Source organism: Ligilactobacillus sp. WC1T17 (assembly GCA_900110005.1).
GTDB lineage: Bacteria > Bacillota > Bacilli > Lactobacillales > Lactobacillaceae > Ligilactobacillus > Ligilactobacillus ruminis_A.
This window is the reverse complement of the sequence record FOCC01000012.1, coordinates 1-50,117: the sequence shown is the minus strand read 5'-3', so window position 1 is coordinate 50,117 and position 50,117 is coordinate 1. Positions and strand designations below refer to the sequence as shown.

Sequence of the window (50,117 nt, the reverse complement as noted above, 5' to 3'; positions counted from 1 at the left end):
GTGTTATCCCCCTCTTTTGGGCAGGTTGCCTACGTGTTACTCACCCGTTCGCCACTCAGTCTTTTAATCGCTAAATGCAAGCATTTATTGATTAAAAGCTTCGTTCGACTTGCATGTATTAGGCACGCCGCCAGCGTTCGTCCTGAGCCAGGATCAAACTCTCAATTTATAAGTTTGTGACTCAAAATTTAAATTTACTAGCGAATTGACTTCGCAAATATTGTTGCTCTTGTTCAAAACAAGAAGCCCTGCACATTTGCTTATCGAAACTTTGTTCAGTTTTCAAAGATCTACAATCATTATCCTTAACAGACAACTCAATCATTATATCAATCGAAATTTATCTTGTCAAGAACTTTTTTGAAGAAGTTTTTTAACTCCTTGTCGTTAACAACTTGCGCCGTAACAACATAGATTACTATACTCGCATCCAGCATATTCGTCAACACCTTTTTTTTACAATTACGACATAATCCAGCCTATTTTTACGACGCTTTGCTAACTTTTTTTGAATCAATCAGAACTATAATTCGTTTTTTGCTATCTCAAATCCTGTTTTGCCCGTTAAAAATACCTCAAAAAACATTTTTTTGCTAACAAAAAATAAATAAAAAAAATCTGCACATTTTTTTAAATGCGCAGATTTTTTCGTTAATTATTTAACGCGTCCCAAGAAATAACGCTTCTTACCCCGACGTGCAATCACAAATTTACCATCAAATTGTTGAGCAGGATCAACCACGTAATCTAAATCTTGAACCCGGTCCCCATTAATATAGATAGCACCATTCGTTACATCTTCTCTAGCTTGTCGCTTAGATTTTTCAATGCCGCTATTAACCAACCATTCAACCAAGTTTTCAGGCTCAGCCTTTACTTCAACTGTTGGCATATTCTTGAAGCCTTGTTCAATTTCATCAGCTGTCAATGCTTTAACATCACCAGAGAATAAAGCTTTCGAAATATGTTCAGCTTGTTCTACGGCCTTTTTACCATGAACAAATGCTGTGACTTCTTCAGCCAAGCGGCGTTGAGCTTCGCGCTTTTCAGGCTGAGTAGCCACTTTTTGCGCCAAGTCTTCAATTTCTTCTTTGCTCAAGAAAGTAAAGTACTTCAAATACTTAACGACATCACGGTCGTCTTGATTAAGCCAAAATTGGTAAAATTCGTAGGGTGTAGTCTTTTCTGGATCAAGCCAAACAGCACCACCGGCAGATTTACCAAACTTGGTACCATCTGCTTTGAGCATCAAAGGAATGGTCAAAGCATAAGCCTGCTTGTCAGAACCTTCCATTTTGTGAATTAAATCAATACCTGCAGTAATATTGCCCCATTGATCAGCACCACCGATTTGCAATTGCACATCATGTTCCATCAACAAATGATGGAAGTCAACAGCCTGCAGAATTTGGTAAGTAAATTCCGTAAAAGAAATCCCTGTGTCTAAACGACTGGCAACCACATCTTTAGCCAACATTGTATTAATATTGAATAATTTACCGTAATCACGCAAGAAATCAAGCAAGCTGATTTTTGAAAGCCATTCATAGTTGTTAACAATATTAATCTTGTCATCACCAAACAAACGCTTCATTTGAGCAGTCAGGCATTCTTCATTATGGTGAACTTGATCCATTGTTTGTAAAACACGTTCAGACGAACGGCCGGAAGGATCCCCAATCGAACCAGTACCGCCGCCAATAACAATGTAAGCCCGGTGTCCTGCCATTTGGAATCGTTTCAGCATCATGAAAGGAATCAAGTGGCCAACGTGCAAACTGTCACCTGTTGGATCAGTCCCGCAATAAACGCCAACAGATTTTTCACCCAGTAGTTTGTGCAAACTTTCTTCATCAGAAATTTGGTTGACGGCGCCCCGCCATTTTAATTCATCGATAATATTTTCCAAAATACATCCTCCTAATAAAAAATCCCTGACGTCAAAAGACATCAGGGACGAAATTTTTTCCGCGTTACCACCCAGATTACTGCAAATATTGCAGTCAACTCTGTCATCGATATCGGAATGACCCGTTTTAGACTCCACAGTGTAATTCAGCCGTAAAATATGTGCTGACTCCCAGCAACGCCAGCTCTCTTAACCAGGGATTTTAAAGCCTACTATCTGCTTCACTGCCTGTAATAATGCTAGTTTATACTAGCATCCGTTAAATGTCAATTCTCTTTTGCCAGGCAATTTGGGCATAAACCAAAGACTTCATATTGACTGGATAAAATCTGATAGTGGCTGGCTTTTTGAGCCTTTACTTCAAGCTTTTGATAACTGTCATCTAAAATATCTTCAATCTTGCCGCAACGTACACAAATCACGTGATAATGGGGTGTTTTCACATAATCATAGTGCATATGCCCCGTAGCATCGGCTGCTACAGCGCTGACCAGCTTTTTTTCCTGAAGCACCTGCATCGTATTATAAACAGTTGCTAAACTAATTCTAATTTCCGACTGTTTTAAACCTTGATAAATCATTTCCACTGTGGGATGTGAGGCTGTACTCATCATATAAGCTAAAATTATTTGCCTTTTAGGCGTAGCTTTAATACCACTGGCTTTTAACTTTTGAGCAGCTGCTACTAACATTTTGGCATCTTTTTCCATCTTAACCACCTAAATCCTTCAGCTTATTATCGTCTAAATATTATCGTCTAAATCATTCTAAATGTCCACTAATAAGCCTAAGGGCATAAGAAAGTAATCATTTTTCGGCAAAAAAGTGCAAAAATTTTCCCAAACCCCTGTGTAAAAGTCAGCCTTCCCAGATACCACAAATATATTTCACCTAATAGAATACAAGTAAAAAAGCCCAGTAAAATATACTCACTGATTTTGCCGGTACGATAATAGGCAAAATGTCCCCCAGCCTTAAATTTATTCTTCGACAAAGGCCAAAACCAGTTGATGCCTTCTTTAGAAAAACTGTCTTCCAGCAAGTGAGCTAAATATCCCAGCAGCAGCCAAAACGGCGCAACATAAACAGCTTTGGTAAAATACAGATTTCTAATCCATAAGCACAGGGCGTAAACTATCGCTGCACAAAAAAGCGAATGGGTTCCGCCACGGTGGCCCAAAGTTTTACTGATAGTCTTGCTTAAAGCCTTATTTTTTTGACCCATAAAAGACGTAGGATGATCAATATCAGGCAGCAAAACCCCCACCCCATAGGCTAAAAGATTAGGTACATTCAAATTTCCTGTCGCCACCAGCATTGGGAAGCCCACCGTAAAAGACGTCACTAAATGCGTTTTATATTGCATAATCTCTTCCTTCAAAAATTATTTGCTCTTAGTATAGCACAAAAAAAGTCGCGGATATCCGCGACTAAAAGCTATTTTTCATTAGATAAGGCTAAATAAAGACAACTTGTCACCGCAACTGAAGTCCGTTTACGGTAAGCCAAATATCTATCAGCCTTAAGGGTTCCTGGAAGCTTTTTGGCGTCATTTTTGGTCCCACTATTATAGATAAACGCTGCCAAACGTTCATCTAACAGCTGGTAGCGTTTATCAGGCGCCTGCGCTTTGCCTTTTAGACCTAAATCTAAATATTTAAAGCCGTGATTTTTCCCATGTAACATGACCTCTAAATGCATCCACGAAAGCAACTGCTGCGAAGCGTCAGGTTTTAAGCCCAGTAAATCATAGGCTAGCACGGACTTATTTTTTTGGTAAACGGCCATGGCAGCCACTGCTTGCCCTTGCTGATCAAAAGCCACCAACAATTTGGAATGGTCCAGATAATATTTGCTGAAAAATTCCTGCCCGCTTGCTTCTTTATCCGCCAAACTTTCTAAATCTGCTAGCAAATCATCTAAATACGGTGGTTTTTGCCATTGAAGCCGGTAAGTGGCCTGCAATTGACTGCTTAAATCAGCCTGTTCCTCCGTGCTACTGCCTTGTTCCAAATCAACTAAAGCTTCATAGCCTAATTTGAGATAATCATAGCCTAAATCATGCAGAAGATTCGCAAAATTTTGACTGACATCATAAAAGACCGGTTCGAATCCGTATATATCAGCTTCCTTGATAAAATGTTCAAGAGCTTCTTTAAAAACGGTCGGATTGCCAATCATATCGCCCAAGCAAAAAAGCTTATCCTGCCGTCTGCGGTACATAATCAATGCTTGATCGACACCATCTTTTTGGTAAAAATATAAAAGTTTATCCCGCAAAAAAGCTAAATGCCCTAATTCTTGGTTGGAGTAGCTAGCCAGCATCTTTTGCAATCTAGCCCCATCAAAAGCCCGCGGATAAAGTGGGTTGGCTCCATGCGTTAGATAAAGTAAAATAACTAAAACTATCAAAGCGGAAATGACCATCCCTAAAAAGCCGGAAAACCATATTCTTTGAGCTGGAAATAAAAGGTATTTGGGAATCCGGTGTAAAGAACTGAATTGCGGCGTATTGATAATGCCGACAATAGCATACAGGATAAAAACACCCGCAAAAATCACAACATCAGCTACCATTTTGCCTAAAGAATACTGTAGCTGCTGCCGATAAAGTTCCTTGCGTGATAGCCAAACAAATAACAAGACCAAACCTAAAAAAAGCGCCAAGCTCAGCGATTTTGTCTGATAAACTGTATTAACAATCCCAATCCCTAGCACCGCCACCGTCGGCCAAAAAGCCCGCTGCACCTTAGCCGAAATTCCACGTGCTAGCCCCATTAGAGCCATCGCAAAGATAATATCGTTCATCTGATCAAAAAAGAAAAAGGTATATGAATGCAGTTTTAGCAAAACTTCATTAGCACTGGCAAAATGAGGTACCGCCGCAAACAGCAGCATCAAAATCGCCGACAGGTATAAAAAGCACGTCACCAAAAAATGGGCGACTTTTTGCACTACCATCCGCAAAATGCCATCAAACCGCCGGTCAACAGCCGCACCTGCCTCGTGTACAAATAAAATCATCCCGATGATAAATGGAATAATATAGTAAAAAAGCCGGAAAAATAATAGCCATACCACGCCAACTTCATTGGAAACCCCTAACGTTGCCATGCCATACAGCATAAAGACGTCAAATGAACCTAACCCACCAGGCACCATCGATACCATACCTAGCACAGCACCCGTCATATAGTAGGCTAAAATGGTCAAAAAATCAGTTTTGACGCCCAGCATCAGACCGACAAACAAGAAATAGCCCCCTACAAATGTCCATTCCATAAAGGAACCTAAAATAAGCGCCATTTCTCTTTTAAAAGTCATATCACTAAACATCGCCGTCTTTTTCAGCTTGCTTCCAATAAAAAGCAAGGGAAAGTATAGGCCCCCACCGACCAGCCAAAGCCAATAGCTACCAAATTCACTGCCTAAATTGCGGCCATAAATCAAGAATAAAGCAATCCAGCAATAGATAGACAAACCCGCTAAAACGTAAAGAGCAATCTTTGATAACGCATATAAAATCTGCTTAGGACTAGCATCTTTGTTATAAAAATTTGCCCTTAGGCTGGCGCCAACCACCCCGCCAAAGCCAGCTACATTGGTTGCCGTATTAACAATCCAGCCACTTTTGATGATATAGGGAAGCGAATATTTCCCGGGTAAAAAGCGGACAATGACCAAATCATACGTTATCATGGGGGTAACCGCCACTAGCCCTACTAAGAACAGCAGACCAATGGTCATTAGCGACTGGTGGGCTAGCCCTGTTTGCACCTTGCTCCAATCAATTTGTTTAAAAATATGTCCTACTTCATAGACCACAAAAATCAGAATGGAAAAGATAAACAGGGCTTTGAGATATTTGATATTTTTTTTGATTAACTTTTTCAAACCAGTCAACATATTTAATCACCTAAGCTTTAAAATCTTAACCTAATTATAACTTATTTTGGAAGATTCTAGCCGTTTAATGGTAAAATTAAGAAAAGTATTCTTTGTGAGGTGAAGTACATGTTTAAGAACCTGCTGGTCAGCTTATTTTTAGTCCTCCTTATCGGCCAGGTCTATCTCAGCGTCAGGTGGCTTTTAGCTAAATTAAAAGCCAGCCCTACCGCAAAAAAACTGCAAAATCTGCTTTTTTGCTCTCTAATGGCTGAAATTGCCCTTTTTTATTTAATCGCAATCTTGCCGTCAACCCCGCCTAAAAAGCCGTCCAAAGCAAAACAGCATGTCAAAATTGAAACGGTCGTGATAGGCAAAACCCGCTTCAAGGATGCCAAAAAAGCATCCATTTCGCTTTTGGAAGAACAGGCTAGTTTAAATGCCGATGCCAGTTCGCTTAAAGCAGCCAGCGAAAAATTAGCTAAGCAGAGTGCAAAACAAAGCTCTAGCACAGCTGTTCAAAGTGCCAAAGTCATCGTCAATTCCAGTCCTAGCACGGCTAGCTCTAGTTCAAATACCGGCTCTAATCAAGACGTCAGCGCAGCTACTAAAGCGACGCAAAGTGAATCAGTTAGCACCAAAAGCAGCCAAGGCTTGATTGTCGGCAACAAAAACACCAAAGTTTATCATACGCCTGATCAAGAAAACTATTCCATGGCAGCCAAAAATGCGGTCTACTTTAAAACAGAATCCGAAGCCATCGCCAATGGCTACCATAAATCAAAACGTTAGGAGGGATTTAATGCAATTAATCGGTTTTATCATTATCTTAGCCGGAATTTATCTGTGCCTTTGGACTTATAAAAATAAGCCCCGCCAAAGATGGCTGCGTTACCTGTTGAGTGTCATCATTTTTTTGCTGGCACTTATTGTCGGCAGCAGCGCTAAACCCGCTCCTAAAAAGGCAGCAAAAACCGTCACTAAAACCAAATTAGTCAAAAAAGGCAATTACTCAAAAAGAGCTTCCAGCTTAGAAAGCAAAAATGCCAAACTGGCTGCCAGTCTTTCCAGTCAAAAAAGAGCTTTAACACAACAAAAAAAAGCCCTTGATCAAAAAAAACAAACTAAATCAAGTTCTAGTTCTGCCAGCTCTGTAAGTCAAACAACCCAAAATAATCTGGCTGATTTAACTTACAGCGGCATTCAAACAGTTACCATCAATAACAACCAGCCTAACTTCTCCAGGGCTGACCTCAGCACGTCAAAAGGTCCTTGGCAAACTTACAAAAACCTTGATGCTTTAAACCGCGTTACCGGTGCGGAAGCTTTGCTCAACCAAAAATTGATGCCTACCGCTAAAAGAGAAGAATTAACTATCGACCCCACAGGCTGGCACAATAAAAGAACTGCTTCAGGCGGCTGGCTGTATAACCGGTGCCATTTAATCGGCTACCAGCTGACAGGGCAAAATAATAACTGGAAAAACCTCATGACAGGAACCCGCTCTTTAAACGACCCTGGGATGACAACTTATGAAAATCAAATCGCAGCTTACTTAAAACAAAGTTCTAAACATTATGTCAGATATAGTGTTACCCCCATTTTCAAGGACAATGAACTTTTAGCCCGCGGTGTTTGGCTTAGAGGACAATCTATCGGTGATAACCAAATTCATTTCAGTGTTTATATCTTTAACGTCGAAAGTGGTTATACTTTAAATTATAATGACGGTACCAGTACTGTCAGCAATTAAAAAATACCCCATAGTATTTTTACTATGGGGTATTTTTATACCTTAAATTTAGCTTTCTAATCAGCGTTGGGATGATAGATTGTTTCCATCAGCGTTTGCTTCTTTAGATAAAATTCTAAAATTTCATATTTATTGATCAATTCTTTGAGAACAATCTCTGGTATAGCAGTATCATCAAACACTATTTCTAAATAGTCTTTTTTTAGCACCTGTTTTGCAAAAGGCAACATATCATCCAGCAAGATAGCCTGGTATTCCTTAGAATGGATAATGTAGCAGGCTGTTTGTTTGGTATCACTTAAAAGCAATTTATCAACAGTTCCATCATCAACTACCTTGCCTTCTTCCAAAATATAGACATAATCAGAAACACGCTCTAATTCATCAATATTGTGTGACGTCAATAATACGCCTGCACCTCTTTTTTTTTAGCCTTTCAATGATTTGCAACATAATAAGAGTTGATGGAACATCGACACCTGAAGTTGGTTCATCAAATATATAATTATCATAAGTACCAATCGCACATTGAATAAAAGATATTTTTTTCTTCATTCCAAATGAATAACCCGCTATTTTCTTAGCTAAATCTTTTTCTATTTTTAGTTCTTTTGCTAAAGCTAGCGCCTGTTTAAAGTCTGCCTGCTTGATCTTTGCCATAAACTTTAAAAACTCATATCCTGTCCAATGTAGATATAAGTTATCAGCATCAGGCATAACTGAAATACTTCCACGCTCAATGCTGCCAGCATCTAAATGATAATATCCAATGATTAGACCTATTAAGGTAGATTTTCCGGCACCATTTTTCCCAATTAATGCCGTAATTTTACCATCATCAACTTTAAAACTAACATTCTTAATCACCTTTTTGGAGTTAAACGATTTATACAACTCATTACATTTAATCATTATTACACTTCCTTACCTTCAAACAAGAAGATGCCCACAAAAACAATGACACTAACAATCAGCAATAAGCCCAAATTATCCCATTGTTTTGCTAAGTAGTAATAAGGTAAAAAATATTGAATTATTTTTAATATAAACCATTTTTTCAAAAAAGCTAAACTATATAGGATTGGCAAGCAAATACCTATTACTAAATTTATAAATGTTGCTGTCTTACCATTGGGAGCAATAACCGACACTAACATAACCAATGCTTGAATATAGGCAAAAAAAATAGTTACAGATAAAATAGCGAAAGGCGGCAAAACAATCGTTTTTCTGTAAACAAATAAAATGATTAATGAAATACTAACAATTATCAAAAAGTATGCTAACGAAGCAAAATATTTAGCTAAGTAAATCTTTTTTTTCGATACATACGGTACTAAATAGCGCATTGTTTGTGTATTAACTTCATCGGCAATAATTCCTGAAAATAACACCGCCGAAAATAAGTAGCCTAAAAAACCATAAATACCAAATAGCAAATCAATCAAGGCCGAATTTCCTTTAGCATCAATTAAAATAGCCACAGATGTTGAATATTTCCCTAGTATAATTGCTATAATTATAAAAAAAATTACCACCAAAAAAGACTTAATCGAATTTAATTCTCTTCTCAAAGTCGTTAAAAATAAAAACATAGATACCCCTCACTTTTAATAGCCTTGCTATATAAAAATTATTGAATATATTAAAACAAAATGATATGCTCAATATGCGGTATCGTAACTATCGCATAATAAAATTGTTTTGTGGGAGTTTCTATGTCTACAGTTCTCAGATTGGTTAGAAAGTACGGTCCTCGTGCAGTTAGATGGGTTAAAAATCATCGTGGCACAATTTTACACTGGCTTGATATTGGCCAATAAGTTGACTGGGTCGTCGGCAAAGTAAAGCAAATCCTACATATTAAATAGGATTATCTACAACCTCTATTCTTTAAGACTTTTTTCGCAGGAAGCTAAGGATAGGGGTTTTTAATTATCTATACTAACTTATTATTCCAGTTTTTGTTCTTTCTTATTTTCGCGTCCCTTATCAGCAACCGCTAATAAAGAAAAGACACAAACAAATGGTATCATTAAACTCCTAAAGTCAAAAGATGGCTTCAATACCATTAGTACAATATATGTCACCACAAATATAAGGGGTAATATCCATATTAGCACCGTATGTTCACGATAGCCTAGCCAATACTGTAAAGAATAGATAAGTATAGTAATCAATACTATTACCAGTTCAGCTATTTGTCTTTCTCCACTCCGAAATATTCAATTTTTTCTAGTACTTTAAAATACTAATATTGTTGAAAATTAACCTGATAAATACCACGTAACCTTCGTCTTCGACGTGTACACTACTTTTTATTTTTAGTCAACATCTGATAACTATGTAGCATAAAATACATTAACTATGAGGTCTTACAATGAAAAACATTTTTTATATTGCAAAAAACTATTTATACTACTCTATTATTATTGAATATATTAATCTTAAGTATTTTAACTATCTTGCTTTTATATTTTAATTTTCCTTGGAAAATATATGTATATATATTTCTCTTAATTATTTTGTTAACAATATTCAACATATTCTATACTGAACGATATCAGTCAAATAGCTGATGTCATCTTTTGTATACCATTTTTGATGCGTTAACATTTCTAGGCTGACTTTTATCATAATCGTATTCAAATGATAAAATTTATTTGGATTAGCAGTCATTTTAGCCCTTTGTGCAAACAATAGCCGTTTTAGTACTGGAACATCTTGGCTTAACATATACTTTTTAACATTTTCTAATAATTACCGCAATTCACTCCATTGAAAGCCATTGGCTACATACATAAATTCTTCAAGCGACACATTCATTTTATCTAAAACAGGTATAAATTTGCCCACTGTCAGTTCAAACGTCCCACGTTCAAAGCGTGACAACTGCGAGGTTGAGATGCCTGCTTGGGTAAAATCGTTTAATTTCAAATGATGCGCTTGCCGAAATTTTTTAAAAATAAAGCCTAATTTTTCCATCCTATTCCCCTTTTTTGTACATTCGGGAATTTTTCCTTGCTTTTTATGCTAGCGCACATTAAAAAACAATTAAATACGCATCCGCTTAAATTAATAAAAAAAGAGCCTGGTAAAAACCAGACTCTCTCAGAAATAAGAAGAAATTATTTAAGTGTAACTGTTGCGCCAACTTCTTCAAGTTTAGCTTTGATTTCTTCTGCTTCGTCCTTAGCAACGCCTTCCTTGATAACGGATGGTGCACCATCAACCAAGCCCTTAGCATCTTTCAAGCCAAGACCTGTGATATCCTTAACTGCTTTGATAACCTTAACCTTGCCAGCACCTGCGTCTGTCAATTCAACATCAAATTCAGTCTTTTCTTCAGCAGCACCTGCAGCACCACCAGCAACTGCAACTGGAGCAGCAGCGGAAACACCGAATTCTTCTTCGATAGCTTTTACTAAGTCGTTTAATTCAAGAATGCTAGCTTCTTTCAAGTCAGCAATGATCTTTTCTGTATCTAAGGCCATTTTTAAATCCTCCATTAATTGTATATATCTTAAATAAATATGTTTTTATGCGACTAAGCGCTCATTAAGCAGCACTTTCGTCTTTGCTGTCGGCAACTGCCTTGACAGCGTATGCAAAGTTGCGAACTGGTGCTTGAAGCACAGAGAGAAGCATGGAAAGCATGCCTTCGCGGTTTGGCAACTTGGCAAGAGCGTTGACCTCGTCCAAAGAGATAACTTTGCCATCAATCATACCAGCCTTGATTTCCAAAGCTTCATGATCTTCAGCAAACTTCACCATGACACGTGCTGGTGCAGTAGAGTCTTCTTCAGAACCGAAAGCAACAGCTGTAGGGCCGACGAATGCTTCGTCTAAACCTTCGTAACCAGCCTTGTCTGCTGCACGACGCAAGAATGTATTCTTGATAACGCGCATTTCAACACCAGCTTCACGTAATTGTTTACGTAAATCAGTTACTTCTTCAACTGTCAAACCACGGTAGTCAACAACAAGAGCAGAAGCAGCATTGCTGAATTTTTCAACAACTTCTTCAACAATAGCAGCCTTCTTTGCGATAATTTGTTCACTCACTTTTGATTCACCTCCTAGTCATTGTGCCAGGGCTTTTTTGGTATAAAAAAACCCCATGTCCACCAAGACACAGAGAGAGAATTACTAAAAAATCTCCTCGGCAGGATATTAAGGCTTGCGCCACCTGAGTCTTAGGTAGAATCATAATTAAAAAATTGACCTTCAATAGAATAACACATCAACTTATTTTAGTCAACTATTTTTGCTATTTTTTTAAACCCGTGACTGACCGATTATAATAGACCAAATTTTGCGTCAACGAATTTGGATCAATTAAAATCTTGCTTACCGAACAATTATCGGGTTCAAGGATTGCCAGCCCCGCTGACTTAACAGCATTAATCGCAAAAGACCGAACCGTAAAACCATGAGTTACCACTAAAATTTTTTCATTGGGATAAGTCCTGACCACATCCTTGGTAAAAGCTGCGACCCTTTTTTCTACATCTGCAAAGCTTTCGCCCCCAGCCGTTTCAAAGTATTGAGGCTTAACATCTTTGACCAAAGGTGAAAAAAGCTGCGGATACTGTTCCATCAAAACTTGATTATATTGTCCATCCCACTTGCCATAAGAAATTTCCAATAAACGGTCATCAGTCGTTACCGGCAAATGCGCTTTTTGATTTAAAATCGTTGCGGTATCAAGCGTGCGCTTAAGCGGCGAAACGTAAATCTTTGTAAAACCGGCTAAATCAAACTGCTGTGCCAGCTTTTGGGCCTGTTTTCTCCCTGTCTCATTTAAATAAGTACGTTCATCATTGATTTGCCCTTGTTTGAGGCCGGCCTCATTGGCAAAAGTCCTGCCATGACGCACAAGATATAATTCTGTCATTATAATCCCCCTTGCTTTTTTTATTATACAAGGTCTTGGGCCTTTTTGCTTGCTTTTACGCCCCAAGATGCCTATACTATGGTTAAAATTAAAGGAGGAATTTTTATGCTGCAATCGTTAACAACACTTTTATCATCCTCCTGGTCTTCACGCTGATTGAAGGCCTCATTTGCGTTGGCCTTTACACAAAAACTTTAGTGAGGCCAATCTCTAACTTACGCAATCAACCGGCACTCACTAACCTGGTGAGTGCCTTTTTTGTTACATACCTATTTTATGGAGGAATTTTATATGACAACCTATAATTTTGCTGCCGGACCTGCCGTCTTGCCCCACGAAGTCCTAGAAAAAGTTCAAAAAGAACTTTTAAACTTCAATAACTCCAACATGAGCATCCTTGAAATCTCTCACCGCTCTGCCTTATACCAGGACGTCTACAAGGATGCTAAAAAACGCGTTTTAGCTTTGATGAAGCTTTCAGCAGATGAATACGACGTCTTATTTTTAGGCGGCGGTGCAACCCTGCAATTCACCATGCTGCCATTAAATATTGCCAACAAACACCACAAGGCCGCCTACATCAACACCGGCCACTGGTCGAAAAGAGCTATCGCAGAAGCAAAAAAGATTCCGGGCTTAACCGTTGATACCGTTGCCTCTTCAGAAAATAAAGACGGGACATTTACTACTATTCCTGAATTCCCGGACCTGCCGGAAGATACCTACGACTATTTGCACATCACAACCAACAACACCATCATGGGCAGTGCCTACTACGACCTGCCCGAAACAAGCACTCCGTTAGTCGCCGACATGTCATCAAACTTCTTAGGTCAAGAATACCCCTTCGATAAATTTGACCTGATTTATGCCGGGGCGCAAAAGAACCTGGCCCCTGCCGGCTTGACTTTGGTTATCTTAAACAAGATTCTTTTAGGTCAGGTAGAAGGTCTGCCGGATATGCTGGATTACACCGCCCAAAGCAAGAAAGAATCAGCTTTAAACACTCCGCCGGTCTTCCAAGTTTACGTAGCCGACCTGGTTTTGAAATGGCTTGAAGAAAAAGGCGGTGTGGCCCAAATTGCCAAGGAAAACAAGCATAAGGCCGATCTCTTGTATGACTACCTTGATAATTCAAAGCTGTTTAAAAACAATGTTGATCCGGCCTGCCGTTCTTTGATGAATGTACCTTTCGTTACCGGCAACAAGGACCTGGATGCCAAGTTTGTTAAAGAAGCAACAGAGGCTGGTCTCTTAAACCTTAAGGGCCACCGCTTAGTCGGTGGAATGCGGGCAAGCATCTACAACGCCATGACCTATGAAGGCGTGAAAGCCCTGTGCGCATTTTTACAGAAATTTGAAGCAGAAAATAAATAGGAGGACAAACCATGTACCAGATTAAAACTTTTAACGCTATTGCTAAAGAAGGCCTCGCCGAATTCGGCCGCAACTACCACATCAACGAATCAGCTACTCCTGACGCCTACCTGATCCGCTCGGTCGACCTCCACGACCATGAATTTCCCAAGTCTTTGAAGGCCATCGCCCGCTGCGGAGCCGGCTTCAACAACATTCCTTTGGACAAGGCATTAGAAAACGGAACCATCGTCTTCAACACTCCCGGCGGTAACGCCAACGCGGTTAAGGAATTAATCGTTGCCTCAATGATTATGGCCAGCCGTAACATCATCGCTGCGGCCGAATGGTCAGTCAACGCCAAGCCCGGCGCTGATATCACCTTAAGAACCGAAAAAGAAAAGACCAGCTTTAACGGCACCGAACTTTTCGGCAAGACCTTGGCCGTTATCGGTTTGGGCCACGTCGGGTCGCGGGTTGCCAACATCGGGGTTGCCCTTGGCATGAAGGTTATCGGCTATGACCCTTACTTATCTGTTGAATCAGCCTGGAGCCTCTCAGGTGATGTTAAGCGGGCCGAAACTATCGAAGATGTGGTTAAAGATGCCGACTTTGTCACAGTTCACGTGCCAAAGGACCACGAAACTACCGGCCTGATTTCATATGAAGAATTCAGCTACTTCAAGCGCGGCACCTTCCTGTTCAACTTCTCCCGTCTAGGTATCGTCGACAATCGAGCCGCCGCTTCTGCCATCGCAGACGGCACGGTCAAGAAGTACTACACAGATTTCAGTGACGAAGTAATCTTGAATAACCCCGACGTCGTTATCATGCCCCACATCGGCGGTTCCACCATCGAAGCCGAAATCGGCTGTGCCAAGATTGCCGCCCAAGAAACCAAAGAATTCCTAGAAACCGGCAATATCAAAAACGCCGTCAACATGGCCAATGTATCAGCTCCATTTAAGAGCGCCAACCGGATTACCGTCCTTCATAAAAACATTCCAAACATGCTGGGACAAATCTCTACTATCATTGCCCAGGAAGGCATCAATATCGAAAATTTAGTTAACTCTTCGAAAGATGATTACGCTTATACCATGGTTGACGTTGAAGAAATGGATAATGATTCAGTCCAAGAAATCATGACTAACCTGGAAAACATCCCGGCAGTTACCCGGGTCCGTCTTTTAAACAACCCTTACAAGAAATAAACACTGACCGCCTCATCTATCGCAGATGAGGCGTTTTTGTCCGTACAAGATTGAAATCTGTGAAGCTTACTCCAATTCCAGTCCCGGTACTTTTCGCTGATGGTCGTCTTATACAAAAAGTGCAGACTTCACCGCTAGCAGCATCAGATATAATTATATTTCGTTGCTAAAAAGATAATACCAGTTATTGAAAAACAAATAGCCATACTTTTGTCCCCTATAATCAAATTCAAAATTCCGCATATAATTAATACACAACCAATGAATTTATCAAATTTAACTTCCATTTTACCCACTCCATCCACCTATTGCTGCACGAATAACGCAATATCTTGCAATAGCTCAAGATACAAAAGACCTGCAAGAATGTAAATACTGCCGTAAATTTTCTTTAACCTTAAAAAATTTCATGAATCAAACTGATATCCCCGTATATTATTTTGATACTACCAAAGTAAGTTCTAATGATATAAATGAAAGTTTTTTAAACGTAATGAATAACGTTATTGATTTACAGTACACACCAACAGTGGTATTATTGAAACACGGCAAAGCTATTCATGAATATATTGGATCAGAAACTACACTTAAGCAATTAAAAACTCTTACTAAGTATAAATACTGATTCGTTATAGAACAGATTTGTACAAATTACCTATTTGGAGGAATTAACATGAAAAGCAAGCAAGAATTAGTATTAGCACTTACAGCATTCAAAGAGGCCGTTAATAATCATTATGTCGCTGGACTTATTGATGAAACTTTGTTAAAACTGAAAAAAAGCGATAATACCGTTCAAGAAGCAAAATATGTCTACCAACGTCTTAACCAAGTTATGCTGGCAGAACACTTGACTCTCAACGATGATGCTAAAGCTGCACTTAAAAATATCAAGGAAATTTCCGAATCCAAGGGGGCTTGGGGCGGACTCAACTCATTTAATACAGCTAATGTATTATAATTACATCTTAAATATTATTTATATAAAAAGGTCCTGCAATAACCGTTATTGCAAGACCTTTTTTATATCCGCTAATTCAAATGTTTTTAGCGAATTAAAATATGTTTCACTAAAAAAGAGGCTGGAATAAATTCCAACCTCTTTTTCAAGTTATTTTGTAACTTAAAGTGAGCTGCGATCAACAGTAACACTTGGTCCAAATGTTGAAGCAAGTGATACGTGCTTGATGTATACACCTTTAACAGCAGCTGGACGAAGACGTGAAATACGTTCGTAGATTGCGTTAAAGTTACCTTCCAAAGCTTCTTCAGTAAATGAAACTTTACCAACTGGTACGTGTACGTTACCATCACGGTCTGTACGGTAAGTTACTTGGCCGCTCTTAGCGTCTGTAACAGCCTTCTTAACGTCCATTGTAACTGTACCAGTCTTAGGGTTAGGCATTAAGCCTTTAGGTCCAAGAACACGACCTAAACGACCTACTTGAGCCATCATATCTGGTGTTGCGATTGCAACATCGAAGTCAAGCCAGCCGTCTTGAATACGAGCAACCAAGTCATCATCGCCAACAACATCTGCGCCAGCATCTTTAGCTTCTTGTGCCTTAGGGCCTTTAGCAAAGACAACAACAGTTTGTTCTTTACCAGTACCGTTAGGAAGAACCAAAGCGCCACGTAATTGTTGGTCAGCTTGCTTTGTATCAAGGTTCAAGTTAAATGCAACTTCGATTGTTGCGTCGAAGTTAGCAAAGTCGATTTTCTTAACAAGTTCCAAAGCTTCTTTGGCAGTGTATTCCTTGCCTGCTTCAACTTGTTTTGCAGCTTCTAAATATTTCTTGCTTTTCTTTTTAGCCATTAGTGAATTTCCTCCTTGCAATATGTGGTCTATCGGATAAACCTCCCACTTGACACAGACGATTTCTCGAAGTGTCCGACTGAGAAGCGTGGCCGTAGAGAGATTAAAATTAGTCTTCTACAACAAAGCCCATGCTTCGTGCAGTACCTTCAATCATGCGCATAGCAGCTTCAACGTCTGCAGCGTTTAGATCTTGCATCTTTGTTTCAGCGATTTCCTTAACTTGTGCTTTTGTAACAGTAGCAACTTTCTTAGTGTTAGGTTCGCCGGAGCCCTTTTCTACACCAGCAGCTTTCTTAAGCAAAACTGCAGCAGGTGGTGTCTTTGTAATAAAGCTGAATGAACGGTCTTCATAAACAGAAATAACAACTGGGATAATCATACCAGCTTGATCAGCTGTACGAGCGTTGAATTCCTTTGTGAAGCCCATGATGTTGATACCAGCTTGACCCAAAGCAGGACCAACTGGTGGAGCTGGTGTTGCTTTACCAGCAGGGATTTGTAATTTAACAACGTTAATAACGTTCTTTGCCACGGTGCATTCCTCCTATTCCGTGTGTGGTTCGGATGGCCAGTATATTTGGCCTCCCACTAGCATGCAAATGCATACTGGTATAATATAGCATGTTATATGCAATTTGGCAAGTCTAAAATTAAAATTTCAAGGTCATCTTTTCAGCCGCCTTAGCAACAAGCTTACCAAATAAAATGTTCGTTTGTTCAAACGCATAGTCGGCCATTTTTTTGTTAGCATCTGTCAAATATTTGCGTGCTAATTTTCTTTGACTGACTTTTAAGTCTGTCTTTAATTGGATATGACGGCAAAAGGCCAAAATATCCCTTTCAGTCTGTTCTGCCAAAGCGCTATAGGCGGCATAATCTCGGTCACCTAGCACTGCTAAAGCCCGCGTCAGCCAAAATTGCGTCTGCAGGTCAAAATCATCGCTGACATCACGATAAGTTTTAGGCGTGTCATTGATATTAGCGTAAAAAGGCACGGCACAGCTAAATGTATTCGGACCAACAAAAAGCCAGTGCACACCCTTCAAAGCGTCAGGCACCTGGTTTCTAATCTGCAAAATATGCCCTTCTTGATTACGGTCTAAAGCCATCGGACGAAAAGCTTTTTTTAACGCTTCATCGCCCTTGCCATAAGGATCGTATGGCGTATTTTGGTAGTGGGAACTTAATAAGAACTTGAGATCTTCTACGCTAATTTTACGGTCGGCATGACAGATAAAAGGAAGATCTTGATCTGTCGGCAGTCCTTGAGCATCTTTGGTTAAATATTTTTGGCCATACCAAGCCCGAGGGTTGTTATAACGCGTATCATTTTGCGTGCTCGTTCCTAATATTTGACGCAAATTATAGCCCGACGTTTGCGGATTAAGCTGGTATTTATCAATCAATTCTTTTAAGCCTGGGGAGGCAAGCGTATCACTTGCTTCAAAGTCAAAGTCAGTGATATTAGACCGATTTGGCAAAACAACATAGGCATCATCTGGAATTTTGACACTTGCCCATTGGTGGCCACCGTAAGTTTCTAAATACCAAACTTCATCGCTATCGCTAAAAGCGACTCCATTAATTTCGCACGTTCCATATTGCTCAATCAATTTGCCCAAGCGCAAAACGCCTTCTTTAGCAGATTTGATATAAGGCAAAACCACTGTGAGCATATCTTCTTCGCCAATTCCATCTTTAACTAAAGGGTCAATCCCTAAAATACGGGCATTAGCCGTCGTTGTTTCGGTTGCTGTCATCGCGACATTTAACTCATTGATACCTGATTCACCAAAAATACCGCCACCTACGTGTGCATCTGGCGTAGCTGTATAGCGCAGTGTATCTTTTTTAGCAGGCAGGTTCAAACTAAAATTAGTAAAGGTTGAATGATATTCCTTAGGCTGATGTTTAGGCTCAATGACTACAAAACGCTTGGGATTAGCTCCATTAGAGCTGTCTTCTTCCCGAGCAATCATGGTTGAGCCGTCAAGGGTCGCCTCTTTCCCGACCAAAATCATCGTACAAGACGAGCGCTTATTAGTCATAATCATTCCTTCTTTACTGTTTAAACTAATTGTTCTACTTGATCAAAACCTAATTCAGCATCAGTATCACGGCCCATAAAATCAATGGTTACATGCAACCGCATCTTATCATTGTCAATTTCAGTAATCTTACCCACGTGATCTTTGAAGGCACCTTCCGTAATCCGGACTGCATCGCCGATTTCAGCATCAAAGTCAGCATTTCTGGTCATTCCAACAGAACGTAAGATACTTTCAATTTCTTCATCAAGCAAAGGGGCAGGCTTACTGCCGGCACCGTGGGAACCAACAAAGCCGGTAACACCTGGTGTGTTGCGGACAACATACCAAGATTGATCAGTCATCACCATTTCAACTAAAACATAGCCTGGAAAAGTCTTTAAAGTTTCAATTTTTTCTTTACCAGTCTTGGTTACTTCGTGTTTTTCTTCTTCTGGGACAACAACACGGAAAATATAATCTTCCATCCCCATTGATTCAGCACGTGATTCAAGGTTGCTTTTAACCTTGTTTTCGTAACCAGAGTAAGTGTGTAAAACATACCATTTTTTTTCGCTTGATTCAGCCATAATTTTTCTCCTTCAATTAAAATCTTTAAAATTCAACGGCAAAATAAAAAAACTTCGACTAACCGAAGCTTTCCTCAAAAGCATTATAACAAAAAAAGACTGGTTTTACCAGTCTTTACTTAAGCGATTAAACTAAGTACAGCTTGTACCGCATAATCAACCACGGCAAAAAAGATTGCAAATGCCACAGACATTGCTACCACAGTAGTGGTATCACGTCTGGTTTCTTTGGCATTCAGCCACGTGGTATCTTTCATTGTCTGCATAACGCTCTTCAAAAATTTCATACTGACCCTACCTTATCTTGTTTCACGGTGAAGTGTATGCTGTCCGCAATAGCGACAGAATTTTTTAACTTCAAGGCGTTCTTTGCGATTTAAATTTTCAGCAATCGTATAGTTGCGTGATCCGCAAACTGAACATGCTAATGAAACTTTTTTCTTTGACATAAATTTCTCCTCATGGATATTCAAAACTACTGTAGCACGTTTAAACAAAAACTGTCAATTGTCTTGGTCACTTAAATTATCCCGCAATTTGGCTAACTGGGCTAACTGCAAGTCATCAAACGGAGAACGTCGGACCGAAGCTTGATCTTGATACATGCGGGTTGCCTGCCGAACTTCTTTTTTAGCATTTTTGATGTCCTGGTACAGTTCCCAGGCCGGCTTTCTTAAAGCGCCTCGCGCAAAAACCGTCCACTGTTCGGCTTGATCGCTTGTGGCCACTGTCACTTGCGTCAAGCGGTTTTGCAATTTCCCGGCCAAGGCCTCAATATAACTATCAGCCGTCTGCCCTTCATCAGTCCAAATAATTTCAAGGTTGTACTGCTTATAGCTTTTTGACAAGCCCGGCACATACATAGCATCAAAGACCACAATAATGCGGGAATCACTTTGCTTATGGTAATTGGATAAAATCCGTAAAAGCTCATCTCTAGCATCATCCAACCGATCCTGCTTTTTTAATTGGGCTAGTTTAGGCCAATTGCCAATCATATTATACGCATCGACAATCAATATTTTTTCTTTCATTATTTTCCTCGTGAGGTAAATCCTTGATAAATCAGTAAACTTGCCGCCACACTGGCATTCAAGCTTTGCACATGCCCAATCATCGGGATTGTCAGCATGGCGTCGCATTTTTTCTTAACCAAACTGGAAATACCCTTGCCTTCGTTGCCAATCACCAAGGCTGTAGGGCCTTTGGCATCCCAAGTTCTAAAATCTTGCCCCTGCATATCCGTTCCAAAAATCCACAAGCCGCGCTCTTTTAACTCATCCACTGTTTGTGCTAAATTAGTTACCCGGCAAACCGGCACAAATTCAATCGCACCCGTGGATGTTTTGGCAACCGTCGCTGTCAATTGCACAGCCCTTCTCTTGGGAATAATTACCCCATGCACCCCAGCGGCATCAGCTGTTCTTAAAATGGAGCCTAGGTTATGCGGGTCTTCCAAGCCATCCAAGATTAAAAAGAAGGGAGCTTCGCCTTTGGATTGAGCCTTAGCAAATAAATCATCCAAAGTAGCATACTTAAAAGCAGCTACAGCTAATACAATCCCTTGGTGATTTTGACCATCGGCTAATGTATCCAACTTGGTCTTAGGCACTTGTGTTACAACAATATTTTTATTTTTAGCCAAGGTAATAATTTCTCGAATAGCATCTGCCTTCAGTCCGCTTTGCACAAACACTTTGTTGATATCTTGGCCGCTCTTCAAAGCTGCCATAGCTGGGTGGCGTCCAATCACAAAGTCCGTTTGTTTTTGTTCCTTCATGCTTTTTCCTCCTCGACTGTTTTAATACACCAAGCAGCTAACTCATCCAAGCGGTCTTTTTGTCCACTGAGATATAAATAGCCGAATAAAGCTTCAAATCCCGTCGAAATACGGTAGGTAACTACTGAAGTATTCTTCGCTGACGTATAGCTTTTGGCGTTGCGTCCCCGATGAAAATAAGCCTGCTCTGTTTCACTTAACAGGTTTTGAGCTTTCATCTTATCAATTAAAAAGGCTTGTGCTTTTGCTGAAACATAGTGCGTAGCTGTATGGTGCAGTTTATTGGGCTTAGTCAAGCCTTGATCAAGCAAATGTCTTCTGACATAGACTTCGTAAATCGCATCGCCCATATATGCCAGCGCAATGCCGTTCATTTGTTCATAATTAGCCATTAGTTCTCTCTTTTCCATCTTGTTCCTTGCGGTGTATCTTCTAAAATAACCCCTTTTGCCTTTAATAAATCACGAATTTCATCACTGCGAGCAAAATTTTTCGCCTTGCGGGCCGCATTGCGTTCTTCAATCAACGCTTCAATCTTATCATCCAAAAGGCTTTCTTCTTTAAATTCAATCCCAAAGACTAAAGCGGCTTTAGTGAATTCAGCTAATAAATAGTCAATCGTAGCTTTATTTACCTGCGCTTTTTCAGCATATACATTGAGCAGCTTAGCCATTTCGTAAACCACTGCAATCCCATTTTGGGTATTAAAATCATCATCCATTACTTCTTTAAAACGTTCAAGCAGCTTTTCCATTTGCGCTTTGACATCTGCATCAAGATCGCCTATTTGAGCGTCGTTTTTACGATAACGCAAATTGCCTACCGCTGTGATTAATTTTTGCAGGTTTGTTTTAGCCACATCTAAGTTGTCTTGGCTGTAACGAATTGGGTGACGATATTGGGTCGTTGCCATAAAGAAACGCAAAACCTGTGCATCGACTTCTTTTAATAAGTCATGGACAGTGACAAAGTTGCCTAAAGATTTACTCATCTTTTCATCATCAACGCCAATGGTCACAAAGCCGTTATGCATCCAGTAGTTGGCAAATTTTTGCCCTGTTTTGGCTTCACTTTGGGCAATTTCATTTTCGTGGTGTGGAAATTCAAGATCTTGCCCACCACCATGGATATCAATCGTGTCACCTAAATATTTCGTCGACATCACAGAACATTCAATGTGCCAGCCGGGACGTCCTGGCCCAAAAGGCGAATCCCAGCTGATTTCGCCGGGCTTAACGGCTTTCCACAAGGCAAAATCCAAAGGATCTTCTTTTTTTCCTTGATCTTGATTGTTAACCCGTTCGCTGGCTCCTTGTTCCAAGTCGTCAAGTGCTTGACCTGATAATTGACCATAAGCTTTAAATTTACGGGCACGATAATAAACATCACCCTGAGATGTATAAGCATACCCCTTATCAATCAGGACTTGGATAAAGGCAATAATGTCATCCATATTTTCCATCACACGTGGATTTAAGGTTGCTCTTTTAATATTTAATGCATCGGTATCTTCATAAAAGGCCTGAATAAATTTATCAGTTACTTCTTTAACGGGAAGATTCATTTCATGACTAGCCTTGATGATTTTATCATCAACGTCAGTGAAGTTGGAAACATAGTCCACTTGATAGCCGCGGTATTCAAAGTAGCGCCGAATAGTATCAAAAGCAACGGCACTTCTGGCATTGCCAATATGAATATAGTTATAAACTGTCGGGCCACAAACATACATCTTAACCTTACCTTCTTCAAGCGGTTTAAAGATTTCTTTTTGTCCTGACAGTGTATTTAAAATTTGAATCATCTGCCTTCCCCCTTAATCGTATTATTAGTTACATTATACGCAAAAATCAGCAAAATTTCAGCCTACTTATCAATAAAAAAAGGGCTGGGAAAATCCCAGCCCTTCGCTTTGAGCTTAGTTGCCCATTTCTTCTAAGGTCTTGTTCAAATGTGCCAAAGCTTTGTCACGGCCTAAAAGTTCAATTGATGGTGCCAATTCTGGGCCATGCATTTCACGTGTAGTCGCAATCCGGATTGGCATGTAAAGCTTGCGGCCTTTAATACCCGTATCCTTTTGGATTTGGCGAATCATGGCTTGAATTTCAATCGCATCAAACAACTTGAGGTCTTGCGCACGCTTAGCAAATTCAGTTAAAACAGTCTTAGCTGATTCATCACTAAGTTCTTGCATAGAAGCTTCATCAAGTTTTGGCGGTTCATTGAAGAAGATTTCTGCCATATCAGTGATTTGAGCTGTATAAGACATTTGACGCTTATACAAGGAAACCAAATGACGAGCCCAGGCAATTGTTTTGGCATCTGGGTTTTCTGGCAATTTACCAGCTTTAATCAATTGCTTGATAGCTGAGTTGGCAAGTTCACTGTCATCAGCAGCCTTAACATATTGGTTGTTGACCCATTCGAGCTTCTTGCCGTCAAAGGCAGCAGGTGAGCGGCTCAAACGCTTTGGATCAAACATCTTGATGAATTCCTTTTGGCTGAAGATTTCAGATTCACCCACTGGAGACCAGCCTAACAAAGTAATGAAGTTAAACATAGCTTCTGGAAGGTAACCTAAGGAACGATATTGTTCGATAAATTGCAGCACTGATTCATCACGCTTAGATAATTTCTTACCTGTTTCAGTGTTGATGATAAGTGACATATGGCCAAATACAGGTGCTTCCCAGCCGAAAGCTTGGTAGACAGCCAATTGCTTTGGTGTGTTGGCTACGTGATCATCACCACGCAAAACATGCGTAATCTTCATTAAATGGTCATCAACAACCACGGCAAAGTTGTAAGTTGGCATCCCATCGCGTTTTTGAATAACGAAATCGCCCCCGATAGTATCGGAGTTAAAGCTGATGTGGCCTTTAACGATGTCATCCCATTCATAAACAACGTCATGGGGAACACGAATTCTGATAACCGGCTTCAAACCTTTAGCGCGAGCTTCATCTTGCTTAGCTTTGATTTCTTCGGCTGTCATGCCTTCATATTCGTATTCATAACGAGGTGCTTCACCGCGAGCTTTTTGGGCTTCACGCTGTTCGTTGAGTTCATCTTCAGTCATGAAGGATTCATAAGCTAAATCTTTATCCAAAAGTTCTTGGATCAAAGGTTGGTAAATACTCTTACGTTCTGATTGACGGTAAGGACCATATTCACCTGGCTTGTCTGGGCCTTCATCCCAGTCGATACCAAGCCAGTGCAGGTTTTCCATCTGGCTTCTTTCGCCGTCGGCAATATTACGTTTTGTATCGGTATCTTCAATCCGCAAAACGAATGTGCCTTTGTTGTGTCGTGCAAACAAATAGTTGAATAAAGCTGTCCGTGCATTACCGATATGTAAGTGGCCAGTTGGGCTTGGAGCATAGCGAACACGAATCTTGTCTTTTGCCAATTTAAGCGCCTCTTTCTGAAATTTATAGCTAATTATACTGTAATACAGTCATACATTATCGATTTTACAATGAATGCCAAGAAAAATAAACCTAAGATTTGCTTTTTACTTAGTTTTTTTCTTTAATGCCCCGTTTAGAGTGCACCGGCTTAGCGAAAATCATGCGGCCTGCATCAGTTTGCAAAGCTGAAGTAACTTCAACTTCAATGGTCTTATTCATAAAGTAGCGGCCATCTTCAACCACAATCATCGTACCGTCATCAAGGTAGGCCACCCCTTGCTGCCTTTCAGTCCCATTTTTGATGACCATTACATTTAATTTTTCGCCTGGAATAACCCGCGGCTTGAGTGATTTAGCCAAGGCATTAACATTTAAAACCTGTACATTTTGAAATTCGCTAACCTTATTTAAATTGTAATCATTTGTAACAATAACGGCATCTAAAAGTTTAGCCAGCTTAATCAGCTTCGAATCAACTTCAGGAATATCTTCAAAATCACCTTCATACATCTCAACGGGGACAATCTTTTCAGAGCGTAATTTATTCAAAATATCCAACCCGCGCCGGCCGCGCACTCGTTTAATGCTATCGCCCGAATCAGCAATATATTGCAATTCATATAAAACAAAGTTAGGCACAATCAAGGTACCTTCTAAAAAACCAGTTTTAGCTAAATCATAGATACGGCCATCAATTAAAATATTTGTATCTAACAGCTTATATTTATGAAAATTATCGCCTGCTTTACGTTCCAAAACTGCCTCAGTTTCTTTTTTTCGATTACCAGAATTGAGCCGACCGCCAAATAACTTCATCAAGTCATTTAAGCGCGTTCTTCCAAAGAACCAGCCCATATAAGCAAATAAAATCATGGTAATAATAGGTAAAACAGTGTTGATAAAGAATAATTGCGAACGCCAGAATAAAGTTGAAATCAACACTGCAATCAATAATGAAACCACAATTGCAATACTTTCGGCAATAATCACTTCAGTCTGCTGCTTAGCGAGATTTTTTTCTAACTTATTTAATAACTTTTCAACCGGTCCTACTAAAAATAAGGCTAAAATTCCCATCACAACTAAGCCGATTAAAGCATTAACAACAGGAATCCGTAGAATATGATTGGTAATCCTTAATTGGAACCATAAATCCGGTAAAAAGGAATAACCCATGCTAATTCCTAAAATAACAAAAACCAGCTGTATCATTCGTTTTCGCATATTTTTCCTCCTATTATCTAAAAACTTCCTTGAGGGTTTCATTTAAAGTCTGCACGCCAATGACCTGCATATTAGCTGGAAAAGTCCAGCCGTCTAAATTATGCTTAGGCACAAAAGCGCGCTTAAAGCCTAATTTAGCGGCTTCATTAACGCGAGCTTCAATTCGGCTGACACGTCTGACTTCGCCTGTTAAACCTAATTCACCGATAAAACAATCACCAGGTGAAGTTTCTTCGTCACGATAGCTCGAAACAAGACTTACCGCAATCGCCAGGTCAATCGCCGGCTCATCTAATTTAACGCCACCCGCTGCCTTCAGGTAAGCATCCTGGTTCTGCAACAACAGCCCGGAGCGTTTTTCTAGTACTGCCATAATTAAAGAAACACGGTTATGATCTAAGCCGTTAGTCGTTCTTTTGGCATTTCCAAAAGCCGTTGGCGTAACCAAAGCCTGAATTTCAGCTAAGATAGGTCTGGTTCCTTCAACTGAAACCACCACCGCCGAACCAGTAGCGCCTTTGAGACGTTCTTCTAAGAAGATTTCCGAAGGATTTTTGACTTCTTTTAACCCGTCTTCGCGCATATCAAAAACACCAATTTCGTTGGTAGAACCAAAACGATTTTTTACCGCTCTTAAAATGCGGTAAGTCCGGTGCATGTCGCCTTCAAAATACAAAACGGTATCCACCATGTGCTCTAAAATCTTCGGCCCAGCAATGGCACCGCCCTTAGTAACGTGTCCAACGATAAAAACAGTAATACCGTTAACCTTGGCTACTTGCATCAAAGAAGCCGTCACAGAGCGGATTTGCGCCACACTCCCAATCGCCGATGTCAATTCGGGATCTTGCATGGTCTGCACAGAATCAATAATGACATAATCCGGCTTAAGTTCATCAATGTTGGCTAAAATGCTAGGCATATCCGTTTCAGGATAGAGGTAAAATTCGCTACCACCAACCCCCAGCCGGTCAGCCCGCATTTTAATCTGATTAGCACTTTCTTCACCCGAAACGTAGAGCACCTTGCTTTTTTGCGCCAATTCTCCTGATAGCTGCAAGAGCAGGGTTGATTTGCCAATGCCAGGATCACCACCGATTAACACTAAGGACCCAGGAACAATTCCGCCTCCTAAAACACGGTTTAATTCGCCATTTTCCGTAACAACCCGCGGCGTTTCTTTGGCAGTTACTTCTTTTAAAAGCTGCGGTTTTACTTTTTGCCCAGCGATTGTCGTCCGCGCATTTGCTTGACTTTTTACAGCCGCTTTTTCTTCAACTTCTTCAACTAAAGTATTCCACTCACCGCAATTCGGACACCGTCCCAAATAACGCGGCGAAATATAGCCGCAGCTTTGGCACACATAGCGTGTTTTGCTTTTTGCCATTAAATCCCCCCTAAGTATTTATTATATAGCAATCTATATACAATAATGTTAAAAAAACCACTAAACTTTTATCGGCCTGAAGAACCAAAGCCGCCCTGCCGCTGATTTTTAGGTGTTTCTTCTTCATCAGCTTTCAAATATTGCAAAAAGATGCCTTGACCAATCCGTTCGCCTTTTTTCAAAACCACATCTTTTAAACCAAAATTGATGAGCTGGAAAAAAATCTCACCTTCATTATTCGGATTGTTGTAATAATCGCTATCCACAATGCCAACCCCATTAGGCAAAATTAACCGCCGTTTCAACGGATTGCTGGACCGGTTAGCCAGCATTAAAAATTCATCGTCTTGCATATAAGCCTTGATGCCAGTAGGCACCAAATAGGGCTTTAACACTTGGTCAGCTTTAGATAGCTGATCAAGTGTATAATCTTTTTGCTTTTTTAAAGCCCACAAAATTTTCAAAAAATCTCTTTTCCAAATGCTGGGCAAGACAAAATCACAAGCACATTCAAAGTCATAGCCGGCAGCCTTCTTGGTGGCTCGGTGTGGTACATGCACATTCTGATCTTGATACTTTGTTACAATTTCAAATCCGCGTTTCATCTTCAAATCCTCTCAATCTTTAAAGACCATCTTTTGACTGGTTTTATTTTTTTAATAAAGCAGCTTAAATGGTATAATTACAGTGTATATTATACCTAATATAAGGGGGGCTTGAAATGACTTTTGAATGGCAAAAAAATGAATTCAATTTAAAAGACGACACAAACGCCATGATTGCTACGATTGGATTTACCATGATTAATTCAAATCATACCTATGTCGTCGAACGGACCTTCGTGGATGAAAATCACCGCGGCTTAGGCTTAGCCGGCAAAATTACCCAAGAATTTGTAGAACAAGTTAAAACTCAAAATAAGACAATTTTGCCACTTTGTCCTTTTACTCAAAAATATTTCGAAAAACACCCTGAATTAGCTGATTTATTATTTAAACGCTAAAAAAAGCCCCAGTTGGGGCTTTTTTTATGAAATTTTTTCTACTACTTCCAATAATTGCTGCAAAGTCCGTGACAAAACCGCACCTTTTTGGTAGACATAGCTGATATAAAAATCCATTTTATCTTTAGCAACTAAAGGAATCTTGACCAAATCCTCTTCGCTATTACCTAAAGCAATGTCTGATAACAAAGAAATGCCGAAGTTTTCCGCCACCATTTGTTTAATTAAGGCAACATCATCAATTTTAAAGAAAACTTTGGCCTTGTTTTGATACCGCCGGTTTAACGTCTCAAAAGCCGTAAAATGGGTATTATTTTCATCAAGCAAGATAAATTTTTCCGTCAAAACATCCTGAAATGACAGCTCTCCTTTGCCAGCTAAAGGGTGATTTTTAGCAACCACAAAGTAAAAAGGCTTTTTAAAAAGCAATTTAATTGCTAAATCATCATGTCTCAATGGTTCCAACGATCCAATGAAGCTGAAATCAAGCTTTTTATTCAGCAAACGCAGCAGTAAAGTCCTAGACCCGCCCCTAATCGTGCTGATTTTAGACAAAAGATTGCCTTCTTTATCATGTCTGATTAAATCATCCATAATATAATTCATAATAATCGGCGGAAAACCTACTGTCGGCTTGGGTTCTAACGACTGCTTGACTTCATTAATACCTAATCTGACATGCAGCAAGACTGTTTCAATGTGATGAGCGAAAATATCACCCTGCGTGGTTAAAACAACGGAGCGGTGCGAATTATCTTTAATAACTAAATCACATCCCAACTCTTCTTCGAGCCTTTTAACGGCATATGAAACCGTCGGCTGGCTGATGTTAAAGTGTTGGGCCACACCCGTATATGACTTAATAAGGGACAGTTGATAAAAATATTCTAAATCGCGTAAATTCATGCCGTCACCTGCTTTATCAAAAATTACTTCTATTATAATACTTTTCGTGCTGTTATAAATTTTTTTTATCACAACCCTTGGAGTTGACTATAATTTGAACCATCGTTTATAGTTATAAAATCGTAAGTCAAAAAGAACAACCAAGAGGAGAAAAAAACATGAAAGCACATGAAATTTTAAACAACCCCTTCTTAAACAAGGGTACTGCTTTTAGTATGGAAGAACGTCAAGAATTAGGTTTAGTTGGTATCTTGCCACCATACGTTCAAACTTTGCAAGAACAAGCTGACCAAGCTTACCAACAATTCACTAAAAAGCCATCAAATCTTGAAAAGCGTCATTTCTTGATGGAAATTTTCAACACTAACCGGACTTTATTCTATTACTTGTTCAGCCAACACTTGATGGAATTCAACCCTATCGTTTATGATCCGGTTATCGCTGAAACAATCGAACAATATTCTGAATTATACGTTGATCCACAATACGCTGCTTATCTTGATATCAACCATCCAGAAAACATCGAAGCAACTTTGAAAAATGCTGCTGGCGACCGCGATATTCGCTTAATCGTTGTAACTGATGCTGAAGGTATCTTAGGTATTGGTGACTGGGGTGTTCAAGGTGTTGATATCTCTGTTGGTAAATTGATGGTCTACACTGCTGCTGCCGGTATCGACCCAGCTACAGTTATGCCACTTGTTATCGACGCTGGTACAAACCGCAAAGAATTACTTGAAAACCCAATGTACCTTGGTAATCGTCATGAACGTGTTCACGGCAAGCAATACGATGAATTCATCGACAAATTTGTTGAAATTGCTGAAAACATGTTCCCTAAGTTGTACTTACACTGGGAAGACTTCGGCCGTTCAACTGCTGCTGATATCTTAAACCGTTACAAAGACAAGATTCCTACTTTCAATGATGATATCCAAGGAACAGGGATTGTTGTTTTAGGCGGTGTCTTTGGCGCTATGGACATCAAGAATGAAAAATTAACTGACCAAGTTTACTTGTGCTACGGTTCCGGTTCTGCCGGTGCTGGGATTGCCGGCCGTGTTCACGCTGAAATGGTTGCTGAAGGCATGTCAGAAGACGAAGCTTACAAGCACTTCTTCATGGTTGACAAGCAAGGTTTGTTATTCGACGACATGGAAGACCTAACACCTGCACAAAAGCCATTTGCTAAGAAACGCAGTGATTTTGAAGGCAAAGGCGATATGACTGATTTGGCACAAGTTATCAAGGCTTGCGGCGCTACTATCTTAGTTGGTACTTCAACTAATGCCGGTGGTTTCACTAAAGAAGTTATCGAAGCAATGTGCGCTAACACAGAACGCCCAGTTATCTTCCCAATTTCCAACCCTACTAAGAAACTTGAAGCAACTGCTGAACAAGTTATCGAATGGTCTGATGGTAAGGCCTTCGTTGCTACTGGTGTTCCATCAGGTACAATTACTTACAAGGGTGTTGACTACGTTATCGGCCAAGCTAACAACGCTTTGATCTACCCAGGTCTTGGTCTTGGTATGATTGCTTCAGAAGCAAGCTTGCTTACTGACGAAATGGTTGGGGCTGCTGCCCATGCTTTATCCGGTTTAGTTGATACAACTAAGCCAGGTGCTCCTGTACTGCCATCATTTGCTGACGTTAATAACGTTTCACTTAGGGTAGCTGAAGCTGTTGCCAAAAAGGCACAAGAACAAGGCTTAGCTAAGGCACAAGAACAAGATATGACTAAGGCCGTTCGCGACATGTTCTGGACACCTAAGTACTAAAATTAATAAAAAAAGAGAAAGTGTTATTGAAATGAAACAATTAAACGAAATTAAAATTGCTGGGGTTTCCTTACCACTTTACCTTGGCTTTGTAGTGGTTTTAGCCATTTCAATTGCCATGGGTAACTTACCTCTCAACATGTTAGGCATTACCTTCATGTTAGTTGTTTTAGGTCACCTCATGTATTTCATCGGTGAAAAATTACCATTTTGGAATACTTACCTGGGTGGTGGATCTGTCTTCACCCTTTTAGCTGGTGCTATTTTAGCTGCTACCGGCTTAATTCCTAAGAACGTCATCTCTGCCACTTCAACTTTCATGAGTGATTGGGGCTTTTTAGACTTCTATATTGCCGCTTTAATCTGCGGTGCTATCTTAGGCATGAACCGCAAGCTTTTAGTTAAAGCTTCAGCTAAGTTTATTCCAATTTCTTTGGCAACAATGGTTGTCGGCTTCTTTGCTACTGGTTTAGTGGGAATGCTTTTAGGTCAAGGCTTCGGACACTCAGTAATGTACATCTCATTTGCCCAAATGGCAGGCGGGATGGGCGCTGGGATTGTGCCTTTGTCTAAAATCTACGCTGCTGGTCTACACACTAGTGCTGGTCCTATCCTTTCCCAATTGGCTCCAGCTACTACTTTAGGCAACATCTTGGCTATCATTGGTGCAATTGTGATTGCTAAAGGTTTTAGCAGTACAAAATACAATGGTCACGGGGTTTTAATCCACGTTGATAAAGATGACGTTGCTAAAAAGCAGCCAACTTTAGATGCTGCTAAGATTGGTGTCGGTTTGATGTTTGCCTTTACTTTGTTCTTAATCGGTGTAATTTTGAACACTTTCGTACCTAAGGTTCACAGCTATGCCTTCATGATTATCTTAGTATTCATCTTGAAAGCTACTGACTTAGTTCCAAAGCCGTTAGAAGAAACAGTTGTTATGTTCAACAAAGTCGTTATGACTAACTTGACTCACGCTGTTTTAGCCGGTATCGGTCTTTCCATGATTGACCTTTCATCTTTGGCACATGCTATGACTTGGCAATTTGTTGTCATTAGTTTGACTTCAGTTGTTTCAATGGGTCTTGCCAGCTGGTTCTTGGGTATGATCTTTGGTTTATATCCAGTCGAAACAGCTATCGGTGCTGGTATGATTAACAACTCCATGGGTGGTACAGGTAACATCGCCGTGCTTTCAGCTGCTGACCGCATGGAAATGATTGCTTTTGCCCAAATGGCCAACCGTCTTGGCGGTGCTATCGTCTTAATCTTGGGTGGTTTACTCATTCCATTCCTGCATTAAGCATTAAAAACCTCACTATATAAAGTGAGGTTTTTTTGTGCCTTCAAAACTTAAAAAGCGCTTGGCTTTTAGGAGCGCTTTAGTATATGATAAATTACGGATAGGAGGTCTTTTTAATGGATCAAAATGAATTAAAAAAACTCGTTGGTGAAAAATCCGTTGAATGGATTAAAGATAATATGACTGTTGGTTTAGGCACCGGTTCCACCGTTTATTACATGGTTGAAGCCTTAGGCAGACGCATTAAAGATGAAGGCTTGCATATTACCGGTGTAACAACTTCTAACCGAACGGCAAAACAAGCACAAGCCCTGGGGATTCCTTTGAAATCAGTTGATGAAGTCGAAAAAATCGACTTAACGATTGACGGCGCCGATGAAATTTCCGCCGACTTCCAAGGCATTAAAGGCGGCGGTGCAGCTCTTTTATTTGAAAAAATTGTTGCTACTAATTCTGATAAGGTTATTTGGATTGTCGATGAAAGCAAATTGTCACAGCAATTGGGATCATTCCCCCTGCCCGTTGAAGTTATCCCTTATGGCAGCCAAAAACTTTTCGCCAAATTTGAAGCTAAAGGTTTAAACCCTTCTTTTAGAAAAAATGATCAAGGCGGTCTGCTCTTAACGGATTCCGACAATTACATTATTGATTTGCATTTAGGAAGCATTGACCATCCGCATGAATTAGCCGAATATTTAATCCACCAAGTTGGTGTGGTTGAACATGGGCTGTTCTTAGACATGGTTAATACGGTCATTGTTGGTCGGCAAAACGGCCCTGAAGTTTTAGAAGCCCGCTAACCTTTTTTATTTACTTAAAGTATTAAATGCTATACAATCGTTAGTATAAAGCTAAAGGAGTGAACTTTTTTGAGTAAAGATATCAGTTTAAACCAACTTGAAAAATTTCAAGCTGAACTTGAAAGTAATCCACATTACCGCGTAGCTGAACGTGCCATCACTAAAAATGGTATTTTGGCAACCAGCCAAGATTTGCGCGCTGAAATTAATATGGACCCTGTTTTTTCCATTGACCTTGACACTGGCAAAGTAGCTAACCAAAAACAATCCGGCCGCTGCTGGATGTTTGCTGCTTTAAACACTATGCGTCATGATATGAAGGATAATTTTGGAGTTAAAGACGACTTTGAATTATCCCAAAACTACACCTTCTTCTGGGATAAATTGGAAAAAGCCAACTACTTCTACGAAAATGTTTTGAAGACCGCTGCTTTACCTACATCTGACCGCAAAGTGGCTTGGCTCATGCAAACACCGCAACAAGACGGCGGTCAATGGGATATGTTCATGGCTATCATTGAAAAATATGGGGTCGTACCTAAGTCTGTTATGCCTGAAACTTATAACTCCAGCTCTTCACGCGAATTCAATTCTGCTTTAAACCTTAAATTACGTAAAGATGCTGTGGAATTGCGTGAATTAGTCAACGCTGGTACAGCGGAAGCTGAAATCGAAGCCCGCAAACAAAAAATGCTGAGCGAAGTTTACCGGATGTGTGCTTTGAGTTTTGGCGAACCACCTGTTAAATTTGACTTTGAATACCGTGATAAAGATAACAATTATCATATTGACAAAGATTTAACTCCACAAGCCTTCTTCAAGAAATATGTCGGCTGGAATACTGAAGATTACATTTCTGTCATCAATGCTCCAACAGCTGATAAACCATACAACCACATGTACACCGTGGAAATGTTAGGTAACGTGGTTGGCGGACGTGAAGTAAGACACTTAAACGTTGATATGGATACCTTCCGCAAAATTGCCATTGCGCAGCTTAAAGCTGGCGAAAGCGTTTGGTTTGGTTCTGATGTTGGTCAATCATCTGACCGTAAATTAGGGATTATGGATACTGAAGTTTACCACAAAGATGAATTATTTGATGTCGACTTCTCCATGTCAAAAGCCGAACGCCTTGATTATGGCGAAAGTTTAATGACTCATGCCATGGTCTTAACTGGGGTTGATTTAGTTGATGACAAACCAACGAAGTGGAAAGTTGAAAATTCTTGGGGTGACAAAGTTGGTACAGAGGGCTTCTTCGTTATGAGTAATGACTGGATGGAAGAATACTGCTACCAAGTTGTTGTTAACAAGAAATTCTTGCCAAAAGAACTTCAAGAAGTTTTAAAAGAAGATGCTAAAGTCTTAGCTCCATGGGATCCAATGGGCGCTTTAGCCTAACCATAAAAAAAGCTTGCCTTAGATTAAGGCAAGCTTTTTTTATTTATGTGAGTTGTTTCAAATAAGACTCGTTGTGCTTAAAATTTGTCATTTATCATCACGCATACTTTAAAAGCTTATTTGATAATCCGTTTTTCAATAATTTTCAAATACCGATCTAAATCATAAACAATAGGGACACCATTTTCCACTTCAACCCCGTCAATGCCCTGGTCGCTGATGTGCTCTAAAAATTTAATCAAAGCTCTCAAGGTACTGCCATGCGCAACCACTAGCTGATTTTCACCTGCCAGCAATCTAGGGGCGATCATCTCAGTCCAATAAGGTACAATCCGATCATAAGCCATCTTTAAACTTTCTCCTCGCGGCAAGGATTGGCTCGGCACCTGCGCATACCGGCGGTCTTGATCTTGAACCTTAAGCAGGGGCGGAACGGTGTAAAAAGAACGCCGCCACAAGGCTACTTGTTCTTCACCATAAAGTTCCCTAGTATAGTCCTTATTAAGCCCTCTCAAAGCCCCATAATGGCGCTCATTGAGCCGCCAAGTCTTATAGATTGGCAGGTAGCTTTGACCGATTTCATCTAACACAATATTGGCGGTTTTAATGGCACGCATCAAGACCGAGGTATGAGCTGTCTGAAAGCTAATTTTTTCATGTCTTAACAAATATCCAGCATGCCGAGCCTGGATAATGCCTTTTTTAGTTAAAGGCGCATCGTTCCAGCCCGTATACACATTTTCCTTATTAGCTAAACTTTGTCCATGCCTAATTAAAACCAGCTTTACCATAATGATTACAACCTTTGCTTCTTAATACTCACATTATAACAAAAAGGGGCTGAAAATTCAGCCCACTTCGTTTATTGTTGTTTTGCCTTCTTAGCCAATAGGTTCATTTGTTCTAAATCATTAGCAATATTCTTGTAGTTGTTTGACCGATTTTGAACCCCTTTAATTAATATATCTAATTTATGATTATCAGCTTGGGCCCGATTTTCAACGCCAGCAAGGCTTTGAGCAAATTCTGTAATCAATTCGCCGTTTTGATCTTGCAAATTCAAAACATTGTTCAAATGAGATGTTACTTGACTGCCTGAATCTCTAACAGTATCAAATCCTTGGGCTACTGAATTAACAGTTTCCGTGGTTTGACCAATAATCTCGCTGATGGAATCAACCTGCTTTTGCAATTGAAGTACGACACCCCGCAAATCATCCATAGAAGACAAAATTTCACGTGAAAAACCACGGGTACTTTGAGCTAATTCACTGGTTTCGCTAGCAACAACTGCAAACCCACGGCCTGCTTCACCTGCACGATTAGCTTCAATAGAAGAGTTCAAGGCCAAGATAGTTGTACTTTCGGCAATTTCATCGATATTTTGCACCTTAGAAGAAATGTTATCAAACTCGCTTCTCAACTTGCTCATACGGTCAGTAATTTCGGTAACCACCTTGTTCATATCGGATACATTCTGCTGCATATCGCCAAAATGCGACCCTGATTCATCAATGGCCTTATCTGCTTTTCCCATTTCTTGTGAAACAGCATTGATTTCTACTTCTAAAGTTTCATTACTTTCATTTAAACCTTGAGCAGCTCCAGACGCATCGTGCAACTTGCTGACGGTTTCTTGGTTGCTTTGGAATAATTGATCCAAACTATGAGTTGAATCGCCTTCCATTCGAACCAAAGATTTGAATTGTTCTCTAACTTGATCGGATAAATCCACTACCGTATCATAATATTCAGAAGCAGTAATATTTTCGTGCTTATTAAAATTTACTTGTTCTTCAACAACTTCTTCTACTTCTTCTTGTTTATTACGTCTAAAAAGTCCCATTCTTAAACATCCTTTCCTATTCAACACCTAACAAAACCATCGTTTGGTTAACATGTTCAAATTTAAATTGTTCACCGGCACTGACAAAACCAGCTTCATTGCTATTAAGCCTTGCTAGCGAATTAAAGATTGTTGGCCATTTGCCTGCCTGCATAAAATATGCATCCCGTAAAATACAATTAACAGTCAGCAAAGTCTTCGGCTTAAATGAAAACTTCTGCTGCGTCTGTTCCAGAATATCATCAATATTGCCTAATTCCAACACATCAATGAAGGTGTTAGGAATAATTTCAGAATAAAATGAAATTGAGCCATCGCTGTTGACTTTTTGCGGTGAGTTGATAAATAAATCGCCATCAAAGGTTTGTCCCAAAGGATGCGACAAAAAGCTGTTTTCTAAATCACGGACTGAAATACCTAAAACTCTAGCGTATTCATCGGCAGCCGGCTGCTCATTTAACGTATAAACCGTTCGTAAAATCGGGTCGGCATCTGTAACCAAAACTCTCTTACCCATCGGACGATAGATATTCTCTTTTGCCACCACTGTTCGCGTGCGATTATTGACAAAAAGCGCCAAATGATGCACACGACTTGTCCCATAATAAATGAGCGCTTCGCCATTAGTCAAATCGCCCGCTGAACCGCCAATCATCTTGAAATCACGGTCCATGAAATACATGCTTGTCATAACCATGTCTTCTTTACCGGACAAACCGTCTAAAATAAGATACATAAAGGCATTACGGTTATTCTTGACTTTATCATAAGCATTTTTTAAGTCATGGCGCGATAAAATTGGCGGATCAGCTACAGGGACAACTTCACAAATATCGCGCTCAACGGTAAAACCGGTAAAGCCCGTCTCCTTTTTCTCAGAACCATATGTTTGCGAAAAAGTTGAAGCAGCAACCACATTACTTGGCAGACTTGGTGCAGCTTGCTTAACTTCATCATAAACGCCAAATACAACAACCAATTCATTGCGGTTTTGCTTTGCATATGTCAGCAGTTCAGATTGGTCATTGAATGTTATTGTCTTCATATTTTTTCCTCCAAGGGTCTTTTTAACAATTGTACATACCTATCTTATAATTTAGTAGTCCACTTTTATTATAAGGATATATCGGCCACTAAGCTAACAAATTTACATAATTTCAAAAGGTTTCGACTTCTATTCATATTTGGATAAATTTAAGGCTAAATTTAGCATATAAAAAACAAATTTTTCATACAAATATCACCTAACTAAGCCGCATAAAACTAAAAAAGCACCGCTTAAAACGGTGCTTTTTATTTTTAAGTTTTAATAATTAAGCTCTTAGTTCACCCGTCCAAATGAAGTTGGAGCATATGAGCTAAGTGATTGAATCTTAACTGTTTGACGACGATCAGGAGCGTGCACATATTGACCATTGCCGATGTAAATAGCAACGTGATATGCTGGATAACCCCAGAAGCAAAGGTCTCCTGGTTGAAGCTGACTTCGTGAAATAGTTGTGCAAGCAGCTTGTTGCTCTTGAGATGTCCGTGGCAATGATTTGCCGAACTTAGCATATACATATTGAACCAAGCCAGAGCAGTCAAACCCAGAAGGTGAAGTACCGCCCCATACATAAGGAACACCAACAAATGATGTTGCCAAAGAAACAACACTGGAGTAATTAGCTGAAGAAGCAACCTTAGTTGTGGTCGTTGAAGCTGCGCTTGAGCTTGAGCTAGTGGCACTAGCAGCAATCTTCGTTGTATCTTCAACTGCCTTTTGAGCAGCTACAGCTGTCTTGGCAGCAGCTACCTTAGCAGCAGCTTCTCTAGCAGCCTCAAGTTTAGCAGCAGCTTCCTTCTTAGCTTGGTCTTCTTTAGCCTTAACAGCAACTAATTGAACCTTCTTAACTTCGAGTTGAGCTTGATCTGTTTGTAAACTCTTGTTTTCCTTAGCTTGTTCATTAGCTGCTTTATCAACGGCAGCCTTAGCAGCAACAACTTTTTCCTTATCAGCTTTTTGTTCAGCAACAGCTTGGTTGTTGGCATGTACCAATGTAGCAACTGTCACTGTCCGGCTGATAGCTTCGGATAAGTTCTTGGAAGCTGTCACAAATTCAATCATTGAACCGGCATTGTTTGCTTGAGCAGCACGTGCTTGTTGTTCAATTTGTGATTGACGCGCTTTGATATTTTTCTTTAAAGTATCAATTTCTTTAGATTTTTCGTATTGAACAGATTCCAACTTAGAAAGTTTTACCTGTCCATCCTTGATTTTCTTTTGTGTTGCTTTGATTTGTTGCGTAACAGCATCAATATCACTTTGTGTATCTGCTTTAGCTGTGCCTTGGGCATAACCGGCAAACATCAAAGCCGCAGCTGCTGTCAATGTAACTTTGAGTAACTTTGAATTCTTCACTAGTGACTACCTTCCTAACTAAACTTAATTATCTACTAAAACTTAAACTTTAAACGTTCGTTTTAACTACGTGTTCTATACTATCATTTAAAATTTTAGAACTCAATTACAGTAAATTTACAATTTTTAGCAAAAATCCAAGTAATGTTACAAAAATGTTGCGAAATTTCTTTAATTTGTGCAAATCCATTTATAAATCCTGATATATCAACTTTTTTTTAGTAATCAAGCCTTCAAACAAACGCTTTCAAGATTACAGAATGTAATATAACCTCTGGCTTTTTTTAACATTTTTTTAGAAAAAAACAATTCAAGTCCGCTTAAAATGCTAAAATAGGCTTTTTTGCTCAAGATCATTTTTTAGATAACAGCCTTTTCTCTCATTTTTATCCTTATCAACCTAGCCCGCTTTTTTGATAAAAGCGTTTTATTGCTAAATTGTTTCATTTTAATTAAATTTATTGCGATTTTTCAATAATCTTCTAACATATGTGTATAATTAACATGATTATTATTTATATCCAAGGAGTCAAAAAATGTCAGATCACACTAAACACTCCGTTGGTGCAAGCAAAGCACCCCTTCGAAAAATCTGTTGTACCATCTTGTTGGTGCTCTTTTTAGGCGCTTTTTATGCGAGCGGTTTTTATATTCACGGCTTATTATCAACAGCCAAAGAAAGTATCCAAACGACTTATAAAAAGACTAAGGTTAAAAAGGTCCGCAACGTTTCTAGCGTGCTGAAGCAAAAAAAACCGATTTCCATTTTACTTTTAGGTACTGATACCGGCGATTTGGGTCGCAGTGATACTGGACGAACCGATACGATGATTGTGGCTACTATTAATACCACCACTAATCGAACCACTTTAACCAGTATTCCGCGTGATACCACCATGAAAATTCCCGGATCCAGCGATACATATGACAAAATTAATTCTGCCTACACCATCGGCGGTACTTCAATGGCCATTAAAGCCGTGCAAAAACTGCTTGATATTCCAATTGACTACTATGTTTTGATTAACATGAGCGGTCTCAAACAGATTGTTGATGCTGTTGGCGGTATTACTATCACCCCTACCTTGACCTTCCAATACGAAGATGCCAATGTTGTTAAGGGACAAAAAGTCACCTTAAACGGCAAGCAGGCTTTATCTTACGCCCGCATGCGTCATGATGATCCTTTAAATGATTATGGGCGGCAAAAACGGCAACGGCAAGTTATCCAAGCCATCGCCAAAAAAGCCATGAATTTCTCTAGCCTGTCAAAATATGATTCAATTCTCAACACCTTAAAGTCTAATATGCAAACTGATCTTAGTTATGATGATATTTGGGCTTTGGAAACCAACTACAAAGATTCAGCTAAGAGCATTTCTTCTGACTATCTCCATTGTAAAAATGGCTGGTATGATGAAGCTTCACTGCAAATTGCCACCTCAGATGAACGTCAGCGTATTTCTAATAAAATCAGAGCTGAACTTGAACTCAATGATTCAACCAGCACTTTTGAAGATGATACCGGCATTGCCGATATTGCCATCTCAACGGCGCAAAGCATAGGCCAATAAGACAAAAAAAGACCGCTTTAAAGCGGTCTTTTTTTGATATTAATCTAAAGAAAGTAGTAAACTTCCATACGATAATCCGGCGCCAAAACCAGTCAATAAGCAGTGCTGAGCTTTTTTACCCTGTGCCATAGCCTGTGATAAAGCCAAAGGTATGCCGACTGAAGAAGTATTGCCGGCTGTTTCAACATTGATTTGGAATTTATCTAAGCTAAGTTCAAGTGATTGCGCAATCGCCTCAATTAATCTGAGGTTAGCCTGGTGAACAATCACCAAGTCTAAATCGCTTGCTTTAAGTTTTTGCCGCTGCAAAAACTGCTTAATATGGGCCGTGATTTCAGTAGTAACAAAGTTATACACAGCCCGGCCGTTTTGATAAAAAGCATCCACATGTGGATAATTTTCAGCCTTAACCTCTTTTAGCGGCTCAATCCGGCCACTATGAATGACATCCGCATTGCCTTCTGTGTGCAGTTCTTCGGCTAAAAAATTATTTTCACTTTCATCTGTACTGTATTCAATCAAAACCCCAGCTGCCCCATCACCAAAAAAGACGGCTGAAGTCCTGTCGGTAAAATCCATCATCTTGGAATTTGCTTCCGCACTAATCACCAAAGCTCTATGATACATGCCGGTGCGCACAAATTTCTCTGCCGTGGCTAAGGCAAAGACAAAGCCGGCACACGCCGCTGAAATATCATACGCAAATGCATTGATACACCCTGTCTTTTTTTGCACTAAAGCAGCGGTTGAAGGGGTGATTGCATCCGGAGAAATCGTTGAGACAATAATTAAATCAACCATTTCCGGCGTAATATTGGCTTGCTTAATTAATTTTTGCGCCACCTTGCTAGCCATATCCGACGTATTTTCCCCTATCGCGTAATATCTCGTCTTGATTCCAGTATGACTTTGGATCCACTCATCAGAAGTATCCATAATTTTAGCTAAATCATCATTTGTAATGATTTTTTCGGGAAGGTAACCGGCACTCGTTACAATTTTTACTGCCATAATTTACATCCTTTCGCAATTTTCCACAGTTCATTGTATCAATTTTTATCCCCAAAGAAAACTTTTAAATTCTGAAATAAAAAAAGCTCCAGGCCACAACCTGAAGCTTAATGATGCGGGTAAATGGATTCGAACCATCACGGGCTCAACGCCCACCAGATCCTTAGTCTGACGCGTCTGCCAATTCCGCCATACCCGCGACAACATTTATTATTATAACAAAGGGTGCATCCTTTGACAAGGAAAATTTAAAAATAATCATAAAAAAACTTCAGACCACAGTCTGAAGTTCACTAGTGCGGGTAAATGGATTCGAACCATCACGGGCTCAACGCCCACCAGATCCTTAGTCTGACGCGTCTGCCAATTCCGCCATACCCGCGGCAACATTTATTATTTTACCAGATGCTTCCTTATTTGGCAAGGACTTAATTAATTTTTTTAACTAAAGTTAAGGGACCGTGGCACTTGGAGCACACATACCGCGTGATATCAACCCGCCTAACGCGTGGATAAACTTGGCCACAGTACTGACACTGGTATAGATATTTGCACACAGCTTTTTTGGACGGTGCACCTGGTGCATAGCGCAAGCCGCCCGTTTGCCTAAGTAATTGTTTGAAAGCCTGATTTTTATGCTGGTAGCCTAAGCCCAACAGATGAAGGTGATAATGGCATAATTCATGCTTAATCACCCCAATAAGCGTTTGTCTGCCATATTCAGTCAGTATCTTCGGATTGATATCAATGTGGTGATCTAATAAATGATACCTGCCTCCTGTCGTTTTAAGCCGTGCATTAAAATTAGCACGGTGGTTGAAGGGGCGGTGGAATACTTTAAGCGATATCTTCTTAATTAAAGCTGTTAATTCTTCATCTGTCATCTTTTCACCTGTCTCTAGCAAAAAAGCTGGCCAAGCCAGCTTTTTTTTACATCATCTTTTGCATCATTTTCTGCACATCTTTAGAAATATCATCCATGGCTTGATTTTGTTCTTTTTCAGCCTGGTTAAACATATCACTTGCTACAGTGTGCTTTTCATAATCCAAAGCCTGATTCATTTTCGCACAGCCTAAATAAAAACGGCGGTAAGCAGCAACGATTTTCTTATGCAAGCCTAACAGCATTGCAGGTACAAATTGGCCGGCTTGGGTTAATTTATGCACATTTTGTTCATATAAGCTAACCCCAGCTTCAAAAGCCGTTTTCGTCTTAACATAATCAGCTGCAGCAACTTCCTTGTTTTCATCCAAAGCTTGCCGAAAAATTTTAAAATAAGGGTCTAATTCTGCACTCTTATTTTCAGTTTCATCCATCACGGTGGATAAAATATTCATATATTGTCCTAAATCAGCTTTACGTTTCATAAAACCACCCGCTTACTTCCAGAAAGTATCGTAAACATTAATTGGCATATGACGCTTATGTTGGGTCTTCAAATACCAATTTTCAATCTTTTCAGCTGCCTTAGCTTCTACTTCACGGCCTTCTAAATAATCATCAATATCTTTGTAAGTTACCCCTAAAGCATCTTCATCTGGCAAAGCCGGACGATCTTCTTCAAGGTCAGCGGTTGGCGTCTTCAAATATAAATGCTTAGGCGCACCTAAAAGTTCCAGCATAGCGCGGCCTTGACGCTTATCTAACCGCCATAATGGACAAATATCGGCCCCGCCATCACCATATTTAGTGTAAAAACCGGTAATAGCTTCAGCCGCATGATCAGTCCCGGCAACAGCCCCGCTGTTAGCCCCAGCAATCGCATATTGAGCAATCATCCGTTCACGGGCTTTGATATTACCTTTGTTAAAATCGCTCACTGTCATGCCGTTAGCTTCAACGGCAGCTAACATTGCATCACTGGCCGCTTTAATATTAACCCGCACGGTTTCATCGGCTTGCATGAAAGCAATGGCATCCATCGCATCTTGTTCATCAGCTTGATCGCCGTATGGTAAACGAACAGCGATGAATTTATAACTTTGATCGCCAGTTTCTTGACGCATTTCAGCAATTGCTTTTTGGCATAAAGTACCGCACAAAGTCGAATCTTGACCACCGGAAATACCTAAAACGATGGATTTCAAGAAAGGATATTTCTTCAAATAGTCTTTAATAAAATCAATTGACCGCCGAATTTCCTTGTCTGGTTCAATTTCAGGCAAAACCTTTAATTCATCAATAATTTGCTTTTGTAAAGGACGCATCTTATTTCTCCTTGTTTCATGTAATATAATATATCATCGTTTCCTATTGTACGCCTTTTGCTGCGAAATTTCACCTGTATTTTGCCCCTTATGCTATAATGAGAAAAGATTTTGCATTGAAAGCAGGTACTTTTATGACGCAACCCTTTGAAACCGTTAATGTTTTGGGCTTTGACTTTATCAATACCACCCAAACTAATTTTATCGAACAACTCAAACAAGACTGCTTAAACCATCAAAACCGCTTTATCGTAACGGCTAACCCTGAAATTGTTTTAGCAGCTAAAAATGATGCCCACTACGCTCAAATAATCCAAACAGCTGATTATTTAACGGCTGACGGCATTGGGATTGTCAAAGGCGCCAAAATTTTAGGCACGCCTTTGCCAGAAAGGGTCACCGGCTACGACACAATGATGGCTTTGCTTGCTTGGTGTCACGAACAGCACAAAAAAGTCTTCTTTGTCGGCGCTAAACCACAAGTTATTCAAGCTGTCAAAGCTAAAATTAAAACCGAGTATCCTGGGATTGCCATTGCGGGTGCTTTTGACGGCTACTTTAAAGACGACCAGCCAATCGTGCAAGCAATCGCTCAAAGCCAACCGGATTTTGTCTTTTGTGCCTTGGGTTTTCCTAAACAAGAATACTTCATTAATAAAAACCGCACCGTCGCTTCTGCTATTTGGATGGGCGTCGGCGGCGCCTTTGACGTTTTAGCCGGCACTGCTAAAAGAGCGCCCAAGTGGTGGATTGACCACCATGTTGAATGGCTATACCGGCTCTTAAAAGAACCAAGCCGCTTTGGCCGCATGCTGGCCTTGCCAAAATATTTGCTGCTGGTTTATCAAAGTAAATTTAACCATTAAAAAAAGAGGCTTAAAGCCTCTTTTTTATTTTTCCAGGTAAAATTCAAAGCGATCGCCTGCATACTGAGTCCTAACGTATTCAAAAGGACGTCCGTCGCTTAATTGTGTCACTTGCCGTAATTTTAAGATAGCTGAACCCCGTTTGACATTCAAATATTCAGCTATTTTTTCGGAAGCCAGCTGGGCAGACACTGTTTGCGAAGCATGTCCGATAACCAGCCCGTTAGCTTCCAAAGTCTTATACAGCGACGTAGTGACCTGCGTGCGATCATAAGCTTGCACTAAATCGTAAGGCAAGGTGGCTACTTCAAAACAAATCGGTTCATCATCAGCATAGCGGATGCGCTCCATTCGCACAATTTTAGCCTTCTCTGATAAGTTGAGTCGCTCCATCTCACTAACCGACGGTGTCGTTATCAGATAAGAAACCGTCTTGCTGGATGGCTTTTTGCCTTGTGCTTCCATAATCTCGGTAAAGCTCGTCACCGCTGCTAATTTATCTTGAACTTTCTTGCGAGCGACAAAGGTGCCCGACCCGACCTGACGTTCCAAGATGCCTTCATCAACCAAAGTCTGAATCGCTTGTCTCAAAGTCATCCGACTGACATTAAACCGCAGGGCTAAATCACGTTCAGACGGAATTCTTTGGCCAATTTGCCAAACCCCAGCTTCAATTTCTTTTTTCAATTCATTATGAATTTGAATATAAATCGGTGAATTCATCTCATCATCCTAACTTTTAAAATAAACAGCCCAAACTATAGGTCGCAACTAAATTTAAATCAGCGTCAAAGATGTTTAAATCAGCATCTTTTCCCACAGACAAACTGCCTTTTTGCGTCAGGTTAAATTCTTTAGCCTGGTTAACAGAACTCATCTTAACCGCTTCTTCCATGCTGCAGCCGGTAAATTTCATAATGTTCTTAAAAGCATCTTTAAAAGTCAAAACGGAACCAGCTAACGTGCCATCTTCCAAACGAGCCTGCTTATCTTTGACAATAACCTTTTGACCACCCAATTCAGAAACACCTTCAGGCATACCTTTGGCCCGCATTGAATCAGTAACCAATTCCAACTTATCGGCACCCTTTAATTCATAAGCTAAGCGGATCATATCAGGGCAAACATGGAAGCCGTCAGCTATCATTTCACAGTAAATATTATCTTCTAACATAGCATGTCCGGTTACCCCCGGTTCACGGTGCTTAAATTCCCGCTGAGCATTATACAAGTGGGTAACGTGGGTTGCTCTTGATTTAAGCATTTGTGCTCTAGTTGCATTACTGTGGCCGCAAGAAGGAACAATGCCATGTTCTAAGCAGTATTGTTCTAATTCAGGCGACGTTGCATGTTCTGGCGCATAAGAGACGATTTTTACCAAATGTCCGCTCAATTCGTTCCAATGGTCAAAAGCTTCAATATCTGGTGCTTCAATATACTTTTCCGGTTGTGCTCCTTTGAAAACCGGCGACACAAATGGTCCTTCTAAATGAACTCCTTGAATTACATGATTTTTAGCAGCTGCTTCCTTAATTGCTGTCATCGCGTTAGCAATATTTTCATGTGATTGGGTCATGGTCGTCGCAAAATAACTGGTAATGCCTTCATTTTTAACCATGTGATTGACCATTTCATTAATTTTATCAGCCTTACCATCCATGGCATCAAAACCATAGCCGCCATGACTATGAACGTCAATAAAACCGGGCACGATACTTTGCCCTTTGGCATCGATAATCGTTTGATCATGGGCTTGGCAGACATAGGCGCTCATTTCACCTACCGCTTCAATTTGCTGGTCAAAACGCAGATACCCATCGGTGATTTTTTCAGTACCGGTATAAATTACGGCATGTTTAATTACTGTACTCATTTTAAATGCACCCGCTTTCTAAATATATTTACTTTTTCATTGTAAGCGGTCTATACCAAAAATACAAGCTTATTTTCCTTGATCTTTTTGGATGGTAGCATCTAAGCCTTTAATTACCGCTGTTGTAAAACCATACTCTTCCATTTTAAGCAAACCGGCTACAGTCGTTCCACCGGGTGAACATACATCATCGGCTAAATCCATCGGACTTTTAGTTGATTTTAAAACCTGCAGTGCACTGCCCAAAACAGCTTGAGCCGCAATATTCGTTGCCTGCTCTTTTTTCAAACCATACTTGACCCCAGAACGCGACATTGCGTCAATAAATAAGTAGACATATGCCGGCGAACTACCAGCTAAAGCCACGAAAGTACTGAAATCACGCTCTTCTAATAAGCAGGTTTCACCCAAAAGGTTAAATAAGTTTTGGACTTGATTCAAAGCTTCAGCCGGCACATTTGAATTAGCTTTTAAAGCAGTCATTCCAGCCAGGTTTTCCACATTAACGTTTGGCATAATCCGCACTAATTTAGCTTGATCATCTTGTAAAGATGCGCTTAGTTCTTTTAAACTAACCCCAGTCACCATTGAAACTAAAATTGGCTTTTTAACCTGGTAAGTGTCCGCAATTTCAGTTAATACTTCTTTGGTAACCAGTGGTTTAACGGCCAAAAAAACAATATCAGCTTGGCTTACCACTTCGCTGTTGGTTGCTACTGGCGTCAAATGCTTTTGTTTTGCATAAGGTTCATAGCTCTGCTGGTGCGCACTGTGAATTAAAATGTCGGCTGGATTGATGTTTTGCTTTAATAACCCATTGATAATGGCCCGTGCCATATTGCCTGCTCCAATAAAACCTAATTTCATCTGAATCATCCTTTCTCAATTGAACGCTAAAAAAAAACGAGGCTGCCCTAACGTCAACCTCGCTTAGCATTGGGGTAACTGGATTCGAACCAGTGCATGACGGTACCAAAAACCGTTGCCTTACCGCTTGGCTATACCCCAATAGTGGTGGAAGGGAGTGGATTCGAACCACCGAACCCGAAGGAGCGGATTTACAGTCCGCCGCGTTTAGCCAGACTTCGCTACCCTTCCATATTAATTCGTCTTATCTATCCGACTTATTAAGTATAATACTAATTAACCCCGATAGCAAGCTTTATTTAAAATTTTAAATAAAGCTATTGGGGTAACTGGATTCGAACCAGTGCATGACGGTACCAAAAACCGTTGCCTTACCGCTTGGCTATACCCCAATGTGGTGGAAGGGAGTGGATTCGAACCACCGAACCCGAAGGAGCGGATTTACAGTCCGCCGCGTTTAGCCAGACTTCGCTACCCTTCCATTAGGTATCATAAACACCCGACTTAAATATAATACCGTTTTTATGCGACTTTTGCAAGTCTTTTTTTTAGATTATCAAAAAAGGCCGGAGAAAATTCTCCAGCCTTTCCTTTTAAGCTGCATCAAGCATTAATTTTTTTATTTTAGGAGCCAAAGCCAACATCAAAATACCAAAGACTACGGTAATTGCGCCAACAACACCATAGTAGGCAATTTCTGTGCCATGTGAGTATAAGCGGACAATTTGCGCATTTAAAGCTTGCGCTACCGCATCACTTAAGAACCAAATACTCATCATTTGCGCTTTAAACGCATTTGGAGCTAACTTGGAAGTAACTGATAAGCCGATAGGTGAGATAAGCATTTCACCGCAAATAACCAAGGCCCAACTCATAATTAACCATAATGGACTAACTTTAGCTTCTGTACCAAAAAGCATGCCTGGAAGCATCATCCATAAGAAGGAAATTCCGGCAAAAAATAAGCCGTAAGCAAATTTAACCGGTGATGAAGGCTGTTTTTCGCCTAACTTAGTCCATAAGCGGGCAAAGAATGGTACATAAAGCATGATGAACAATGGGTTCATGCTTTGGAAGAAACTTGACGGAAATGAAAGTCCGAAAACACTTAACCGGGTCTGTTCATTAGCAAATAAAGCTAAAACAACTGAACCTTGTTCTTCGATAGACCAAAAAAGAATCGAAGCGATAAATAAAGGAATATACGCCAACACTTGTGAATGTTCCCGCTTCGTAATCTTTTTGCTGGCTAACATAATAACGAAATAATAAAGCGGAATGACAACCGCAATGATTGTAATCAAATTGATAATATTAGTAATATTTAAAGCATTGAAGAGTTGCATAATGATTAAAATCAAAACCAGTAGGATAACCCATAATAATGATTTAAAAATAACATTGCGCAATTCTTTGCCTTCAATAGGATCACTTGGATATAAGCTTTCTTTAGACAGATACTTCTTGCCGTCGATTGAATATTGCACTAAGCCAAAGAACATCCCGATTGCAGCTAAAGAAAAGCCCAAGTGGAAGTTAACATTTTGACCCAAATAACCCACAATAATCGGAGCTAAAAATGCCCCCATGTTAATCCCAAAAACAAAAATACTAAAGCCCGCATCACGTCTTAGATCATTATCACTGTACAAATCGCCAACCATGTTAGAAACATTAGGCTTGAGCAAACCGGTACCAATGACAATTAAAGCAATTGAAATGTATAAGGCTGTTCGTCCAAATGGAGTTGCTAAAGCAATGTGCCCGAACATAATCAATACCCCACCGATAAAAACGGTCTTACGACTGCCTAAAACGCGGTCACTGACAAAACCGCCAAAAACACTTGATAGGTAAACCAAAGAACCGTAAATTGACATGATTGAAGCAGCAGTGGTTTTATCAAAACCAAGTCCACCCTTTGTTACGGAATAATACATGTAGAACAAAAGGATAGCCCGCATACCATAGTAACTGAATCTTTCCCACATTTCAGTGAAAAACAGCGTAGCTAATCCACGTGGATGTCCTAAAAATGTTTTATCCTGTGGTTTATTATCCATAATAAATAATTCCTCCAAATAAGTCACTGCTAATTAAAATCTACTTAGCAGAATGATTAGGAACTCTTTTACTATCACTAAAGATAGTGAGCCCAATGCATATAATTATAAGAATAGTATAATAAACAGTCAAATTCACTTGGTCTAGATTTTTACTAAACTAAGATTTATCTAACTGTTAATTCACGTTTAGCTAACTACTATTAACTGAGCTACAATTTTAACTGTGAACTTCTAACTTTAATTTAACAATCGCAAGCTTATTTGACACAATTCAGTTTATGAGATTTCATTTAATTTTTTTGATAAAAATTCGATAAAATTATGATAATTTATCTTGATGACAATTGCCTCAGCTGCTGCTACCTGCTCTTTTTCCAGTTTTTAACACCTTTTGTTTAACTATTTGATGAAAAAAGCTGTTCTTTTCCCATATTTGACGACCAAAACTTATTTAGACATCACATAATACTCACCAAATTATTTCTAATTATGTTTTTAAATTTTTAGTAAAAAAAGAAGCCAGGAAATAATTCCTAGCTTCTTTCCGACTTTACTCACTAGCAAGTACAGCCGCCTTAATGCCGGTTGCTGGACTCGAACCAGTGACCGCCGGTTTACGATACCGATGCTCTACCAACTGAGCTAAACCGGCATTAGATGACCCGTACGGGATTTGAACCCATGTTACCGCCGTGAAAGGGCGGTGTCTTAACCACTTGACCAACGGGCCATAAATCAAATTAGATTTAAACTCCGGCAGGCGGACTCGAACCGTCGACAGCCTGATTAACAGTCAGGTGCTCTACCAACTGAGCTATGCCGGAATAATAACAGCACGGCAACGTCCTACCCTCACAGGGGGCGATCCCCCAACTACTCTCGGCGCTATCAAGCTTAACTTCTGTGTTCGGAATGGGAACAGGTGTATCCTTGATGCCATCATCACCGCACTATTTA

The 50,117-nt window shown here is 39.9% G+C and carries 51 protein-coding genes, 9 tRNA genes, 2 rRNA genes and 2 other annotated features; of the genes, 13 read left to right on the top strand and 49 right to left on the bottom strand.

What is annotated here, in order from left to right; all coding sequences use genetic code 11:
* From BMX26_RS07885 to mprF, 5 genes are all read right to left on the bottom strand, one after another.
* Positions 1 to 169 (bottom strand): 16S ribosomal RNA (locus BMX26_RS07885); the annotation flags it as partial.
* 486 nt (positions 170 to 655) lie between these two features.
* On the bottom strand, positions 656 to 1,951 hold the full coding sequence (gene tyrS, locus BMX26_RS07880) for a tyrosine--tRNA ligase (RefSeq protein WP_143454884.1): 1,296 nt from the start codon (positions 1,949 to 1,951) through the stop codon (positions 656 to 658).
* Positions 1,950 to 2,143 (bottom strand) — a binding site (T-box leader). It overlaps the preceding gene by 2 nt.
* Positions 2,144 to 2,175: 32 nt before the next feature.
* A complete protein-coding gene (locus BMX26_RS07875; protein WP_075530889.1) occupies positions 2,176 to 2,619 on the bottom strand; it encodes a Fur family transcriptional regulator in 444 nt (147 codons plus the stop codon).
* Between the two features lie 77 nt (positions 2,620 to 2,696).
* Positions 2,697 to 3,275, bottom strand: a complete 579-nt coding sequence (locus BMX26_RS07870; RefSeq protein WP_075530887.1) for a metal-dependent hydrolase — start codon at positions 3,273 to 3,275, stop codon at positions 2,697 to 2,699.
* A 71-nt stretch (positions 3,276 to 3,346) separates the two neighbouring features.
* On the bottom strand, positions 3,347 to 5,815 hold the full coding sequence (mprF, locus tag BMX26_RS07865; RefSeq protein WP_075530886.1) for a bifunctional lysylphosphatidylglycerol flippase/synthetase MprF: 2,469 nt from the start codon (positions 5,813 to 5,815) through the stop codon (positions 3,347 to 3,349).
* Between the two features lie 108 nt (positions 5,816 to 5,923).
* Between mprF and BMX26_RS07860 the strand changes: the two genes are divergently transcribed.
* Both BMX26_RS07860 and BMX26_RS07855 read left to right on the top strand, forming a co-directional pair.
* Positions 5,924 to 6,586: an Ada metal-binding domain-containing protein gene (locus tag BMX26_RS07860; protein WP_075530885.1), complete on the top strand. Its 663-nt coding sequence runs from the start codon at positions 5,924 to 5,926 to the stop codon at positions 6,584 to 6,586.
* A 10-nt stretch (positions 6,587 to 6,596) separates the two neighbouring features.
* Positions 6,597 to 7,547, top strand: a complete 951-nt coding sequence (locus tag BMX26_RS07855) for a DNA/RNA non-specific endonuclease (protein WP_075530884.1) — start codon at positions 6,597 to 6,599, stop codon at positions 7,545 to 7,547.
* A gap of 56 nt (positions 7,548 to 7,603) precedes the next feature.
* On the opposite strand, the gene BMX26_RS09775 is transcribed toward BMX26_RS07855, so the two are convergent.
* From BMX26_RS09775 to BMX26_RS07845, 3 genes are read right to left on the bottom strand one after another with little or no spacing between them, the layout of a single operon-like run.
* Positions 7,604 to 7,951: a hypothetical protein gene (locus tag BMX26_RS09775; RefSeq protein WP_225355227.1), complete on the bottom strand. Its 348-nt coding sequence runs from the start codon at positions 7,949 to 7,951 to the stop codon at positions 7,604 to 7,606.
* Positions 7,932 to 8,459 carry an ATP-binding cassette domain-containing protein gene (locus BMX26_RS09770; RefSeq protein ID WP_225355226.1) on the bottom strand — a complete coding sequence of 176 codons (528 nt, stop codon included), beginning with the start codon at positions 8,457 to 8,459 and terminating at the stop codon, positions 7,932 to 7,934. Before BMX26_RS09770 ends, BMX26_RS09775 begins: the two co-directional genes overlap by 20 nt.
* Positions 8,460 to 8,461: 2 nt before the next feature.
* On the bottom strand, positions 8,462 to 9,142 hold the full coding sequence (locus BMX26_RS07845) for a hypothetical protein (RefSeq protein ID WP_075530883.1): 681 nt from the start codon (positions 9,140 to 9,142) through the stop codon (positions 8,462 to 8,464).
* Between the two features lie 123 nt (positions 9,143 to 9,265).
* Between BMX26_RS07845 and BMX26_RS09520 the strand changes: the two genes are divergently transcribed.
* Positions 9,266 to 9,370, top strand: a complete 105-nt coding sequence (locus tag BMX26_RS09520) for an aureocin A53 family class IId bacteriocin (protein WP_143454883.1) — start codon at positions 9,266 to 9,268, stop codon at positions 9,368 to 9,370.
* Positions 9,371 to 10,307: 937 nt separating this feature from the next.
* Here BMX26_RS09520 and BMX26_RS07840 read toward each other — a convergent pair.
* From BMX26_RS07840 to BMX26_RS07825, 4 genes are all read right to left on the bottom strand, one after another.
* Positions 10,308 to 10,532: a helix-turn-helix domain-containing protein gene (locus BMX26_RS07840; protein ID WP_075530882.1), complete on the bottom strand. Its 225-nt coding sequence runs from the start codon at positions 10,530 to 10,532 to the stop codon at positions 10,308 to 10,310.
* Positions 10,533 to 10,675: 143 nt separating this feature from the next.
* Positions 10,676 to 11,041 (bottom strand): 50S ribosomal protein L7/L12, encoded by a 366-nt coding sequence (rplL, locus tag BMX26_RS07835; protein WP_075530881.1) that lies wholly within the window; start codon positions 11,039 to 11,041, stop codon positions 10,676 to 10,678.
* A gap of 64 nt (positions 11,042 to 11,105) precedes the next feature.
* Positions 11,106 to 11,612 (bottom strand): 50S ribosomal protein L10, encoded by a 507-nt coding sequence (gene rplJ / locus BMX26_RS07830; protein WP_075530880.1) that lies wholly within the window; start codon positions 11,610 to 11,612, stop codon positions 11,106 to 11,108.
* A 36-nt stretch (positions 11,613 to 11,648) separates the two neighbouring features.
* Positions 11,649 to 11,766 (bottom strand) — a sequence feature (ribosomal protein L10 leader region).
* 51 nt (positions 11,767 to 11,817) lie between these two features.
* Positions 11,818 to 12,444 carry a histidine phosphatase family protein gene (locus BMX26_RS07825; RefSeq protein WP_075530879.1) on the bottom strand — a complete coding sequence of 209 codons (627 nt, stop codon included), beginning with the start codon at positions 12,442 to 12,444 and terminating at the stop codon, positions 11,818 to 11,820.
* 291 nt (positions 12,445 to 12,735) lie between these two features.
* On the opposite strand from BMX26_RS07825, the gene serC reads away from it, so the two are divergent.
* From serC to BMX26_RS07810, 3 genes are all read left to right on the top strand, one after another.
* Positions 12,736 to 13,821, top strand: coding sequence for a 3-phosphoserine/phosphohydroxythreonine transaminase (gene serC, locus BMX26_RS07820; protein ID WP_075530878.1), 1,086 nt, complete (start codon positions 12,736 to 12,738; stop codon positions 13,819 to 13,821).
* Positions 13,822 to 13,832: 11 nt separating this feature from the next.
* Positions 13,833 to 15,014, top strand: coding sequence for a phosphoglycerate dehydrogenase (locus BMX26_RS07815; RefSeq protein ID WP_075530877.1), 1,182 nt, complete (start codon positions 13,833 to 13,835; stop codon positions 15,012 to 15,014).
* A 673-nt stretch (positions 15,015 to 15,687) separates the two neighbouring features.
* Positions 15,688 to 15,975, top strand: coding sequence for a bacteriocin immunity protein (locus tag BMX26_RS07810; protein ID WP_075530876.1), 288 nt, complete (start codon positions 15,688 to 15,690; stop codon positions 15,973 to 15,975).
* Between the two features lie 162 nt (positions 15,976 to 16,137).
* On the opposite strand, the gene rplA is transcribed toward BMX26_RS07810, so the two are convergent.
* The 14 genes from rplA to BMX26_RS07740 all read right to left on the bottom strand — a co-directional run bounded on the left by rplA (position 16,138) and on the right by BMX26_RS07740 (position 27,856).
* Positions 16,138 to 16,830: a 50S ribosomal protein L1 gene (gene rplA, locus BMX26_RS07805; protein WP_075530875.1), complete on the bottom strand. Its 693-nt coding sequence runs from the start codon at positions 16,828 to 16,830 to the stop codon at positions 16,138 to 16,140.
* A gap of 109 nt (positions 16,831 to 16,939) precedes the next feature.
* Positions 16,940 to 17,365 carry a 50S ribosomal protein L11 gene (rplK, locus tag BMX26_RS07800; RefSeq protein WP_075530874.1) on the bottom strand — a complete coding sequence of 142 codons (426 nt, stop codon included), beginning with the start codon at positions 17,363 to 17,365 and terminating at the stop codon, positions 16,940 to 16,942.
* 118 nt (positions 17,366 to 17,483) lie between these two features.
* Positions 17,484 to 18,881, bottom strand: coding sequence for a C69 family dipeptidase (locus BMX26_RS07795; protein WP_075530873.1), 1,398 nt, complete (start codon positions 18,879 to 18,881; stop codon positions 17,484 to 17,486).
* A gap of 20 nt (positions 18,882 to 18,901) precedes the next feature.
* Positions 18,902 to 19,450: a transcription termination/antitermination protein NusG gene (gene nusG / locus BMX26_RS07790; protein WP_075530872.1), complete on the bottom strand. Its 549-nt coding sequence runs from the start codon at positions 19,448 to 19,450 to the stop codon at positions 18,902 to 18,904.
* A gap of 119 nt (positions 19,451 to 19,569) precedes the next feature.
* Positions 19,570 to 19,737 carry a preprotein translocase subunit SecE gene (gene secE / locus BMX26_RS07785; RefSeq protein ID WP_075530871.1) on the bottom strand — a complete coding sequence of 56 codons (168 nt, stop codon included), beginning with the start codon at positions 19,735 to 19,737 and terminating at the stop codon, positions 19,570 to 19,572.
* A gap of 12 nt (positions 19,738 to 19,749) precedes the next feature.
* Positions 19,750 to 19,899, bottom strand: a complete 150-nt coding sequence (rpmG, locus tag BMX26_RS07780) for a 50S ribosomal protein L33 (protein WP_075530870.1) — start codon at positions 19,897 to 19,899, stop codon at positions 19,750 to 19,752.
* A gap of 54 nt (positions 19,900 to 19,953) precedes the next feature.
* Positions 19,954 to 20,484, bottom strand: a complete 531-nt coding sequence (locus BMX26_RS07775) for an NYN domain-containing protein (RefSeq protein ID WP_075530869.1) — start codon at positions 20,482 to 20,484, stop codon at positions 19,954 to 19,956.
* Positions 20,484 to 21,230, bottom strand: a complete 747-nt coding sequence (rlmB, locus tag BMX26_RS07770) for a 23S rRNA (guanosine(2251)-2'-O)-methyltransferase RlmB (RefSeq protein ID WP_075530868.1) — start codon at positions 21,228 to 21,230, stop codon at positions 20,484 to 20,486. Before rlmB ends, BMX26_RS07775 begins: the two co-directional genes overlap by 1 nt.
* Positions 21,227 to 21,622: a Mini-ribonuclease 3 gene (locus tag BMX26_RS07765; protein WP_075530867.1), complete on the bottom strand. Its 396-nt coding sequence runs from the start codon at positions 21,620 to 21,622 to the stop codon at positions 21,227 to 21,229. Before BMX26_RS07765 ends, rlmB begins: the two co-directional genes overlap by 4 nt.
* Entirely contained in the window at positions 21,622 to 23,034 is a 1,413-nt protein-coding gene (cysS, locus tag BMX26_RS07760; RefSeq protein ID WP_075530866.1) for a cysteine--tRNA ligase, read from the bottom strand. The genes BMX26_RS07765 and cysS overlap by 1 nt, the downstream gene beginning before the upstream one ends.
* A gap of 114 nt (positions 23,035 to 23,148) precedes the next feature.
* The gene (gene gltX, locus BMX26_RS07755) at positions 23,149 to 24,639 is read right to left on the bottom strand and encodes a glutamate--tRNA ligase (protein ID WP_075530865.1); all 1,491 of its coding nucleotides are present in this window, start codon (positions 24,637 to 24,639) and stop codon (positions 23,149 to 23,151) included.
* Positions 24,640 to 24,748: 109 nt separating this feature from the next.
* Positions 24,749 to 25,864: a PIN/TRAM domain-containing protein gene (locus tag BMX26_RS07750; RefSeq protein WP_075530864.1), complete on the bottom strand. Its 1,116-nt coding sequence runs from the start codon at positions 25,862 to 25,864 to the stop codon at positions 24,749 to 24,751.
* Positions 25,865 to 25,877: 13 nt separating this feature from the next.
* Entirely contained in the window at positions 25,878 to 27,251 is a 1,374-nt protein-coding gene (gene radA, locus BMX26_RS07745) for a DNA repair protein RadA (RefSeq protein WP_075530863.1), read from the bottom strand.
* A gap of 68 nt (positions 27,252 to 27,319) precedes the next feature.
* Positions 27,320 to 27,856 (bottom strand): dUTP diphosphatase, encoded by a 537-nt coding sequence (locus tag BMX26_RS07740; protein ID WP_075530862.1) that lies wholly within the window; start codon positions 27,854 to 27,856, stop codon positions 27,320 to 27,322.
* 116 nt (positions 27,857 to 27,972) lie between these two features.
* Here BMX26_RS07740 and BMX26_RS07735 point away from each other — a divergent pair, with 116 nt between their 5' ends.
* Entirely contained in the window at positions 27,973 to 28,254 is a 282-nt protein-coding gene (locus BMX26_RS07735; protein WP_075530861.1) for a GNAT family N-acetyltransferase, read from the top strand.
* Between the two features lie 24 nt (positions 28,255 to 28,278).
* Here BMX26_RS07735 and BMX26_RS07730 read toward each other — a convergent pair whose 3' ends face one another.
* Positions 28,279 to 29,160: a LysR family transcriptional regulator gene (locus BMX26_RS07730; RefSeq protein WP_075530860.1), complete on the bottom strand. Its 882-nt coding sequence runs from the start codon at positions 29,158 to 29,160 to the stop codon at positions 28,279 to 28,281.
* Positions 29,161 to 29,279: 119 nt separating this feature from the next.
* On the opposite strand from BMX26_RS07730, the gene BMX26_RS07725 reads away from it, so the two are divergent.
* The 4 genes from BMX26_RS07725 to BMX26_RS07710 all read left to right on the top strand — a co-directional run bounded on the left by BMX26_RS07725 (position 29,280) and on the right by BMX26_RS07710 (position 34,448).
* Positions 29,280 to 30,941, top strand: a complete 1,662-nt coding sequence (locus BMX26_RS07725; RefSeq protein ID WP_225355228.1) for a malolactic enzyme — start codon at positions 29,280 to 29,282, stop codon at positions 30,939 to 30,941.
* A 31-nt stretch (positions 30,942 to 30,972) separates the two neighbouring features.
* Positions 30,973 to 32,244, top strand: a complete 1,272-nt coding sequence (locus BMX26_RS07720) for a 2-hydroxycarboxylate transporter family protein (RefSeq protein ID WP_075530858.1) — start codon at positions 30,973 to 30,975, stop codon at positions 32,242 to 32,244.
* A gap of 116 nt (positions 32,245 to 32,360) precedes the next feature.
* The gene (gene rpiA, locus BMX26_RS07715) at positions 32,361 to 33,044 is read left to right on the top strand and encodes a ribose-5-phosphate isomerase RpiA (RefSeq protein WP_075530857.1); all 684 of its coding nucleotides are present in this window, start codon (positions 32,361 to 32,363) and stop codon (positions 33,042 to 33,044) included.
* A 69-nt stretch (positions 33,045 to 33,113) separates the two neighbouring features.
* Complete coding sequence (locus BMX26_RS07710) at positions 33,114 to 34,448, top strand: C1 family peptidase (protein WP_075530856.1); 1,335 nt, start codon at positions 33,114 to 33,116, stop codon at positions 34,446 to 34,448.
* A gap of 116 nt (positions 34,449 to 34,564) precedes the next feature.
* Here BMX26_RS07710 and BMX26_RS07705 read toward each other — a convergent pair whose 3' ends face one another.
* The 4 genes from BMX26_RS07705 to BMX26_RS07690 all read right to left on the bottom strand — a co-directional run bounded on the left by BMX26_RS07705 (position 34,565) and on the right by BMX26_RS07690 (position 38,695).
* Positions 34,565 to 35,239, bottom strand: a complete 675-nt coding sequence (locus tag BMX26_RS07705; RefSeq protein WP_075530855.1) for a 2,3-bisphosphoglycerate-dependent phosphoglycerate mutase — start codon at positions 35,237 to 35,239, stop codon at positions 34,565 to 34,567.
* A gap of 71 nt (positions 35,240 to 35,310) precedes the next feature.
* Positions 35,311 to 36,294 carry a methyl-accepting chemotaxis protein gene (locus BMX26_RS07700; RefSeq protein ID WP_075530854.1) on the bottom strand — a complete coding sequence of 328 codons (984 nt, stop codon included), beginning with the start codon at positions 36,292 to 36,294 and terminating at the stop codon, positions 35,311 to 35,313.
* A 16-nt stretch (positions 36,295 to 36,310) separates the two neighbouring features.
* Positions 36,311 to 37,339, bottom strand: a complete 1,029-nt coding sequence (locus BMX26_RS07695) for an FIST signal transduction protein (protein WP_075530853.1) — start codon at positions 37,337 to 37,339, stop codon at positions 36,311 to 36,313.
* A 276-nt stretch (positions 37,340 to 37,615) separates the two neighbouring features.
* Positions 37,616 to 38,695: a C40 family peptidase gene (locus BMX26_RS07690; RefSeq protein ID WP_075530852.1), complete on the bottom strand. Its 1,080-nt coding sequence runs from the start codon at positions 38,693 to 38,695 to the stop codon at positions 37,616 to 37,618.
* Between the two features lie 536 nt (positions 38,696 to 39,231).
* Between BMX26_RS07690 and BMX26_RS07685 the strand changes: the two genes are divergently transcribed.
* Positions 39,232 to 40,269 (top strand): LCP family protein, encoded by a 1,038-nt coding sequence (locus tag BMX26_RS07685; RefSeq protein WP_075530851.1) that lies wholly within the window; start codon positions 39,232 to 39,234, stop codon positions 40,267 to 40,269.
* Between the two features lie 39 nt (positions 40,270 to 40,308).
* On the opposite strand, the gene BMX26_RS07680 is transcribed toward BMX26_RS07685, so the two are convergent.
* From BMX26_RS07680 to nadE, 6 genes are all read right to left on the bottom strand, one after another.
* Positions 40,309 to 41,280 carry a beta-ketoacyl-ACP synthase III gene (locus tag BMX26_RS07680; protein WP_075530850.1) on the bottom strand — a complete coding sequence of 324 codons (972 nt, stop codon included), beginning with the start codon at positions 41,278 to 41,280 and terminating at the stop codon, positions 40,309 to 40,311.
* A gap of 114 nt (positions 41,281 to 41,394) precedes the next feature.
* A tRNA-Leu gene (locus BMX26_RS07675) sits at positions 41,395 to 41,479 on the bottom strand.
* 98 nt (positions 41,480 to 41,577) lie between these two features.
* A tRNA-Leu gene (locus BMX26_RS07670) sits at positions 41,578 to 41,662 on the bottom strand.
* Positions 41,663 to 41,708: 46 nt separating this feature from the next.
* Entirely contained in the window at positions 41,709 to 42,164 is a 456-nt protein-coding gene (locus BMX26_RS07665; RefSeq protein ID WP_075530849.1) for a SprT family protein, read from the bottom strand.
* A gap of 46 nt (positions 42,165 to 42,210) precedes the next feature.
* Complete coding sequence (locus BMX26_RS07660; protein ID WP_075530848.1) at positions 42,211 to 42,648, bottom strand: hypothetical protein; 438 nt, start codon at positions 42,646 to 42,648, stop codon at positions 42,211 to 42,213.
* A 12-nt stretch (positions 42,649 to 42,660) separates the two neighbouring features.
* Positions 42,661 to 43,488 carry an ammonia-dependent NAD(+) synthetase gene (gene nadE, locus BMX26_RS07655; RefSeq protein ID WP_075530847.1) on the bottom strand — a complete coding sequence of 276 codons (828 nt, stop codon included), beginning with the start codon at positions 43,486 to 43,488 and terminating at the stop codon, positions 42,661 to 42,663.
* 134 nt (positions 43,489 to 43,622) lie between these two features.
* Here nadE and BMX26_RS07650 point away from each other — a divergent pair, with 134 nt between their 5' ends.
* Positions 43,623 to 44,354 carry a WecB/TagA/CpsF family glycosyltransferase gene (locus tag BMX26_RS07650; RefSeq protein WP_075530846.1) on the top strand — a complete coding sequence of 244 codons (732 nt, stop codon included), beginning with the start codon at positions 43,623 to 43,625 and terminating at the stop codon, positions 44,352 to 44,354.
* Positions 44,355 to 44,378: 24 nt separating this feature from the next.
* On the opposite strand, the gene BMX26_RS07645 is transcribed toward BMX26_RS07650, so the two are convergent.
* The 12 genes from BMX26_RS07645 to rrf all read right to left on the bottom strand — a co-directional run bounded on the left by BMX26_RS07645 (position 44,379) and on the right by rrf (position 50,110).
* Entirely contained in the window at positions 44,379 to 45,077 is a 699-nt protein-coding gene (locus tag BMX26_RS07645; protein WP_075530845.1) for a GntR family transcriptional regulator, read from the bottom strand.
* A gap of 16 nt (positions 45,078 to 45,093) precedes the next feature.
* Positions 45,094 to 46,227 carry an N-acetylglucosamine-6-phosphate deacetylase gene (nagA, locus tag BMX26_RS07640; RefSeq protein WP_075530844.1) on the bottom strand — a complete coding sequence of 378 codons (1,134 nt, stop codon included), beginning with the start codon at positions 46,225 to 46,227 and terminating at the stop codon, positions 45,094 to 45,096.
* A 69-nt stretch (positions 46,228 to 46,296) separates the two neighbouring features.
* Positions 46,297 to 47,094, bottom strand: coding sequence for a pyrroline-5-carboxylate reductase (gene proC / locus BMX26_RS07635; RefSeq protein WP_075530843.1), 798 nt, complete (start codon positions 47,092 to 47,094; stop codon positions 46,297 to 46,299).
* A 69-nt stretch (positions 47,095 to 47,163) separates the two neighbouring features.
* Positions 47,164 to 47,235, bottom strand: a tRNA-Gln gene (locus BMX26_RS07630).
* 4 nt (positions 47,236 to 47,239) lie between these two features.
* Positions 47,240 to 47,325 (bottom strand) — tRNA-Tyr (locus tag BMX26_RS07625).
* Between the two features lie 89 nt (positions 47,326 to 47,414).
* Positions 47,415 to 47,486 (bottom strand) — tRNA-Gln (locus tag BMX26_RS07620).
* 3 nt (positions 47,487 to 47,489) lie between these two features.
* Positions 47,490 to 47,575, bottom strand: a tRNA-Tyr gene (locus BMX26_RS07615).
* Positions 47,576 to 47,687: 112 nt separating this feature from the next.
* On the bottom strand, positions 47,688 to 49,157 hold the full coding sequence (locus tag BMX26_RS07610; RefSeq protein WP_075530842.1) for a peptide MFS transporter: 1,470 nt from the start codon (positions 49,155 to 49,157) through the stop codon (positions 47,688 to 47,690).
* 582 nt (positions 49,158 to 49,739) lie between these two features.
* Positions 49,740 to 49,812: transfer RNA gene (locus tag BMX26_RS07605), tRNA-Thr, on the bottom strand.
* Positions 49,813 to 49,818: 6 nt separating this feature from the next.
* Positions 49,819 to 49,890 (bottom strand) — tRNA-Glu (locus BMX26_RS07600).
* A 21-nt stretch (positions 49,891 to 49,911) separates the two neighbouring features.
* Positions 49,912 to 49,984: transfer RNA gene (locus tag BMX26_RS07595), tRNA-Asn, on the bottom strand.
* Between the two features lie 9 nt (positions 49,985 to 49,993).
* Positions 49,994 to 50,110 (bottom strand): 5S ribosomal RNA (rrf, locus tag BMX26_RS07590).
* Positions 50,111 to 50,117: the final 7 nt, after the last annotated feature.

Bases quoted from the DNA above. Each gene is read 5' to 3' on its own strand.
- rpmG (WP_075530870.1), bottom strand. From the start codon at position 19,899: ATGTCAAAGAAAAAAGTTTCATTAGCATGTTCAGTTTGCGGATCACGC.
- BMX26_RS07700 (WP_075530854.1), bottom strand. From the start codon at position 36,294: ATGGGACTTTTTAGACGTAATAAACAAGAAGAAGTAGAAGAAGTTGTT.
- mprF (WP_075530886.1), bottom strand. From the start codon at position 5,815: ATGTTGACTGGTTTGAAAAAGTTAATCAAAAAAAATATCAAATATCTC.
- rpiA (WP_075530857.1), top strand. From the start codon at position 32,361: ATGGATCAAAATGAATTAAAAAAACTCGTTGGTGAAAAATCCGTTGAA.
- BMX26_RS07750 (WP_075530864.1), bottom strand. From the start codon at position 25,864: ATGCGAAAACGAATGATACAGCTGGTTTTTGTTATTTTAGGAATTAGC.
- rlmB (WP_075530868.1), bottom strand. From the start codon at position 21,230: ATGAAGGAACAAAAACAAACGGACTTTGTGATTGGACGCCACCCAGCT.
- BMX26_RS07665 (WP_075530849.1), bottom strand. From the start codon at position 42,164: ATGACAGATGAAGAATTAACAGCTTTAATTAAGAAGATATCGCTTAAA.
- BMX26_RS09520 (WP_143454883.1), top strand. From the start codon at position 9,266: ATGTCTACAGTTCTCAGATTGGTTAGAAAGTACGGTCCTCGTGCAGTT.
- BMX26_RS07730 (WP_075530860.1), bottom strand. From the start codon at position 29,160: ATGAATTTACGCGATTTAGAATATTTTTATCAACTGTCCCTTATTAAG.
- proC (WP_075530843.1), bottom strand. From the start codon at position 47,094: ATGAAATTAGGTTTTATTGGAGCAGGCAATATGGCACGGGCCATTATC.
- BMX26_RS07740 (WP_075530862.1), bottom strand. From the start codon at position 27,856: ATGAAACGCGGATTTGAAATTGTAACAAAGTATCAAGATCAGAATGTG.
- BMX26_RS07870 (WP_075530887.1), bottom strand. From the start codon at position 3,275: ATGCAATATAAAACGCATTTAGTGACGTCTTTTACGGTGGGCTTCCCA.
- rplL (WP_075530881.1), bottom strand. From the start codon at position 11,041: ATGGCCTTAGATACAGAAAAGATCATTGCTGACTTGAAAGAAGCTAGC.
- radA (WP_075530863.1), bottom strand. From the start codon at position 27,251: ATGGCAAAAAGCAAAACACGCTATGTGTGCCAAAGCTGCGGCTATATT.
- BMX26_RS07705 (WP_075530855.1), bottom strand. From the start codon at position 35,239: ATGGTAAAGCTGGTTTTAATTAGGCATGGACAAAGTTTAGCTAATAAG.
- BMX26_RS07765 (WP_075530867.1), bottom strand. From the start codon at position 21,622: ATGGCTAATTATGAACAAATGAACGGCATTGCGCTGGCATATATGGGC.
- BMX26_RS07610 (WP_075530842.1), bottom strand. From the start codon at position 49,157: ATGGATAATAAACCACAGGATAAAACATTTTTAGGACATCCACGTGGA.
- BMX26_RS07860 (WP_075530885.1), top strand. From the start codon at position 5,924: ATGTTTAAGAACCTGCTGGTCAGCTTATTTTTAGTCCTCCTTATCGGC.
- BMX26_RS07855 (WP_075530884.1), top strand. From the start codon at position 6,597: ATGCAATTAATCGGTTTTATCATTATCTTAGCCGGAATTTATCTGTGC.
- BMX26_RS07645 (WP_075530845.1), bottom strand. From the start codon at position 45,077: ATGAATTCACCGATTTATATTCAAATTCATAATGAATTGAAAAAAGAA.
- BMX26_RS07795 (WP_075530873.1), bottom strand. From the start codon at position 18,881: ATGACTAATAAGCGCTCGTCTTGTACGATGATTTTGGTCGGGAAAGAG.
- nadE (WP_075530847.1), bottom strand. From the start codon at position 43,488: ATGCGTCCTTTACAAAAGCAAATTATTGATGAATTAAAGGTTTTGCCT.
- BMX26_RS07650 (WP_075530846.1), top strand. From the start codon at position 43,623: ATGACGCAACCCTTTGAAACCGTTAATGTTTTGGGCTTTGACTTTATC.
- BMX26_RS07660 (WP_075530848.1), bottom strand. From the start codon at position 42,648: ATGAAACGTAAAGCTGATTTAGGACAATATATGAATATTTTATCCACC.
- BMX26_RS07845 (WP_075530883.1), bottom strand. From the start codon at position 9,142: ATGTTTTTATTTTTAACGACTTTGAGAAGAGAATTAAATTCGATTAAG.
- BMX26_RS07775 (WP_075530869.1), bottom strand. From the start codon at position 20,484: ATGAAAGAAAAAATATTGATTGTCGATGCGTATAATATGATTGGCAAT.
- cysS (WP_075530866.1), bottom strand. From the start codon at position 23,034: ATGATTCAAATTTTAAATACACTGTCAGGACAAAAAGAAATCTTTAAA.
- BMX26_RS07685 (WP_075530851.1), top strand. From the start codon at position 39,232: ATGTCAGATCACACTAAACACTCCGTTGGTGCAAGCAAAGCACCCCTT.
- nusG (WP_075530872.1), bottom strand. From the start codon at position 19,450: ATGGCTGAATCAAGCGAAAAAAAATGGTATGTTTTACACACTTACTCT.
- BMX26_RS07815 (WP_075530877.1), top strand. From the start codon at position 13,833: ATGTACCAGATTAAAACTTTTAACGCTATTGCTAAAGAAGGCCTCGCC.
- BMX26_RS07825 (WP_075530879.1), bottom strand. From the start codon at position 12,444: ATGACAGAATTATATCTTGTGCGTCATGGCAGGACTTTTGCCAATGAG.
- secE (WP_075530871.1), bottom strand. From the start codon at position 19,737: ATGAAATTTTTGAAGAGCGTTATGCAGACAATGAAAGATACCACGTGG.
- nagA (WP_075530844.1), bottom strand. From the start codon at position 46,227: ATGAGTACAGTAATTAAACATGCCGTAATTTATACCGGTACTGAAAAA.
- BMX26_RS09770 (WP_225355226.1), bottom strand. From the start codon at position 8,459: ATGATTAAATGTAATGAGTTGTATAAATCGTTTAACTCCAAAAAGGTG.
- rplA (WP_075530875.1), bottom strand. From the start codon at position 16,830: ATGGCTAAAAAGAAAAGCAAGAAATATTTAGAAGCTGCAAAACAAGTT.
- BMX26_RS07875 (WP_075530889.1), bottom strand. From the start codon at position 2,619: ATGGAAAAAGATGCCAAAATGTTAGTAGCAGCTGCTCAAAAGTTAAAA.
- BMX26_RS07695 (WP_075530853.1), bottom strand. From the start codon at position 37,339: ATGAAGACAATAACATTCAATGACCAATCTGAACTGCTGACATATGCA.
- serC (WP_075530878.1), top strand. From the start codon at position 12,736: ATGACAACCTATAATTTTGCTGCCGGACCTGCCGTCTTGCCCCACGAA.
- BMX26_RS07810 (WP_075530876.1), top strand. From the start codon at position 15,688: ATGAAAAGCAAGCAAGAATTAGTATTAGCACTTACAGCATTCAAAGAG.
- BMX26_RS07735 (WP_075530861.1), top strand. From the start codon at position 27,973: ATGACTTTTGAATGGCAAAAAAATGAATTCAATTTAAAAGACGACACA.
- BMX26_RS07840 (WP_075530882.1), bottom strand. From the start codon at position 10,532: ATGGAAAAATTAGGCTTTATTTTTAAAAAATTTCGGCAAGCGCATCAT.
- BMX26_RS07680 (WP_075530850.1), bottom strand. From the start codon at position 41,280: ATGGCAGTAAAAATTGTAACGAGTGCCGGTTACCTTCCCGAAAAAATC.
- tyrS (WP_143454884.1), bottom strand. From the start codon at position 1,951: ATGTCTTTTGACGTCAGGGATTTTTTATTAGGAGGATGTATTTTGGAA.
- BMX26_RS07720 (WP_075530858.1), top strand. From the start codon at position 30,973: ATGAAACAATTAAACGAAATTAAAATTGCTGGGGTTTCCTTACCACTT.